This window comes from Streptomyces changchenzhani, assembly GCF_039766235.1.
Classification (GTDB): domain Bacteria; phylum Actinomycetota; class Actinomycetes; order Streptomycetales; family Streptomycetaceae; genus Streptomyces.
In genome coordinates this window covers 1-45,000 of record NZ_JBDHNH010000024.1, presented here as the reverse complement: position 1 = coordinate 45,000, position 45,000 = coordinate 1, and the positions used below count along the sequence as shown (strand labels likewise).

General features: G+C 67.8%; 49 protein-coding genes. 18 read left to right on the top strand and 31 right to left on the bottom strand.

What is annotated here, in order from left to right:
• Window positions 1-172: 172 nt before the first annotated feature.
• Entirely contained in the window at window positions 173-811 is a 639-nt protein-coding gene (locus ABCR94_RS38425; protein WP_347126079.1) for a DNA-3-methyladenine glycosylase, read from the bottom strand.
• A gap of 137 nt (window positions 812-948) precedes the next feature.
• On the opposite strand from ABCR94_RS38425, the gene ABCR94_RS38420 reads away from it, so the two are divergent.
• The 3 genes from ABCR94_RS38420 to ABCR94_RS38410 all read left to right on the top strand — a co-directional run bounded on the left by ABCR94_RS38420 (window position 949) and on the right by ABCR94_RS38410 (window position 2,965).
• Window positions 949-1,731, top strand: a complete 783-nt coding sequence (locus ABCR94_RS38420; RefSeq protein WP_347126078.1) for a sporulation protein — start codon at window positions 949-951, stop codon at window positions 1,729-1,731.
• A 52-nt stretch (window positions 1,732-1,783) separates the two neighbouring features.
• Entirely contained in the window at window positions 1,784-2,320 is a 537-nt protein-coding gene (locus ABCR94_RS38415; protein ID WP_347126077.1) for a YbhB/YbcL family Raf kinase inhibitor-like protein, read from the top strand.
• A gap of 141 nt (window positions 2,321-2,461) precedes the next feature.
• Window positions 2,462-2,965, top strand: coding sequence for an HNH endonuclease (locus ABCR94_RS38410; RefSeq protein WP_347126076.1), 504 nt, complete (start codon window positions 2,462-2,464; stop codon window positions 2,963-2,965).
• Window positions 2,966-3,028: 63 nt separating this feature from the next.
• On the opposite strand, the gene ABCR94_RS38405 is transcribed toward ABCR94_RS38410, so the two are convergent.
• The 4 genes from ABCR94_RS38405 to ABCR94_RS38390 all read right to left on the bottom strand — a co-directional run bounded on the left by ABCR94_RS38405 (window position 3,029) and on the right by ABCR94_RS38390 (window position 6,186).
• Complete coding sequence (locus ABCR94_RS38405) at window positions 3,029-3,796, bottom strand: sulfite exporter TauE/SafE family protein (RefSeq protein ID WP_347126075.1); 768 nt, start codon at window positions 3,794-3,796, stop codon at window positions 3,029-3,031.
• A gap of 69 nt (window positions 3,797-3,865) precedes the next feature.
• Entirely contained in the window at window positions 3,866-4,804 is a 939-nt protein-coding gene (locus ABCR94_RS38400) for an SPFH domain-containing protein (RefSeq protein WP_347126074.1), read from the bottom strand.
• 102 nt (window positions 4,805-4,906) lie between these two features.
• Entirely contained in the window at window positions 4,907-5,338 is a 432-nt protein-coding gene (locus ABCR94_RS38395) for an NfeD family protein (protein WP_347126073.1), read from the bottom strand.
• A 50-nt stretch (window positions 5,339-5,388) separates the two neighbouring features.
• Window positions 5,389-6,186, bottom strand: a complete 798-nt coding sequence (locus ABCR94_RS38390) for an ABC transporter ATP-binding protein (protein ID WP_347126072.1) — start codon at window positions 6,184-6,186, stop codon at window positions 5,389-5,391.
• A gap of 133 nt (window positions 6,187-6,319) precedes the next feature.
• On the opposite strand from ABCR94_RS38390, the gene ABCR94_RS38385 reads away from it, so the two are divergent.
• Window positions 6,320-7,111, top strand: coding sequence for an Rv1486c family protein (locus ABCR94_RS38385; RefSeq protein WP_347126071.1), 792 nt, complete (start codon window positions 6,320-6,322; stop codon window positions 7,109-7,111).
• A gap of 85 nt (window positions 7,112-7,196) precedes the next feature.
• Here the strand turns inward: ABCR94_RS38385 and ABCR94_RS38380 are convergent, their stop codons facing one another.
• From ABCR94_RS38380 to ABCR94_RS38365, 4 genes are all read right to left on the bottom strand, one after another.
• Complete coding sequence (locus ABCR94_RS38380) at window positions 7,197-7,436, bottom strand: chaplin (RefSeq protein WP_347126070.1); 240 nt, start codon at window positions 7,434-7,436, stop codon at window positions 7,197-7,199.
• A 118-nt stretch (window positions 7,437-7,554) separates the two neighbouring features.
• Complete coding sequence (locus ABCR94_RS38375) at window positions 7,555-7,800, bottom strand: chaplin (protein ID WP_347126069.1); 246 nt, start codon at window positions 7,798-7,800, stop codon at window positions 7,555-7,557.
• 137 nt (window positions 7,801-7,937) lie between these two features.
• Complete coding sequence (locus ABCR94_RS38370; RefSeq protein WP_347126068.1) at window positions 7,938-8,582, bottom strand: response regulator; 645 nt, start codon at window positions 8,580-8,582, stop codon at window positions 7,938-7,940.
• A complete protein-coding gene (locus ABCR94_RS38365) occupies window positions 8,575-9,720 on the bottom strand; it encodes a GAF domain-containing sensor histidine kinase (protein WP_347126067.1) in 1,146 nt (381 codons plus the stop codon). The genes ABCR94_RS38370 and ABCR94_RS38365 overlap by 8 nt, the downstream gene beginning before the upstream one ends.
• A gap of 183 nt (window positions 9,721-9,903) precedes the next feature.
• Between ABCR94_RS38365 and ABCR94_RS38360 the strand changes: the two genes are divergently transcribed.
• From ABCR94_RS38360 to ABCR94_RS38350, 3 genes are all read left to right on the top strand, one after another.
• Entirely contained in the window at window positions 9,904-10,599 is a 696-nt protein-coding gene (locus tag ABCR94_RS38360; RefSeq protein ID WP_347126066.1) for an SDR family NAD(P)-dependent oxidoreductase, read from the top strand.
• Window positions 10,596-11,729, top strand: coding sequence for an S-adenosylmethionine:tRNA ribosyltransferase-isomerase (locus ABCR94_RS38355; protein WP_347126065.1), 1,134 nt, complete (start codon window positions 10,596-10,598; stop codon window positions 11,727-11,729). Before ABCR94_RS38360 ends, ABCR94_RS38355 begins: the two co-directional genes overlap by 4 nt.
• Before the next feature lie 236 nt (window positions 11,730-11,965).
• The gene (locus tag ABCR94_RS38350) at window positions 11,966-12,697 is read left to right on the top strand and encodes a transglycosylase SLT domain-containing protein (RefSeq protein WP_347126064.1); all 732 of its coding nucleotides are present in this window, start codon (window positions 11,966-11,968) and stop codon (window positions 12,695-12,697) included.
• A 124-nt stretch (window positions 12,698-12,821) separates the two neighbouring features.
• Here the strand turns inward: ABCR94_RS38350 and ABCR94_RS38345 are convergent, their stop codons facing one another.
• Window positions 12,822-15,401, bottom strand: coding sequence for an ABC transporter ATP-binding protein/permease (locus ABCR94_RS38345; protein WP_347126063.1), 2,580 nt, complete (start codon window positions 15,399-15,401; stop codon window positions 12,822-12,824).
• A gap of 256 nt (window positions 15,402-15,657) precedes the next feature.
• On the opposite strand from ABCR94_RS38345, the gene ABCR94_RS38340 reads away from it, so the two are divergent.
• Window positions 15,658-17,289 (top strand): streptophobe family protein, encoded by a 1,632-nt coding sequence (locus ABCR94_RS38340; protein WP_347126062.1) that lies wholly within the window; start codon window positions 15,658-15,660, stop codon window positions 17,287-17,289.
• A gap of 131 nt (window positions 17,290-17,420) precedes the next feature.
• Window positions 17,421-18,635 carry a phosphoserine phosphatase SerB gene (serB, locus tag ABCR94_RS38335; protein ID WP_347126061.1) on the top strand — a complete coding sequence of 405 codons (1,215 nt, stop codon included), beginning with the start codon at window positions 17,421-17,423 and terminating at the stop codon, window positions 18,633-18,635.
• 64 nt (window positions 18,636-18,699) lie between these two features.
• Here the strand turns inward: serB and ABCR94_RS38330 are convergent, their stop codons facing one another.
• The 4 genes from ABCR94_RS38330 to ABCR94_RS38315 all read right to left on the bottom strand — a co-directional run bounded on the left by ABCR94_RS38330 (window position 18,700) and on the right by ABCR94_RS38315 (window position 21,156).
• On the bottom strand, window positions 18,700-19,218 hold the full coding sequence (locus tag ABCR94_RS38330; protein WP_347126060.1) for a SixA phosphatase family protein: 519 nt from the start codon (window positions 19,216-19,218) through the stop codon (window positions 18,700-18,702).
• A 121-nt stretch (window positions 19,219-19,339) separates the two neighbouring features.
• Complete coding sequence (locus tag ABCR94_RS38325) at window positions 19,340-19,549, bottom strand: hypothetical protein (RefSeq protein ID WP_347126059.1); 210 nt, start codon at window positions 19,547-19,549, stop codon at window positions 19,340-19,342.
• Between the two features lie 146 nt (window positions 19,550-19,695).
• Window positions 19,696-19,812 (bottom strand): SGM_5486 family transporter-associated protein, encoded by a 117-nt coding sequence (locus ABCR94_RS38320; RefSeq protein WP_347126058.1) that lies wholly within the window; start codon window positions 19,810-19,812, stop codon window positions 19,696-19,698.
• Between the two features lie 63 nt (window positions 19,813-19,875).
• Complete coding sequence (locus tag ABCR94_RS38315; RefSeq protein ID WP_347126057.1) at window positions 19,876-21,156, bottom strand: CynX/NimT family MFS transporter; 1,281 nt, start codon at window positions 21,154-21,156, stop codon at window positions 19,876-19,878.
• 146 nt (window positions 21,157-21,302) lie between these two features.
• On the opposite strand from ABCR94_RS38315, the gene ABCR94_RS38310 reads away from it, so the two are divergent.
• A complete protein-coding gene (locus ABCR94_RS38310; RefSeq protein WP_347126056.1) occupies window positions 21,303-21,977 on the top strand; it encodes a FadR/GntR family transcriptional regulator in 675 nt (224 codons plus the stop codon).
• A gap of 51 nt (window positions 21,978-22,028) precedes the next feature.
• Here the strand turns inward: ABCR94_RS38310 and ABCR94_RS38305 are convergent, their stop codons facing one another.
• Entirely contained in the window at window positions 22,029-22,448 is a 420-nt protein-coding gene (locus ABCR94_RS38305; protein ID WP_347126055.1) for a hypothetical protein, read from the bottom strand.
• A 242-nt stretch (window positions 22,449-22,690) separates the two neighbouring features.
• On the opposite strand from ABCR94_RS38305, the gene ABCR94_RS38300 reads away from it, so the two are divergent.
• The 7 genes from ABCR94_RS38300 to ABCR94_RS38270 all read left to right on the top strand — a co-directional run bounded on the left by ABCR94_RS38300 (window position 22,691) and on the right by ABCR94_RS38270 (window position 32,037).
• On the top strand, window positions 22,691-24,082 hold the full coding sequence (locus ABCR94_RS38300; RefSeq protein WP_347126054.1) for an amidohydrolase family protein: 1,392 nt from the start codon (window positions 22,691-22,693) through the stop codon (window positions 24,080-24,082).
• Between the two features lie 114 nt (window positions 24,083-24,196).
• Complete coding sequence (locus ABCR94_RS38295; protein ID WP_347126053.1) at window positions 24,197-25,690, top strand: nucleobase:cation symporter-2 family protein; 1,494 nt, start codon at window positions 24,197-24,199, stop codon at window positions 25,688-25,690.
• A gap of 27 nt (window positions 25,691-25,717) precedes the next feature.
• Complete coding sequence (locus ABCR94_RS38290; protein ID WP_347126052.1) at window positions 25,718-26,437, top strand: GntR family transcriptional regulator; 720 nt, start codon at window positions 25,718-25,720, stop codon at window positions 26,435-26,437.
• A gap of 90 nt (window positions 26,438-26,527) precedes the next feature.
• A complete protein-coding gene (locus ABCR94_RS38285) occupies window positions 26,528-28,783 on the top strand; it encodes a molybdopterin cofactor-binding domain-containing protein (protein ID WP_347126051.1) in 2,256 nt (751 codons plus the stop codon).
• 82 nt (window positions 28,784-28,865) lie between these two features.
• Window positions 28,866-29,801 (top strand): amidohydrolase family protein, encoded by a 936-nt coding sequence (locus tag ABCR94_RS38280; RefSeq protein WP_347126050.1) that lies wholly within the window; start codon window positions 28,866-28,868, stop codon window positions 29,799-29,801.
• Window positions 29,802-29,897: 96 nt separating this feature from the next.
• Window positions 29,898-30,638, top strand: coding sequence for a maleate cis-trans isomerase family protein (locus tag ABCR94_RS38275; RefSeq protein WP_347126049.1), 741 nt, complete (start codon window positions 29,898-29,900; stop codon window positions 30,636-30,638).
• On the top strand, window positions 30,628-32,037 hold the full coding sequence (locus ABCR94_RS38270) for a UbiD family decarboxylase (RefSeq protein ID WP_347126048.1): 1,410 nt from the start codon (window positions 30,628-30,630) through the stop codon (window positions 32,035-32,037). The genes ABCR94_RS38275 and ABCR94_RS38270 overlap by 11 nt, the downstream gene beginning before the upstream one ends.
• Before the next feature lie 99 nt (window positions 32,038-32,136).
• Here ABCR94_RS38270 and fabI read toward each other — a convergent pair whose 3' ends face one another.
• Together fabI and fabG are read right to left on the bottom strand one after the other, a co-directional pair.
• Window positions 32,137-32,904, bottom strand: a complete 768-nt coding sequence (fabI, locus tag ABCR94_RS38265; protein ID WP_347126047.1) for an enoyl-ACP reductase FabI — start codon at window positions 32,902-32,904, stop codon at window positions 32,137-32,139.
• Between the two features lie 4 nt (window positions 32,905-32,908).
• Window positions 32,909-33,625, bottom strand: coding sequence for a 3-oxoacyl-[acyl-carrier-protein] reductase (gene fabG / locus ABCR94_RS38260; protein WP_347126046.1), 717 nt, complete (start codon window positions 33,623-33,625; stop codon window positions 32,909-32,911).
• Window positions 33,626-33,808: 183 nt separating this feature from the next.
• Here fabG and ABCR94_RS38255 point away from each other — a divergent pair, with 183 nt between their 5' ends.
• On the top strand, window positions 33,809-35,335 hold the full coding sequence (locus tag ABCR94_RS38255) for a TldD/PmbA family protein (protein WP_347126045.1): 1,527 nt from the start codon (window positions 33,809-33,811) through the stop codon (window positions 35,333-35,335).
• A gap of 60 nt (window positions 35,336-35,395) precedes the next feature.
• On the opposite strand, the gene ABCR94_RS38250 is transcribed toward ABCR94_RS38255, so the two are convergent.
• From ABCR94_RS38250 to ABCR94_RS39355, 14 genes are all read right to left on the bottom strand, one after another.
• Complete coding sequence (locus ABCR94_RS38250) at window positions 35,396-36,649, bottom strand: tyrosine-type recombinase/integrase (protein ID WP_347126044.1); 1,254 nt, start codon at window positions 36,647-36,649, stop codon at window positions 35,396-35,398.
• 47 nt (window positions 36,650-36,696) lie between these two features.
• The gene (locus ABCR94_RS38245) at window positions 36,697-36,858 is read right to left on the bottom strand and encodes a helix-turn-helix domain-containing protein (RefSeq protein ID WP_347126080.1); all 162 of its coding nucleotides are present in this window, start codon (window positions 36,856-36,858) and stop codon (window positions 36,697-36,699) included.
• Window positions 36,859-36,878: 20 nt separating this feature from the next.
• Window positions 36,879-37,322 (bottom strand): deoxycytidylate deaminase, encoded by a 444-nt coding sequence (locus ABCR94_RS38240; protein WP_347126043.1) that lies wholly within the window; start codon window positions 37,320-37,322, stop codon window positions 36,879-36,881.
• 321 nt (window positions 37,323-37,643) lie between these two features.
• Window positions 37,644-37,913: a hypothetical protein gene (locus ABCR94_RS38235; RefSeq protein ID WP_347126042.1), complete on the bottom strand. Its 270-nt coding sequence runs from the start codon at window positions 37,911-37,913 to the stop codon at window positions 37,644-37,646.
• Window positions 37,914-37,923: 10 nt separating this feature from the next.
• The gene (locus ABCR94_RS38230; protein WP_347126041.1) at window positions 37,924-39,732 is read right to left on the bottom strand and encodes a DNA polymerase; all 1,809 of its coding nucleotides are present in this window, start codon (window positions 39,730-39,732) and stop codon (window positions 37,924-37,926) included.
• 15 nt (window positions 39,733-39,747) lie between these two features.
• The gene (locus ABCR94_RS38225; protein WP_347126040.1) at window positions 39,748-40,332 is read right to left on the bottom strand and encodes an SAM-dependent methyltransferase; all 585 of its coding nucleotides are present in this window, start codon (window positions 40,330-40,332) and stop codon (window positions 39,748-39,750) included.
• A gap of 157 nt (window positions 40,333-40,489) precedes the next feature.
• The gene (locus ABCR94_RS38220; RefSeq protein ID WP_347126039.1) at window positions 40,490-40,930 is read right to left on the bottom strand and encodes a D29-gp49 family protein; all 441 of its coding nucleotides are present in this window, start codon (window positions 40,928-40,930) and stop codon (window positions 40,490-40,492) included.
• A 242-nt stretch (window positions 40,931-41,172) separates the two neighbouring features.
• Window positions 41,173-41,724, bottom strand: coding sequence for a hypothetical protein (locus tag ABCR94_RS38215; protein ID WP_347126038.1), 552 nt, complete (start codon window positions 41,722-41,724; stop codon window positions 41,173-41,175).
• Window positions 41,721-42,530: a metallophosphoesterase gene (locus tag ABCR94_RS38210; protein ID WP_347126036.1), complete on the bottom strand. Its 810-nt coding sequence runs from the start codon at window positions 42,528-42,530 to the stop codon at window positions 41,721-41,723. The genes ABCR94_RS38215 and ABCR94_RS38210 overlap by 4 nt, the downstream gene beginning before the upstream one ends.
• Complete coding sequence (locus ABCR94_RS38205; protein ID WP_347126034.1) at window positions 42,527-43,015, bottom strand: endonuclease VII domain-containing protein; 489 nt, start codon at window positions 43,013-43,015, stop codon at window positions 42,527-42,529. The genes ABCR94_RS38210 and ABCR94_RS38205 overlap by 4 nt, the downstream gene beginning before the upstream one ends.
• A gap of 346 nt (window positions 43,016-43,361) precedes the next feature.
• Window positions 43,362-43,748 (bottom strand): hypothetical protein, encoded by a 387-nt coding sequence (locus ABCR94_RS38200; RefSeq protein ID WP_347126032.1) that lies wholly within the window; start codon window positions 43,746-43,748, stop codon window positions 43,362-43,364.
• Window positions 43,745-44,170, bottom strand: a complete 426-nt coding sequence (locus tag ABCR94_RS38195; RefSeq protein WP_347126031.1) for a DUF3310 domain-containing protein — start codon at window positions 44,168-44,170, stop codon at window positions 43,745-43,747. Before ABCR94_RS38195 ends, ABCR94_RS38200 begins: the two co-directional genes overlap by 4 nt.
• Entirely contained in the window at window positions 44,167-44,766 is a 600-nt protein-coding gene (locus ABCR94_RS38190; protein ID WP_521978753.1) for a topoisomerase, read from the bottom strand. Before ABCR94_RS38190 ends, ABCR94_RS38195 begins: the two co-directional genes overlap by 4 nt.
• Window positions 44,690-44,992: a CHC2 zinc finger domain-containing protein gene (locus ABCR94_RS39355; protein ID WP_521978769.1), complete on the bottom strand. Its 303-nt coding sequence runs from the start codon at window positions 44,990-44,992 to the stop codon at window positions 44,690-44,692. Before ABCR94_RS39355 ends, ABCR94_RS38190 begins: the two co-directional genes overlap by 77 nt.
• Between the last annotated feature and the right edge of the window lie 8 nt (window positions 44,993-45,000).

Genomic DNA, 45,000 nt, shown 5'->3' with positions numbered 1-45,000 from the left:
TAATCGAGCCGCCGGGCCTGAATTCGGGCGCGCCGAAATTCGAACCCGTAAGGGAGAGTCGTAGGTAGTGGTTGGCCGCTTCGGGGTGCTTCGGGTTGGCCCGAGGGGCTGTGCCGACAGCAGTGCCCGTGTCAAGCGGCTCGGGCTACGTTAAGCGGCTGCCGGAATCGAGTCAAGTTGCCCGACGGCGTCGGGTGTGGGCCCTGAAGGGGCTCACGGTGAGCTCCCCGGTGATCCAGAAACGCCAGGGCTGGTGGGCGCCGTCACCGCCCACTCCGGTGCGGGGGCCGTTCTGTACCTGGTCAGGCGTCGCCGGGCTGCCGTGCAGTACAGAGAGGACGGAGTCCGGGCCGCACAGGTCCGTACCGTCGAGGCTGCGGTCGATATCGAGACCGGTGGCGAGGCGGGCCGGGCCTTTGGCCAGTTCTTTGTCCTTTTGGGCCGAAAGTCGCCGTTTACGGACGAGATCATGGCCACGCGTCACTTCGCCGGCCCGCAGCAGGACTCCGCTCGCGGTGTCCGATGGGCCGCAGACCAGGTTGAGGCTGAACCACATGCCGTAGATGAAGTAGACGTACGCGTGACCGGGCGGGCCGAACATGGATGCGTTGCGCCGGGTCTTCCCGCGATACGCGTGGGAGCCCGGGTCGCGCGGTCCGTCGTACGCCTCGACCTCTGTGAGACGGAGCTCGATCGGTCCGTCGTCGGAGTCGCGCACCAGGGTGCGGCCCAGCAGGTCGGGGGCGACCTCAAGTACGGGGCGGTCGAAGAACCCGCGGTCTAGCCGCGTACGGTCTGGATCCGTGATCATGCCCTCCGAGCGTAGTGGAACTCGTACGCCCGGGTAGGTGGCCGCGAGACATCCGCTTTGCCAGGGTGAGGGCGCGGAACCGGGTGTGCTCGTTTCGCGTTTGTACGGGTCAGTACCAAAAAAATCTGGGGAGAGACATGGGCTTCAAGAAGCTGCTCGCGAGTTTGGGTGCCGGTGGCGCGTCGGTGGAGACAGAGCTCACCGAGGCGAACGTCGTGCCCGGTGGTGTTGTGCAGGGCGAGGTGCGGATCCAGGGTGGATCGGTCGATCAGCAGATCGACGCCCTCTCGGTCGGGCTTCAGGCACGCGTCGAGGTCGAGGGCAACGACCAGGAGGTCAAGCAGGACATCGAATTCACCAAGCAGCGGCTCGGTGGCGCCTTCGAGGTGAAGGCCGGGGCGGTGCATGTGGTGCCGTTCGGTCTTGAGATTCCCTGGGAGACGCCCATCACGAGCATCTCCGGCCAGCAGCTGCGCGGGATGAACATCGGGGTGACGACCGAGCTGGAGATCGCGCGGGCCGTGGACTCCGGTGACCTGGACCCGATCAATGTGCACCCGCTGCCGGCGCAGCAGGCGCTTCTGGACGCCTTCGTACAGCTGGGCTTCCGTTTCAAGAGCGCGGACATGGAGCGCGGACACATCCGCGGGACGCGTCAGCGGCTGCCGTTCTACCAGGAGATCGAGTTCCTGCCGCCGCAGCAGTATCGCGGGCTGAACCAGGTCGAGCTGACCTTCGTCGCGGACGACCGCGAGATGGACGTCATCCTGGAGATGGACAAGAAGCCGGGTCTGTTCAGCGAGAGCAGCGACTCCTACCGGGCCTTCAAGGTCGGGCTGAACGACTTCCAGGGCACCGACTGGAGCGCGTACCTCAATGAGTGGCTCGCTCAGGTCGGCGGTCGGCGCAACTGGCTCTAGGCCCCTAGGCTCGGAGATTGTCAGGCAGAACAGCCGAATCGGAGGTTCAGACGTGTCCGAGGCCAAGAAGGCGCCGCTTCCCCATGACTTCCATCCGCCGGTGCCCTCGTTCATCGTGGTGAGCGAGGACGTCGCGCAGGGGACGGTGCTCAAGGACGCACAGGTCCATGCGGCCGGTAATACGTCGCCGCACTTGCGGTGGGAGGGATTCCCGGCCGGGACCAAGAGCTTCGCCGTGACGTGCTTCGATCCGGACGCGCCGACCGGCAGCGGGTTCTGGCACTGGACTGTCTTCGACATTCCGGCGTCGGTCACAGAGCTGCCGGCCGGGGCCGGCAGCGGGAAGTTCGAGGGGCTTCCCGACGGCGCCCTGCAGGCTCGTAACGACTACGGGTCGAAGGACTTCGGCGGGGCCGCGCCGCCGGCCGGTGAGAATCACCGTTATGTCTTCACCGTGTACGCGGTGGACAGCGAGAAGCTCGGGCCGGACGCGGACACCCCGCCCGCCGCGGTCGGGTTCAATCTGCGTTTCCACACCCTCGGGCGTGCCCAGCTGGTCGCACAGTATGAGGCGCCCGCGCAGAGTTGACCGTTCATCCCCTGTTTGCCCGTCCCTGGTCTTGGAAGAGATCAGGGACGGGCATTTTTTATTACGTTGTCCATCTCGACGCGCCCGTCCAGAGTTGATCCAAGCCCGCCGGGGGTGGGCCGACGCAGGGAGGTGGGCGAGATGCGGGACACGCTGGTACTGAACGCGAGCTTCGAGCCGCTGTCGACAGTGACACTGAACCGTGCGGTGGTGCTTGTGCTGCAGGACAAGGCCGTCGTCGAGCAGGCCCATCCCGGACTGCTGATGCGAGCGGCCGCCGTGGAACTTCCGGTGCCGCAGGTGATCAGGCTCTGCCGGTATGTGCGGGTGCCTTTCCGAAGACATGCACCGTGGTCGAGACGGGGTGTGCTGATACGGGACCAGCATCGGTGCGCGTACTGCGGGCGGCGGGCGACGACCGTCGACCATGTCGTGCCGCGGTCGCAGGGTGGTGAGGACAGCTGGCTGAACACGGTGGCGTCCTGCGCGCAGGACAATCACCGCAAAGCGGCGCGTACGCCGGAGGAGGCTTCGATGCCGCTGCTGAGGCGGCCGTTCGTGCCGTCGCCCGCGGACGCGATGCTGCTGGCGCTGGGTGCGGGCGAGCGGTCGGTGCTGCCGGGGTGGCTGGCCCAGCCCGCTTAGCGGGTGGTGGTGCGGAGACCCGCCTTCGGGGACGAGGGCGGGCTTCTGTGTGTCCGGGGTGTGTCAGCGCAGCAGGAGTTGGGCGATCGCGACGGTGCCTACGGCGACGATCAGGGCGCGCAGCGCCGCCGGGGGAAGGCGACGGCCGACCTTGGCGCCGAGTTGGCCGCCGATGGCGGAGCCGACCGCGATGAGGGCCACGGCCGTCCAGTCGAATTCCGCGGCGAAGAGGAAGAACGTCGCGGCGACGGTGTTGACGATGGCGGCGAGGACGTTCTTCGTGGCGTTGATGCGCTGCATGGTGTCGGTGAGCAGCATGCCCATCAGGGCGACGTAGATGATGCCCTGCGCCGCGGTGAAGTAGCCGCCGTAGACGCTGGCGAGCAGTAGTCCGGTGAACAGGAGCGGGCCGCCGTCCGGGTCGGCGTGCGAGCCGTTGCGCTCACGGCGACGCTGGACGGCCTTGGTGATGCGGGGCTGGAGGATCACCAGGACCAGGGCGAGCCCGACCAGTATCGGGACGATCGTCTCGAAGGCGGTCGGGGGCAGCGCGAGGAGCAGTGCGGCTCCGGCGATACCGCCGATGACCGAGGCGACGGCCAGGCGCAGGATGCGGCGGCGCTGGCCGGTGAGTTCCTTGCGGTAGCCGATGGCGCCGCTGATCGAGCCGGGGATCAGGCCGAGGGCGTTGGAGACGGTCGCGGTGACGGGGGGCAGGCCGGTGGCGAGCAGCACCGGGAAGGTGATGAGCGTGCCGGACCCGACGACGGTGTTGATGGAGCCCGCGCCGATGCCCGCGGCGAAGACGGCGAGCATCTCCCAGATCGTCACGCGGCGCCCCTAATCGGTGATCGGTGTTTGCTGCACCGATCACCGATCATGCCCGACGGCGTACGTGTGTCAGTCGATGGGGGGCTGCTCGCGGCGCTCCTGGCGCTCCTGGCCGGTATTGAAGCCGGAGGCGCCACTGCCCAGGTTCCCGAAGGCGCCGCTGAGTCCCTTGAGCGCGTCGCCGATCTCGCTCGGGACGATCCAGAGCTTGTTGGCGTCGCCCTCGGCGAGCTTGGGGAGCATCTGGAGGTACTGGTACGAGAGGAGCTTCTGGTCGGGGTCGCCCGCGTGGATGGACTCGAAGACCGTACGGATGGCCTGGGCCTCGCCCTCGGCGCGCAACGCGGAGGCCTTGGCATCACCTTCGGCGCGCAGGATCACGGACTGCTTCTCGCCCTCGGCGGTCAGGATCGCGGACTGGCGGATGCCTTCGGCGGTGAGGATCGCGGCGCGCTTGTCACGGTCGGCGCGCATCTGCTTTTCCATCGAGTCCTGGATGGAGGTGGGCGGCTCGATCGCCTTGAGCTCGACGCGGTTGACGCGGATGCCCCACTTGCCGGTGGCCTCGTCGAGCACTCCGCGCAGTGCGGCGTTGATCTCCTCGCGGGAGGTGAGGGTCCGCTCCAGGTCCATGCCACCGATGATGTTGCGCAGGGTGGTGACGGTGAGCTGCTCGATCGCCTGGATGTAGCTGGCCACTTCGTAGGTCGCGGCGCGGGCGTCGGTCACCTGGTAGTAGATGACGGTGTCGATGTTCACGACCAGGTTGTCCTGGGTGATGACGGGCTGGGGCGGGAAGGGCACCACCTGTTCACGCAGGTCGATCCGGTTGCGGATCGAGTCGATGAACGGCACGACGATGTTCAGGCCTGCGTTGAGGGTGCGCGTGTAGCGGCCGAAGCGCTCCACGATGGCGGCGCTCGCCTGCGGGATGACCTGGATCGTCTTGATCAAGGCGATGAAGACCAGCACCACCAGGATGATCAGGACGATGATGACGGATGACATCGCGTTCCCCGTGCCCTTCGTGTTGTGCTGCCCAAGAGTGCGGCCCGGATGATCTGATGATCGATCTTCCCAGACCGGGGCCTGGTACGTGAGTTGTTCGGCTCACATGACGACGGCCGTTGCTCCGTCGATCTCGATGACGTCGACCTGCTCGCCCGGTTCGAAGCTCTGGCCGTTGTCCAGTGCTCGTGCCGACCAGATCTCTCCGGCGAGCTTGATTCTGCCCCCGCCACCGCCGTCCACGCGTTCCAGGACTACGGCTTGACGGCCCTTCAAGGCCTCGATTCCCGTGGCCAGTTGGGGACGCTCGGTGCGGTGGCGGGCCGCGATGGGCCGTACCACCGCGAGGAGCGCCACCGATACGGCGACGAAGACCAGCACTTGGGCGACCATGCCGCCGCCGACGCCCGCTGTTACGGCGCCGGCGGCGGCACCGACGGACAGCATTCCGAACTCCGGCATCGTGGTCAGTACGAGCGGAATTCCCAGCCCTACCGCGCCGATCAGCCACCACACCCATGCTTCGATGTCCACATGGTCATGGTAGGTGCGCGAGGGTCTTTGCCGACAGTACGTAGAGCGGGTCAGCTGAGCGGCAGGCCCGTGGCCGTCCAGCGGTCGGACCTGCGCTCGACGACGAGCGGGAGGCCGAAGCACAACGAGAGGTTGCGGGAGGTCAGTTCGGTCTCCATGGGGCCCGCCACGAGAATCTTGCCCTGACGGATCATCAGGACGTGGGTGAAGCCCGGGGCGATCTCCTCGACATGGTGCGTCACCATGATCATGGAGGGGGCGTACGGGTCGCGGGCGAGGCGCCCCAGCCGGCGTACGAGGTCTTCGCGGCCGCCGAGGTCGAGCCCGGCGGCGGGCTCGTCGAGGAGCAGCAGTTCGGGGTCGGTCATCATCGCGCGGGCGATCATCGTGCGCTTGCGCTCGCCCTCGGAGAGCGTGCCGAACTTCCGGTCCAGGTAGTCCGTCATACCGAGGCGGTCGAGGAAGGCGCGGGCGCGCAGCTCGTCGACCTCGTCGTAGTTCTCGTGCCAGGTGGCGGTCATGCCGTACGCGGCGGTGAGCACGGTCTGCAGAACGGTCTGCCGCTTGGGCAGCTTCTCGGCCATCGCGATGCCGGCCATGCCGATGCGGGGGCGGAGGTCGAAGACGTCGGCGCCCGGGGAGCCGAGCTGCTCGCCGAGGATCCGGGTGGTGCCGGAGGACGGGTAGAGGTAGCTGGAGGCAAGGTTGAGCAGGGTGGTCTTTCCGGCGCCGTTGGGGCCGAGGATCACCCAGCGCTCGCCCTCCTTGACCGACCAGGAGACGTCGTCCACCAGAGCGCGTCCGTCCCGGACCACGGATACGTCCACCAGCTCCAGTACATCGCTCATGAGCGCGTTGTCTCCCCATGCAGTCTCGAAAATGTCGGGTGTGCCTGTAGGCACAGCTCCCAGGGAAAACCTACGCCACCCGCCGGGCGGTCCAGCCCTTAGGTCCCTCCGGCCGATTCCTTAGGCTGGGCGCATGCTCTCGGAACCACGCTCAGGACGACTGGCCGCATGGGGAAACGCCTTGCTGGCCGGACTTGTTTCGTTGGACGACGCCGCGCTCGGCATCGTCGGGGAGGACACGGTGCACCGGGTCGAGGGTGTGCCCGGTGAGGCGCGGCCCGTGGGGCTCACCCTCGCGCTGGGGAGACTCCGGGCGCTGGGCGTGAGCGGGTTCCGGGTGGCACTGCCCGCGCCGGGGCATCCACTGGGGCTCAGCGGGCCGCCGGAGTTCAACGCGCGGGCGCTGGACGCCCAGGAGGCGGTGGTCGCGGTCGGGGCTCCGTACGGGCTTGTGCCGGAGGTGGACGAGGTGGGTCCCGCCGGTGATGTGAGGGTCGAGGTGGTGTGGCACTGCTTGCCGGTTCGGGAGGCGCCGCCGGCCGATGTGCCCTCGCTCGGGGAGGCGGAGCGGGAGCTCGCGGAGGGGCTGCGGGACGCGACCGCGGCACTCGCCCGGCTTGATGTGGCGGGGTCGGGGCCGGTGGCGGAGGCCGCGATGGACGCGTACCGGGCGCGGGCGGGGCGGACGGGGGTCGGCCGGGATGTGCTGGCTCCCGGGTATCCGCCGCGGGCGGCGCGGGTGCTTGAGCTGGCCCAGCGGGTCGGGCTGTTGATCGCGCTGGCGTACGAGCACGGGCCCGGCGGGGCGGTGAGCGCATCGCAGATCGCGGCGCGGGGGGAGGCGCTGCGCCCGGTGGAGCGGGTGGCGCGGCGGGCGCAGGTCGCGGCGTACAACGCGTGGGTGGAGGAGCAGGAGCGCGGGTAGGCCGCCGCGGGCGCCGGTCCGCGCGACGGGGAAAGGCCCCGCGGACCGGGGTCCGCGGGGCCTTCGGGAGCAGCTGTGGGGCTGCTCAGACGTTCTGGGAGGCGTTGCCGAAGGCCGGGTTCAGCACGCCGATGACGTTGACGCTGTTGCCCGTGGCGTTGACCGGCACGTGGACCGGGACCTCCGCCAGGTTGCCGGAGATGACGCCCGGGGACTTCGTGGCCGCGCCCTGCGCGTGGGCGTCGGCCGACGCGACGCCCGCGGACGCGCCCGCAGCGAGACCGGCGATGGCGAGGATCAGGGCGGACTTCTTGGCGCTGTTCATGAAACAAATCCTTTTGCTGTTACAGGGTCGGGCGGCGGGGGTGGGGAAGAAGGCAAAACCGGACCGGCCCCCGAGCGGGCCTGGGGGCCGGTGGTCACTGCTCGACCGTGGGGGTCGGTCAGCGGTTGATGCCGAAGTTCCCGAAGGCCGGGTTGAGGGCACCGATGACGTTCACGGTGTTGCCGACCGCGTTCACCGGCACGTGGATCGGCGCCTGGACCAGGTTGCCGGAGGCAACGCCGGGCGAGTGAACGGCCTTGCCGTGGGCGTCCGCACCGGAGGTGGCGGAGGCGGCGCCGGCACCGGCGGCGACAATGCCACCGGCGACCATGGCGATGGCAGCGGCCTTCTGCAGGTTCTTCACGTGAGGGTCCTCCTAGCAATCGCTGCGACCAGCCGCCGCAGCACGCCATGGAGAACGGCCGAGGGCCGATCAGGTTGCGCCGTACGGGTGACATACACCCGACGGTATGAATCTTGAATCCGGGTGGGATCGTCCGATTAGCCAGTAACCCCATGTCGGACGGCCCACAGCGCCGCCTGGGTCCGGTCGGACACATCCAGTTTCATCAGAACGTTCGATACATGCGTCTTGACGGTTTTCTCGGAGAGGACCAGCGCGCGGGCGATCTCCCGGTTGGACCGTCCGTCGGCGATCAGTGTCAGCACTTCGCGCTCCCGCTCGGTGAGGGTGCTCCCCCGGCCCGTCCCGCCATGTGAGTCCTCCTGGGCCAGCAGGGCGCCCGCGACCTCCGGCTGGAGCAGGACATGGCCCGCGTGCACGGAGCGGATGGCGCCGGCCAGCGCGTCCGGGTCCACGTCCTTGTAGACGTATCCCGACGCACCGGCGCGCAGGGCGGGGACGACGGTCCGCTGCTCGGTGAAGCTGGTGACGATCAGCACCTTGGCGGGATTGGCGAGCTCGCGGAGCTTGCGCAGCGCCTCGATGCCGTCGGTGCCGGGCATTTTGATGTCCATGAGGACGACGTCGGGGCGCAGCTCCTCGGCGCGGGCGACTCCTTCGTCGCCGTCGCCGGCCTCGCCCACCACCTCGATGTCGTCCTGGATCTCCAGGAACGTACGCAGGCCGCGGCGGACGACCTGGTGGTCGTCGACCAGCAGGACGCGGATCGTCTTCTCAGCCACCGGGGACCTCCATCTCGATCGTGGTGCCCTTGCCGGGCGCCGATTCCACGGTGAGCCGCCCGCCGACGCCGTTCGCACGGTCGCGCATCGAGACCAGGCCCAGGTGGCGGCCGGCCCGTCGGACGGTGCTGGTGTCGAAGCCCGAGCCGTCGTCGGTGATCCTCAGCCGGGCGCCCTGGCCGCTCTTGGCGCATACGACGGCGACCTGGTCGGCGCCGGAGTGGCGCAGCGCGTTGTGCAGGGCTTCCTGGGCGACCCGCAGGAGTGCTTCCTCCTGGGCGGCGGGCAGCGCCCGCACTCCGTGGCTCTCGAAGGTGACCCGGGCGCTGTGTGCGCGGTCGAGTACCTGGATCTCGGTGCGCAGGGTGGCGATGAGGCCGTCCTCGTCGAGGGCGGCGGGGCGCAGCTCGACGACGGCGGCGCGCAGTTCGTCGGCGGCCTCGGCGGCGAGCGCGGCCACCTGCTGGAGCTCGCCCTTGGCGCGGGCCGGGTCGCGGTCGACGAGGGCGGCGGCGGCCTGGGCGGTCAGCCGCAGGGAGAAGAGCTTCTGGCTGACGGCGTCGTGGAGTTCGTGGGCCAGCCTGGAGCGTTCCTCCACGATGGTCAGCTCGCGGCTGCGCTCGTACAGGCGGGCATTGGTGAGGGCTAGCGCCGCGTGCTGGGCGAGCATCCCGAGGAGTTCCTCGTCCTCCTCGGTGAAGCCACAGCCGCCCTCGGGCTTGGGGCAGCGCTTGTTGGCGAGGAAGAGCGCGCCGATGACCTCGTCGCCGTCCCGGATCGGCAGGCCGAGGAAGTCGGACATCTCGGGGTGCGCGGCGGGCCAGCCCTCGAAGCGGGGGTCCTCGCGTACGTCCGCGAGGCGCTCGGGTTCGGCGCCGTGCAGCATCGCGGCGAGGATGCCGTGCTGGCGGGGCAGCGGGCCGATGGCCTTCCACTGTTCCTCGCTGATCCCGTCCACCACGAACTGGGCGAAGCCGCCGTGGTCGTCGGGGACGCCCAGAGCGGCGTACTCCGCATCGAGCAGTTCGCGGGCGGAGGCCACGATCGTCTTGAGTACGTCGCGTACTTCCAGGTGCCTGCTCATGGCGAGCAGTGCGGTGCTCACGGCGGTGAGGCCGGAGCTCGGGGACGGGGTCATGGGCTCACGGTACCGGCGGGATACGCGCACCGTATCGGGCCTGCGGCGGCCTCTGCCTGGTCCGCTGGGCGTAGGCCGAAGTGCCCTGCTGGAAGAGGCCCGCGGCTGAGGCGCCGGGCGCGGGCGCGTTCCTACGTTGGGGCTACGAGCGACACGAGCGGTGCGACGAAGGGGACGGTTGTCATGCCGGTAGCGATCATCACGGGAGCTTCGAAGGGTCTTGGCCGCGCGCTGGGGGTGGCGCTCGCGGAGCGCGGCTGGGATCTGGTGCTGGACGCGCGGACCGGGTCGGTTCTGCGGGATGCGGCGGCGGAGGCCGGCCGCTACGGCACGCGGGTGGTGGCCGTGGCCGGGGATGTCACGGACGCCGCGCACCGGGCGGAGCTGGTGGAGGCGGCGAAGGGGCTCGGGGGCCTGGATCTGCTGGTGAACAACGCGAGTGCGCTGGGCGCCGAGCCGCTCGTACGGCTGGAGGCACTGGATCTGGACGGGCTGCGGGCGGCGCTGGAGACCAATGTGGTGGCGGTGCTCGGGCTCGTGCACGGGACGCTCGGGCTGCTGCGGGAGGCCGGGGGCGCGGTGCTTTCGGTGAGTTCGGACGCGGCGGTGGAGGCGTACGGGACCTGGGGCGGCTACGGGGCGTCGAAGGCGGCGCTCGACCAGCTGTCGGCGGTACTGGCGGTGGAGGAGCCGGAGCTGCGGGTGTGGGCGGTCGACCCGGGCGACATGCGTACGGATCTGTACGCGGCGGCCGTGCCGCAGGACGGTGATGTCCGGCCCGAGCCGGAGACGGTGGTGCCCGCGCTGCTTCGGCTGCTCGACGAGCGGCCCGCGAGCGGGCGGTACACCGCGTCCGCGCTGTCGGCGGTGGCCCGATGAGGGAGGCGACCGCCCCGCGGACGGACTGCGGACCGGGCACCCGGGGCTTCGGCGACCTGTTGGGTCCTGTGCCGCCGGAGCTGTCGGCGCGGGTGCCCGCGGAGGAGCGGGGGTCGGGCCGCGACGACGTACGGCTGCTGGTCTCGCGCGGGACCGAGGTCGCGCATCACGCCTTCCGGGAGCTGCCCGGGCGGCTGAGAGCCGGTGACGTACTGGTCGTCAATACGTCACCGACGCTTCCGGCGGCGGTGGACGGGATCCTCGGGGACGCGGCCGTGGTGGTGCACTTCTCGACGCGCGGGGACGACGGGCGGTGGGCCGTGGAGCTGCGCGGTCCCGACCGGGGCGGGGCGACGCGGCCGCGGGCCGGCGGGCCCGCCGGTGCGGTGGTGCGGCCGGCCGGGGGCGCGCGGCTCGTACTGGAGGAGCCGCTCGGCGGGGCCGGGGACCGGCTGTGGTGGGCCCGGGTGTCCGGCGTCGATGTGCCGGGACTGCTGCACCGCCACGGCAGGCCCATCCGGTACGGGTACACGGAGCGGGACCAGCCGCTGTCCGCGTACCAGACGGTCTTCGCGCTGCCCTCCCCCGACGGCGGCGGCTCGGCGGAGATGCCGAGTGCCGGGCGGCCCTTCACCGCGGCGCTGGTCGCCGAGCTGGTGAGCCGGGGGGTGCAGTTCGCGCCGCTGACCCTTCATACGGGGGTCGCCTCGGCCGAGGCGCACGAGCCGCCGTATCCGGAGCGCTTCGATGTGCCCGGGTCCACGGCGTGGCTGGTCAATGCCGCGAGGGTGGCCGGCGGCCGGATTCTCGCGGTCGGTACGACGGCGGTGCGGGCGCTGGAGTCGGCGGCCGGGCCCGACGCGGTGGTGCGCGCGGCGTCCGGGTGGACCGATCTGGTGGTCACTCCGGAGCGCGGGGTGCGCGTGGTGGACGGGCTGCTGACCGGGCTGCACGAGCCGGAGGCGTCGCATCTGCTGATGCTGGAGGCGATCGCGGGGCGGGCGGCGCTGCGCCGCGGGTATGCCGAGGCGCTGCACCATCTCTACCTCTGGCACGAGTTCGGCGACATCCACCTCATCCTTCCGGAGGAGAACGCTCACAGTGCGCGTCGCTTTAGCAACGGTTGGTGAGTTTGTTACCTGCCCGATGTGAGCCCGCACATAGGACGCACGTCACTTACGAAGAGCCCTAGTGGATGCATAAGGGGCACGTGAGCGGGGTAGGGCCCGACATTTGACGCCTCTGTTAGGTGTGCGACCAACTACCCAGGGTCGTACTTCACAGCTTTGCCACAGAATTTTGCGGACGCTAACAATGGCTGCCGTCGCGGACACCGCGGCTTCCGCTATTCGAAGAGGTACGTTGCATGTCCGCGTCCAGCACCCCCGGCCTTAGTCGCCTGAAGAAGACTCACAAGGCCTCCATCGCCGGCGTCGCCGCTCTCGGCGCCGCTGCCCTCGCGTTCTCGCTCGTCCCCGGCGAAGCGACTGCCGAGGCCGAGCCCCAGACCGTCTCCGCCGCCCCCGTGGCCTGGTCGAGCACCGTCGACAGTGCGCAGGCCAAGACCGTGCACCTGAGCGTCACGCGGCAGCACGCAGGCGCCGACAAGCAGGCCAAGCACCTCGCGGCCGAGGCCAAGGCGGCCGACGTGAAGGCCAAGGCCGACGCCAGGGCCAAGGCGAAGGCCGCCGCCCGGGCGAAGGTCAAGGCCGAGGCGAAGGAGCGCGCGGACGACAAGGCCGCCGCGAGCCGCGCCGCCGCCCGCAAGCCCGTCTACGCCAACAACCTGGACGGCTGGATCCGCCAGTCCCTGGACATCATGAAGTCCAAGGGGATCCCCGGTTCGTACGACGGACTGCACCGCAACATCATGCGGGAGTCCACCGGCAACCCGAACGCCAGCAACGGCTGGGACATCAACGCCCAGAACGGCACCCCGTCGATCGGCCTGCTCCAGGTCATCCAGCCGACGTTCGACGCCTTCCACGTCGCGGGCACGTCGACGAACATCGCCGACCCGGTCGCCAACATCACCGCCGCGGCCAACTACGCCGCGGACAAGTACGGCTCCATCGACAACGTGAACGGCGCGTACTGAGCCGCGGGATCCCCGCAGGCTCGTCCGTACGCCGACGCACAAGGGCGGCACCTCCGAGAGGTGCCGCCCTTGTGCGTCGTAGGTGCGTCGCATGTGCGTCTATGTGCGTGGTACCGGCGCGCTGTTACTTGCGCATGACCTCGGGCTCGTGGCGGCGCAGCAGGCGCACCACGACAAAGCCGCAGAGTGCGCCGATGCCGAGGAGCACTCCCATGTCGAGCATCCACTGGCTCGCCGAGTGGTCCCACAGGGCGTCGAGGTTCTTGACGTCCCACGGCATCGCGACATTGAGCTCGGCCGTCGTGCCCAGGGCGGCCACCGCCCAGCGCGATGGCATCAGCCAGGCGACCTGCTCGATACCCGGGCTGTCGTGCAGCTGAAAGAGGACACCGGTGAAGACGACCTGAACGATCGCGAACATGACCAGCAGCGGCATGGTCTTCTCGGCGGTCTTCACCAGAGCCGAGATGATCAGGCCGAACATCATCGAGGTGAACCCTAGGGCGCTGATGACCATGGTCATCTCGATGACCGGGTATTTCTCGAAGATGACACCCTCGGCCGGCAGCTTCGCGCGGGCGCCGAAGCCGATCGCCGCGATGATCATGCCCTGGAGGGCGGTGATCAGGCCGAGGACGATGACCTTGGACATGAGATACGCGGAACGGGACAGGCCGGTGGCGCGCTCCCGCTCGTAGATCACCCGTTCCTTGATCAGCTCGCGGACGGAGTTGGCGGCGCCGGAGAAGCACGCGCCGACCGCGAGGATCAGCAGGATCGTACCGACGTCCTTGTTGACCAGCCTGTTCTTCTCCGGGCCGAGACCGAGGCCGCTGTCGGCCGGGATGACGACGCTGACGATGCCCAGCACCGCCGGGAGGATCAGCATCAGGCCGATGAAGCCCTTGTCGGAGACGATCACCGACACATAGCGGCGGACCAGGGTCAACAGCTGCGAGCCCCAGCTCTGCGGCTTGGGCGGGCGCATCTGCTGGGCGGACGGCATGTGCACGGACTGCGCGGCGACGGCGTCGATGTCGGCGGCGTACATCTGGTAGTGCTGCGAACCGCGCCAGCGACCCGCCCAGTCGTAGTCGCGGTAGTTCTCGAAGGCCGAGAAGACGTCGGCCCAGGTGCTGTAGCCGAAGAAGTTGAGCGCTTCCTCCGGCGGACCGAAGTAGGCGACGGATCCGCCGGGAGCCATCACCAGCAGCTTGTCGCAGATCGCGAGCTCGGCCACGGAGTGCGTGACGACCAGCACGGTGCGGCCGTCGTCGGCGAGACCGCGCAGCAGCTGCATGACGTCGCGGTCCATGCCCGGGTCGAGGCCGGACGTCGGCTCGTCGAGGAAGATCAGCGACGGCTTGGTCAGCAGCTCCAGGGCGACCGAGACGCGCTTGCGCTGGCCACCGGAGAGGGAGCTGACCTTCTTCTCCTTGTGGATGTCCAGCTTGAGCTCGCCCAGTACCTCGTCGATACGGGTCTGCCGCTCGGCCTCCGAGGTGTCGGCCGGGAAGCGGAGCTTGGCCGCGTACTTCAGGGCCTTCTTGACCGACAGTTCCTTGTGCAGGATGTCGTCCTGCGGAACCAGACCGATGCGCTGGCGCAGCTCGGCGAACTGCTTGTACAGGTTCCGGTTGTCGTAGAGAACATCGCCCTTGTTGGCGGGCCGGTAGCCGGTGAGCGCCTTGAGCAGCGTCGACTTGCCGGATCCAGAGGGCCCGATGACCGCGATGAGCGACTTCTCCGGCACGCCGAAGGAGACGTCCTTGAGGATGTCCTTGCCTCCGTCGACCGTCACCGTGAGGTGGCGGGCGGAGAAGGAGACCTCGCCGGTGTCGACGAACTCTTCGAGCCGGTCCCCGACGAGTCGGTACGTCGAGTGACCGACGCCCACGATGTCGTTGGGGCCGAGCAGCGCGGTGCCCGACTTGGGGATCGGCTGACCGTTGACGTACGTGCCGTTGTGGCTGCCGAGGTCGTGGATCTCGAACCGGCCGTCGGGCGTCGCCACGAACTCGGCGTGCAGCCGGGAGACCTGGAGGTCGGAGACGACCAGCTCGTTCTCCAGCGCACGGCCGATCCGCATGACCCGGCCGAGCGCCACCTGGTGGAACGTCGTCGGGCTGCGGTCGCCGTAGACCGGTGGGGCCCCCGCGGCACCGCCGGACGGGCCGCCCTGCTGATGCGGCACCTGCGCCTGCTGGGGCTGCTGCTGCCAGGCCTGCTGGGCCTGCGGCGGCTGCTGGGCCTGCGGCGGCTGCTGTTGCGGCGGCTGGTACTGCGGCTGCTGATACTGCTGCGCCTGCGCCGCCCAGCCGGGGCCGCTCTGCTGCGACTGCTGGGGTGCCTGCTGCTGAGGTGCCTGCTGATTGCCCGCCGCCTGCGCGCTGGGCACACCGGCGTCCGCGCCCGCGCCGGTCAGGCTCAAGCGCGGACCGTCGGTGGCATTGCCCAGGTGCACGGCGGAGCCAGGGCCGATCTCCATCTGGTGGATCCGCTGGCCCTGCACATACGTGCCGTTGGTGCTGCCGTGGTCCTCAATGACCCAGCTGCGACCGCCCCAGCTGATGGTCGCGTGCCGCCACGAGACCCTGGCGTCGTCGATCGCCAGATCACCCTGCGGATCGCGCCCGAGGGTGTACGACCGGGACGGATCGAGCGTCCAGGTCCTGCCATTCAATTCCAGTACGAGTTCCGGCACTCCGCGCCCCACTAGTTGTCCCCCGAGTTACCCCCATCGCAGGGAGTCTAGGGATGCTGAACATCGTGGGGAACTATTTCAGGCCCAGTCCCGAATACGAAAGCCGGGCCCAGTGACGACCTCGTACCAACCCTGTATCAGCTGCCCGTTGACGTGGGAGAAATGGCCTCGGAGAGTAGTAAGCGCCCATGAGTGCGTACGGATCATGCGCGAACAGAACAAGTAGGAACATTTCCGTACGGATCGGGGGGTCCTTATGGCTGCGAGCGACAGCGGGCGTGTGCGGTGGGGGGATGTGCTGCTGGCCGCCATCGCCTCGGTGAGCTGGGCGTTGGCCGGGATGGCGGGCGTGGCCGCTCTCGGGCTGCATCTGCTGGGCGCGGATGCCACCGCGTCGCTCGGGCCGATGACGGCGGCCATGGTGGTGCTCGGGGCGGGCGGTTCGGTCAGTCCGTCCGGCAATGTCGAGGCTTTCGGCCTTGATGGCGCCGAGGCGCGGACCGCCGTCGACATCGCGCCACTGGGCGTGGGCCTGGCCGGCGCGCTCCTCCTCGCCGTCTTCTTCCTGCGGTCGCTGCGGGGTGCGGGGGCGTTCATTCCGGGGGGCGAACTGGTCGCGCGAGCGGGCGCGGTGGCCGTCCTGTTCGTCGCCACCATGGGTGGGCTCGCCTGGGCAGGTCACGACGTCATCACAGTTGACGGCGATCAGCTCGGTCTTGAGAAGATCCCGGGCAACGACCTGCCCGACGACATCAACGACAAACTGCCCGAAGGGCTCGGGGATCTCGGCGGTCTGCTGCCCGACCGGCTCACCGATCTCGCGGAAGCGAAGGCCTCGGTGGGGTTCACCGTCAACACCGCCGAGTCCCTGGTGGGCGGGGCCTGCTGGGTGCTCGGGGTGCTGGTGATCGCGCTGCTCGCGTCCCGTCGTACGCCGCTGCCGCGCCGCCTGGACGCGCTGCACCGGGGCGTGCGGCCCGCTGCCTCCGCCCTGGTCACGGTGTTGGTGCTCGCGGTCCTGGCGGGGCTCGCCGCGGCGACGTACGCGGCGGTCGGCGACAACAACCCGAAGCGGATCGCGGGGGCGGCGCTGCTCGGGGCGCCGAACGGGGTGTGGCTCGGGATTCCCGTGGGGCTGCTGGTGCCGTGGGACGGCGAGGCCACGGGCGAGCTGGCGAAGCTGCTGCCCGATCCGGTGGACGAGCTGTTCCGGGTCTCCGACGACCGGGAGCTGACGCTGGGGCGGCTCGCCGAGCTCGATCAGCGGGTCTGGCTGCTGGGGGTCGCCGCCGCGGTGATGATGCTGCTCGCCGGGGTGCTGGCGGCGGCCCGTACGCCCAAGGGCGGCCGGTCGGCGTTCGGCTTCGCCGGGCGCTGCGCGGTGCGGCTCGGCGTCATGACGGCGTTGGCGCTGCCGCTGCTGGTGTGGCTGACAGGCGTCTCCGCCGACGCGTCGCTGTCGGTGCTCGGGTTCGACGCGTTCGGCGCCGGCATCGAGCTGCACGGCAGTGCGCCCATGGCGGCGCTGCTCGGGGCGGCGTGGGGTACGGCGGCGGGTGGCGTCGGGGCGTTGCTGGCGTACGTGTCGGGGGCGGCGGGGCGGCGGGCTTCGCCGTTCTCGCTCGGGACGCGGCGGGACGACCGTACGTACCCGGACCTGGCGTACGTACCCGGGCCGTACACGCCGTCGCCCGGATACCGGCCTGCCGACGCGGACACCAATCCGTATCTGCGGCCGCCGCAGGGCGTGCACGGGGCGCCGACCATGGTGGGGCCTGCGCCGCCGATGCCGCCGCCCCAGCCCCGCCCCCGTCCCCACCCGCAGGGGCCGCCGACGCCGCCGGAGGAGGGTCCGCCGCCGCCGGGGAGGCCGCGGCAGCCGAGGTGACACCGGGGCGGCCTCTGGAGACCCCCGGAGGCCGTGGAGGCCGATCTGCGGCCCGCGCCGCCCGCCCTACCCGTCCGACCCGCGGGACAGGAGGTCGGAGGCGGGAGGGGGCCCGATACGGTGGGGGCACCATGACCGCATCACAGCCCAGTCAGGCCTCTGACGCCCCCACGCTCCTCGTGAAGATCTTCGGGAAGGACCGCCCCGGGATCACCGCGGGGCTCTTCGACACCCTCGCCGCCTACGCCGTCGACGTGGTCGACATCGAGCAGGTCGTCACTCGTGGCCGCATCGTCCTGTGCGCCCTCGTCACCGAGCCGACCGTGAGCACCGCCGGTGATCTCCGCGCCACCGTGCACAGCTGGGCCGAGTCGCTCAGACTCCAGGCCGAGATCATCTCGGGTACCGGCGACAACCGGCCGCGCGGCAGCGGCCGTTCGCACGTCACCGTGCTCGGGCACCCCCTCACCTCCGAGTCCACCGCCGCCATCGCGGCCCGTATCACCGCGACCGGCGGCAACATCGACCGGATCTTCCGGCTCGCCAAGTACCCCGTCACCGCGGTGGAGTTCGCCGTGTCGGGCACCGAGACCGAGCCGCTGCGCACCGCGCTCTCCCTGGAGGCCGCCGAGCAGGGGATCGACGTGGCCGTGGTCTCGGCCGGGCTGCACCGCCGCGCCCAACGGCTCGTCGTGATGGACGTGGACTCGACGCTCATCCAGGACGAGGTCATCGAGCTCTTCGCCGCGCACGCGGGCTGCGAGGCCGAGGTCGCCGAGGTGACCGATCGGGCCATGCGCGGGGAGCTGGACTTCGAGCAGTCGTTGCACGCGCGCGTGGCGCTGCTCGCGGGCCTCGACTCGGCGGTCGTGGACAAGGTCCGCACCGAGGTGCGGCTCACGCCCGGCGCCCGCACCCTGATCCGTACGCTCAAACGGCTCGGCTACCAAGTGGGCATCGTATCGGGCGGGTTCACCCAGGTCACGGACGACCTCAAGGAGAAGCTGGGTCTCGACTTCGCCTCGGCCAACACCCTGGAGATCGTGGACGGGAAGCTCACAGGACGGGTGGTCGGCGAGATCGTGGACCGCGCGGGCAAGGCGCGGCTGCTGCGTCGCTTCGCCGCCGAGGCGGGCGTACCGCTGTCCCAGACGGTCGCGATCGGCGACGGTGCGAACGACCTCGACATGCTGAACGCCGCCGGCCTGGGCGTCGCCTTCAATGCGAAGCCCCTGGTCCGCAAGGCTGCCCACACCACCGTGAACGTGCCGTTCCTGGACACCGTCCTGTATCTGCTGGGCATCACCCGTGAAGAGGTCGAGGCGGCCGACGGCCTCGTGGAGTAGTCGGCGAACGGCGAAGCGCCGGTGCGGTCACATCCGCACCGGAGCTTCGTGCGGGACAGTGGGATCAGTCGTGCGGGGCCCAGTAGTCGACGAGGTTGGCGACGCCGTGCTCCAGGGACTTCCACGGGCCGGTGAAACCAATGACCGCGAACGACGAGGTCGGGAAGCCGCTACGGGCCATGCGGGCCGGTGCGTCACCCTCGCCCGTCCCCGTGAGCGCCTCCGCGACCGCGTGCACTCCGGGGTTGTGCCCGATGAGAAGAAGGTCGTTCACGTCGTCCGGGGTCTCGTTCAGAACCGCGATGAGCTCACCGGGGGAGGCCTCGTACAACCGCTCCTCGTACACGGTCCTGGGCCGGTGCGGCAGTGCCTGCACCACCAGCTTCCACGTCTCGCGGGTCCTGGCCGCGGTCGAGCACAGTGCCAGGTCGAAGGGGATACCGGTCTCCGCCAGCCGGGCGCCGGCGGTGGGGGCGTCCATGCGGCCGCGGTCGGCGAGCGGCCGATCGTGGTCGGACACCTGTGGCCAGTCGGCCTTCGCATGCCTGAGTAGGACGATCCTGCGGGGTGTATCGACGCTCATGCATCCCAGCTTCGCATGGATCGTGCCACGGGGCGCAGGGTGTTGGCCTGCTCCCCCACCACGGGTGAACGCGCCGCGGGCCGGGAGGCGGTGGCCGGGCCGGCCGGTTGATGTCCGCCGGTCACCCCTGGCGGGACAGGCTCTGCTGGATACGTTCCATCAGGTGCGTGACCGCCGGATCGCCGCCCGCGGCCTGGGCCTCGCCGGGACCGGCGATGAGCACGAGCAGCACGGCGAAGGCGATCGCGGGGAGGGCGATGGCCCACCACGGCAACCGCACGTCGACGCCGGAGGCCGGGGGGTTGCTCCGGGTGTGTGCACGGGCCGCCATGGCCGCCTCCGTAAGGTTCGGTTGGTGTACTTCGAACCTACGGACCGGGGGCGCCCTGCCCCATCCGGTGACCCACCCACTTCACCCTGACCCTGGCCCCCTAAGGGATGGTGGGGAAAGCCCTACCCTGCCCGCGCACCACGGGGTCAGGGGGACGCGATGGACGCGATGATCGCAATGATCAGCGTGATGCCGAGCATCGCGCCGAGCACGATGAGCAGCTTGCGCTGGCCGTTCTGGGGATTGGGGTCGAGTACTGGCATACGTTCAGTCTCGCACCCTTTGTACGCCCCGATCCGGCCGGGTCCGGGCGTACGCCGACAGGATCAGCGCAGCTCTTCCTCGATGGTGCGGTTGCGTCCGGCCAGGATGCCGACCACGATCTGCGGCACCATCAGCCCCGCCATCAGGCCGATCGGCAGGCCCCAGCCGCCGCTGTGCTGGTAGAGCACGCCGACGAGCAGCGGACCGGGGATGGAGATCAGATACCCGGTGCTCTGCGCGAAGGCGGACAGGCGGACGACTCCGGCGCCGCTCCTGGTGCGCATGCCGATCATGGTGAGGGCCAGCGGGAAGGCGCAGTTGGAGACGCCGAGCAGGACGGCCCACGCCCAGGCGCCCGAAGCGGGGGCGAGGAAGAGGCCCGCGTAACCGATGAGTCCGCACAGGCCGAGTACGACGACGATCGGGCCCTGGGTGCGCATGCGGGAGGCGACGCGCGGGATGACGAAAGCGAGCGGGATGCCCATCGCCATGGTCACGGCGAGCAGCACACCGGCCGTGCCCGCCGAGACCCCGGCGTCGCGGAAGATCTGCGGCATCCAGCCCATGGTGATGTACGCGGCGGTGGCCTGGAGGCCGAAGAAGCAGGCCAGCGCCCACGCGGTGGGGCTGCGGGTGATCCTGAGGCCGGTCGTCTCCTGCCCCTGTGTCGCGCTCCGTGCCGCGGCGGCCCCGGTGCTGCGGTGGCGGGCGAGGACGAGCCAGGGCACTACGGCGACGGCGGCGAGGCCGCCCCAGACCGCGAGGCCGGTCTGCCAACTGCCGCCCAGCGCCTGGGTCATGGGAACCGTGGCGGCCGCGGCGAGCGCGGTGCCGAGGGCCAGGGCCATCGAGTAGAGCCCGGTCATCGAGCCGACGCGGTCGGGGAACCAGCGCTTGACGATGACCGGCATCAGGATGTTGCTGACGGCGATGCCCATCAGGGCCAGCGCACTGGCCGCGAGGAACCCGACGGTGCCGCCCGCGAAGGGGCGCAGCACCAGGCCCGCGGCGATCGCCACCATGCCGGCGCAGATGATCGCGCCGGGGCCGAAGCGACGGGCGAGCCGGGGGGCGGTGAGGCCGAAGATCGCGAAGCAGAGCGGCGGTACGGAGGTCAGCAGGCCGGCCAGGCTGCCGCTCATACCGAGGCCAGTGCGGACCTCCTCCAGGAGCGGGCCGAGGCTGGTGATGGCCGGGCGGAGGTTGAGAGCGGCGAGGACGAGCCCGACGACCACGAGCCGGGTGATCCACACCGGCCGCCGCGGTGTGGCGGCGGGGGGCTCTGCGGGGGTGGCCGGCGCCGTGCGGGCGGGGCTCAGGGTCCGGGTCTCGTCTTCGGGCATGGAGCCATCATAGAATCATGGGATGATTGGTTGTCCAATCGCTTCCCCCGACCCAGGATGATTCCCGAGACGATTCGATTCCCTCGACGATTCCCGCGACGTTTTCCGACACGTTTTCCGACACGTTTTCCGAGACGAGGAGCACCATGCCGCTGACCTCTCCCCGGCGTTCGGCACTGGCCGACCAGGTGATCACCGAGCTGCGCAACCAGATCACCACGGGCGAGTGGCCCGTCGGCTCGCGCATCCCGACCGAGCCCGCACTGGTCGAGCAGCTGGGAGTGGCCCGCAACACCGTGCGCGAGGCGGTCCGCGCGCTCGCGCACAACGGGCTGCTCGACATCCGCCAGGGCTCGGGCACGTATGTCATCGCCACCAGCGAGCTGGCCGGGGTGATGCACCGCCGCTTCGCGGACGCCGATCCCCGCCATATCGCGGAGCTGCGCTCGACACTGGAGTGCTCGGCCGCCCGGCTGGCCGCCGAGCGGCGTACCGAGCGCGACGTACGACAGCTGGACGTCCTGCTCGCGCGGCGTGAGCAGGCATGGGCCTCGGGCGACGCCGAGCACTTCGTGACGGCCGACGCGACGCTGCACCTCGCGATCGTCGCCGCCTCGCACAACGACGTCCTGATCGGGCTGTACGCGGACCTGGGCGACCTGTTGCGCGACTGGCTGCGCGACGACGTGGGCCAGGAGCTGCGGCCGGAGGACCACATGGATCACGCGCGGCTGGTCGAGGCGATCCGGGCCGGTGACACGGAGACGGCCGCCACCGAGGCAGCGGGTTACTCCTTGAAGTGTCTCGGGGAGCGGGCGTAGAACGGGCTGCTCGACATCCGCCAGGGCGCCCGGTCGGCCTTGGGCCCGGTGTCAGATCCGTCCGTGGCTGACCCACGCCGACCGGACTTCCTTCCAGCAGCGGTCGGTGAGCCGTACCGTCTGTGCGGGTCCGACCTCGACCGGCCGGCCGTCCGCGTCGATGTCCCACCAGCGGTCGCACTCGGTGTGCAGCCGCACCTGGTCGGACTCGGGATACGGATTGTGGCAGTACGCGACGACCTGCGAGCCCTCGACCGACGTACGGCAGGTGGAGCCGAAGGGGGCGGGCTTCATCGGGCGCTCGGCGCCGGGGGCCTCGGGGGCGGGTGCGGGGGCCGGTACGGGATCGGCCGGGGCGAGAAGCGCGGGCACCGCCGGGGCCGCCTGAACCGTGGTGGCCGGGCCGGTCAGTCCGGCCAGCGCGACCGTGGACACTGCGAGAGCTGCCGCTCGACGGCATGACGGGCGCAAACGCCCTCACCTCCTCCCCACAGAGCGCCGGGTATATCCCGGTTTCCATAGTCTGCGGTGAGTCGCCGGTCTTTTCGACTCGGGGACTCGAACCGGCAGGATCGGCGACTCGGATCGACAGAGATTCGAGATCGATTCGAGAGATCGCGTGCAGAGGGTTGACAGGCTCGGTGGCCTGAATATGTTACATGCAATGTTGAACATGCCATCGACTCCGCACCTGCACCCCCTCTGGAGGACCCATGCAATGCGACCTTCTGCTGTCCGGTGGACGGGTGGTGACTGTGGACGGCCCACGGTCCGTGTACGAGCCCGGCTCGGTGGCGGTCATCGGCAACCGGATCGCGGCGGTCGGCCCGGCGGTGGAGGTCGACGCCGCCTGGCAGGCGGCCCGGACGGTCGACTGCCGGGGGCGCGCGGTCGTACCCGGCTTCGTCGACGGCCACACGCACCTGTTCCAGGCACTGGCCCGCGGCCTCGGTGAGGGGCTGTCCATCTGGCCGTGGCTGTGCGAATTCATGTGGCCGTACTCCATAGCCGTCGACCCCGAGGACGCCCGGGTCGCGGCCACGCTCGGCGCGGTGGAGGCACTGCGCTCGGGCATCACCACCGTGATCGACAACCACTACGCGCCGACCGACCCCGAGACCGTGCTCGCGGTCGCCCGCGCCATCGAATCCACCGGTCTGCGCGGCGCCGTGGCGCGCGGAATGATCGGCCACAGGACGGCGGTCGCGGCCGCCCGCGGCCTGCCCCACGCACTCTTCCGCTACTCCGTCGACGAGGAGATCGAGCTCACCCGCGAGTGCATGGAGCGCCGCCCGCCGCACTCCATGGTGGAGATCTGGCCCGCGCCGCTGAATCTGAGTTACGTCGACCAGGACCTGGTCAGGGGCGCGGCCGAGCTCGCCGCCGAGTTCGGCACGCGCTGGCACACGCACTGCAGCGAAGGCGCCAAGGATCCGGAGAGCTATCTGGAGGCGTACGGCGTCAGGCCCGTCCAGTGGCTGGCCCAGGAGGGGCTGCTGGACGAGCGCGCGACACTCGCCCATGCCGTGTGGCTGGACGAGGCCGAGATCAAGCACATCGGCGAGCGGCGGGCCGGCGTCTCCCACAACCCCGCGTCCAACGCCTACTTGGCGTCCGGGGTGATGCGGCTGCGTGAGCTGCGGGACGCGGGCGCGGTGGTGGCGCTGGGCACCGACGGCCCGAGCGCGGGCCACCGCCAGGACATGTTCGAGGTGATGAAACAGACGCTGTTCGGCCAGCGCCAGCACACCCTGGACCCGGCGGCGGCGCGCTGCGAGGAGGCGCTCGAACTGGCCACCCGGGAGGGCGGCCGCTATGCGGGCACCGGCACCGGGCACCTCTCGGTGGGCGCACCCGCAGACCTCGTCGTGGTCGCGCTGGACCGCGCGCATCTGCGGCCCCTGCACCGCACGGTGGCCGCCCTCGTCTACTCCGCGCGCGGCTCCGACGTGGAGATGACGGTCGTCGACGGCCGGGTCGTCTTCGAGGACGGCCGCTGTGTGCTGGTCGACGAGGAGGCGCTGTTCGCCGAGGCGCAGGAGCGGGCCGAACGGCTGGTGGAGCGGGCCGGCCTCGGCGCGCTGACCGCCGCCTGGCGGCACTGACCACTGCCCGACAGACCCACCGCGCCCCACTCTGGCTGCCCGTCCGCGGCCCCCGTACATGCGCACACAAGAACCCCCGGCGCGCCATGGGCCGCCGGGTGGAGGGAGACGCACATGTCACGCAAGGAAAGCGACGCCGCCGGGAGAGCCGGTCCCGTATCGGCCACGAAGTCCGCAGCGGCCACGAACTCCGTACCGGCAAAGGAAGTCGACCCCGTGGAGGCGGTGCCCTCCGCGTGGCGGCTGGCTGTGTACGGGCTTCAGCACGTGCTGGCCTTCTACGCGGGGGCCGTGGTCATGCCCCTGCTGGTGGCCGAGGGGATCGGCCTGAGCGGGGACGATATCGGGCTGCTCGTCAACGCCTCCCTGCTGACCTGCGGTATCGCCACGCTGCTGCAGTCCGTGGGGCTGCCGGGCATCGGTATCCGGCTGCCTGTGGTGCAGGGGACATCGACCACCGCCGTCCCCTCGCTCGTCTCGGTGGGGCTCGCGGCGGGCGGGGCGAAGGCGGGGCTGCCGACGGTCTTCGGCGCGGTGATCGCCGCCGGGCTCGCGCTGTTCGTCATCGCGCCGGTCTTCAGCAGGCTGGTGCGCTTCTTCCCGCCGCTGGTCACGGGCACGATCGTGACGATCGTCGGGATCACGCTGCTGGCGGTGGCGGCCCGGCAGGTGGGCGGCGGCGACCCGAGCCAGGAGACCTTCGGCTCCCCCGCGCATCTGGGCCTGGCCGCGGTGACGCTCGTCGTCATTCTGCTGCTGCACAAGTTCTCGCGGGGCTTTCTGGCCACTGTGGCGGTGCTGGTGGGGCTGTTCGTCGGAACCCTGGTGGCCGCGCTCGCGGGCAGGACGGACTTCTCCGGGATCGGGGACGCGTCCTGGGTGGGGATGGCCGCTCCGCTGCACTACGGGACACCGCGCTTCGAGATGATCGCGGTGCTCTCGATCTTCATGGTGATGATCATCATCGCGGTGGAGTCGATCGGGCAGTTCTTCGCGGTGGGCGAGATCGTCGGCCGTGAGGTGGACGGCAAACAGATCACCCGGGCGCTGCGCGCGGACGGCCTGGCCACGGCGGTGGCCGGCGTTCTCAACTCCTTTCCCAGCACGGTCTATTCGCAGAACATCGGGCTGATCAGACTGACCCGGGTCAAGAGCCGCTGGATCGTCGCCTCGTCCGGCGTGATCATGATGGTGCTCGGCCTGGTGCCCAAGGTGGGCGCGGTGGTCTCCTCGATGCCCGCCTCGGTGCTGGGCGGCGCGACGATCGTGCTGTTCGCGACGATCGCTGTGGTCGGGGTGCAGATCCTGGTCCAGGCGGACCTCACCGACCAGCGCAACACCATCGTGGTGGCCGCGAGCATGGGCATCGGCTTCCTGCCCACCGCGTTCCCGCAGTTCGCCGACCAGATGCCGGGACGGCAACTGCATGCACTTTTCGAGAGCGGCATCATCCTCGGCACGCTCACCGCGGTACTGCTGAACCTGTTTTTCCGCCATCTGCGCCTGCCGGGCCGCAAGAAGGGCCCTGAGGAAGCAGAGAAGACTGCGCGAGGCGTTGACGGGTCTGAACATTACATGCAACATAAAGTTCGCAAGGACAGAGCGTGAGAGCAGCGCGAGAAGGGACGGGCGGGCATGTCGGCAGAGAGTGCGGTCAATCCGGTCGCGGCAGGAACCCTGCTGGCGGACCGGGCGTACGACGAGCTCAGAAGCGCCGTACTGGCCAATCGGCTGCGTCCCGGCGACGCCCTCTCCGTACCGGCGCTCGCCACCCGGATGGGCATCAGCCGCAGCCCCGTGCGGGAGGCGGTGCAGCGCCTCATCCACGACGGTCTCGCCTCCCACGTCCCGCACCGGGGTGCGGTGGTCTCCACCGTCGACGTCGAGGACGTGCGTCAGCTGTACGTGGTGCGCGAGGTGATGGAGGGCCTGGCCGCCAGGCTCGCCACCGAGCGGCTCGACGCCACCAGGGTCGCCGAGCTGCGTGATCTGCTCGACCGGCACGAGCAGGTGGTGGCCTCGGACTCCGCCGAGGAGTCCCACATCGAGATGGACATGGCGTACCACCGCCTGATCCGCGAGGTCGCCGGCAACACCCATCTCACCGCCGCTCTCGACACCATCCAGGGCAAGGCGCACCTGGCGTTGCACTCGCTGTGGCGCAGCCCGGAGGCACCGCGCCTCGCCGTCCAGGAGCACCGCCGGATCTTCGAGGCGATGACGGCAGGCGATCCGGACGCCGCCGAGCTGGCCGCCCGTGAGCACATCAGGCGGCTGCGGATCCGGCTGTCGCAGGCGGTGGCGAACGGGCCGGCGCCCGATACCCCGGCGGCGGGATTCCGGAGCGTCGAATAGCACGTACGCCACATCAGGACACGACCGCACCACCGCAGCACCGCACGTCGTACCGCCCCCCCCCGTTCCATGGAAGGGAAGTGATCGATCGTGAGTACCGCTACCGGCATCCGGCAGGGGGTGGGCGAGAGCGTCCTGCGGCCCGACGGCCGCCTGAAGGTCAAGGGGGCCTTCGCATACTCCTCCGACCTGCGCATGGACGGCATGGTGTGGGGCGCGACCCTGCGCAGCCCGCATCCCTCGGCGCGGATCATACGGCTGGACGCCACCAGGGCACGCGAGTTGCCCGGCGTCGTGGCGGTGCTCACGCACGAGGACGTGCCTGGCCGGCTGCTGTACGGCATGAAGGTCGCCGACCAGCCGGTGCTGGCCGCCGGCCGGGTGCGTCACCAGGGCGAGCCGGTCGCGCTGGTGGCCGCCGACCATCCCGAGACGGCGCGCCGCGCACTGCGCCTGATCGAGGTGGAGTACGAGGAGCTGCCCGCGCTCACCGATCCCGAGGAGGCAGTACGGGGTTCGGGCCCGCTGGTGCACGAGCGGCGGGTCGACGGGAAGAGCGGCAATGTCGTACGTCATGTCCGCATCCGGCACGGCGACATGGCGGCCGCCGAGCACCTCGCCGAGGTGGTCGTCTCGGGGGTGTACGAGGTCGGGATGCAGGACCAGGCCTTCCTGGGACCCGAGTCGGGGCTGGCGATCCCGGCCGAGGACGGCGGCGTGGATGTGTATGTGTCCACCCAGTGGATCCACGACGACCAGCGGCAGATGTGCTCGGCGCTCGGACTGCCGCCGGAGAATGTCCGGTTGACGCTGTCGGGGGTCGGCGGGGCGTTCGGCGGCCGGGAGGACGTCTCGGTGCAGATCCACGCGGCGCTGCTCGCGCTGCGCACCGGGCGGCCGGTGAAGATGAGTTACCACCGCGAGGAGTCCTTCTTCGGGCATGTGCACCGGCATCCGGCGAAGATGTGGTTCGAGCACGGCGCGACACGGGACGGCAGGATCGTCTACGTCAAGGCCCGGCTGCTCTTCGACGGCGGCGCCTACACCTCCACCTCGCAGGTCGTCATAGCCAATGGTTCGTACTTCGCGGCGGGCGCCTACGACGTACCGCATGTCGAGATCGACGGCTTCTCCGTCTACACCAACAATCCACCGTGCGGGGCGATGCGCGGCTTCGGGGCTGTGCAGTCCTGCTACGGCGTCGAGTCGAACCTCGACAAGCTGGCGGCCGCGCTCGGCATCCCCCCGGTGGAGCTGCGGATACGCAACGCGATGACGACGGGCACCGTGCTCCCGACGGGCCAGGCGGTGGACGGTCCCGCGCCGGCCGCCGAGCTGCTTGAGCGGCTGCGGGACCGGCCGCTGCCGCCCGCACCCGAGGGGACCTTCGCCCTCCCCGGCGGGCTGAACAACACCACGCACGGCGAGGGCATCAGGCGCGGCGTCGGCTATGCGATCGGGGTGAAGGCGATCGGTTTCTCGGGCGGCGTCGACGACCGCTCGGTGGCCCGGGTCCGGCTGTCCCTGGTCGGGGGCGAGCCGGTGGCCGAGATCCACACCTCCGCCGCCGAGTGCGGCCAGGGCATCGTCACCGTCCAGGCCCAGATTGCCAGGACCGAGCTGGGCATTGAGCGCGTGGTGGTGCTGCCGGCCGACACCCGGGTCGGTGACGCCGGGTCGGCGTCCGCCTCCCGGATCACCTGGATGAGCGGCGGCGCGGTCCGGGGCGCGTGCAGGGCCGTACGGGAGGAGCTGGAGGCCCGTGGCGGCGGTCCGCCGGAGAAACTGCTCGCGGACGGGCCCATCGAGGCGGAGTACGAGTTCTCCCACCGCCGTACGTTCCCGGTGGACCCGGAGCAGGGGCAGGGCGACGCCCATATCGCGTTCGCGTTCGCCGCGCACCGGGCGGTCGTGGAGGTCGACACCGACCTCGGCCTGGTGAAGGTGGTCGAGCTGGCCACCGCGCAGGATGTCGGCAAGGCGATGAATCCGCTTGCCGTGGAGGGGCAGATCGAGGGCGGCAGCGCGCAGGGGCTCGGCCTCGCGCTGATGGAGGAACTGCGCGTCAAGGACGGCCGGGTGCTCAATCCGTCCTTCACCGACTACCTCATCCCCACCATCGCGGACATGCCGTCCGTGCCCATCGACCTTCTTGAACTGCCGCACCCCGACTCGCCGTACGGCCTGAACGGGGTGGGCGAACCACCGACCCTGTCCTCCACACCGGCCATCGCCAACGCGCTGCGTGACGCGACCGGCCTGGAGCTGGCCAGGGTGCCGGTGCGGCCCGACGACTTCATCGGCCGGGCCGGCTTCATCAACGACGGCTCCGGCGAAGGGAGGTGATGCGGGCCCGCCCCCGGGTCCCCCGACGGTTCACCACGGTCATCCGACATACGACCAGAACCAGCTGGGAAGGAACAGCACCTTGATCATCGATACCCATATGCACCCCACGAACGTCGTGGACCAGGCCTGGAGGCACGACGGCGAACCGTTCACCGGTGAGCGGACGCTGGCCATGATGGACGGCCCGTACATGATCAACGGCAAGCCGCGCCGGATCGACTACGGCTGCATCATGCCCCCGCCCGGCAACACCGTGTGGCAGGACGGGATGCGCGGCGGACGCGAAGGCATCCGCGACTACATGGCGTACATCACCGAGCTGGTGACGACGTACCCGGACCGCTTCATCGGGAACTTCATGTACAACCCGCGCTTCGGGCCCGAGAACGGCGCGAAGGAGCTGGAATTCCATGTCAAGGAATACGGCTACAAGATGCTCAAGCTGCATGCCAACATGCATGCCTACCGCCCCGACCGGGCGCTGGACTGGCTGCGTCCCGTTCTGCGGGTCTGTGACGAGCTGGGCATCCTCGTCCTGATCCACACCGGCGACGGGCCGTACTCGATCCCGACGCAGTTCTATCCGATCATTCGCGAGTTCCCCAACGTCAACTTCATCCTGGGGCACTTCGGGGTGCAGACCGGCGGGGTGTACTGCTTCGAGGCGCTCTATATGATCCTCGACTCCCCCAATGTGTACGGCGAGTCGGGCTGGCTGCTCCAGTCGCGGATCGTGGAGTTCGCCCAGCAGATGGAGAAGCACCAGCTGCTCTTCGGGACCGACTCACCGCCGAACGAACCCGGCATGTGGGCACGGGAGTTGGAGGTTCTTTGCGGCCCGCCGCCGCAGGGCATGAACCTCTCCGAGGAACACCTGGAGGGCTACCTCGGCAACAACACCGCGAAGCTGCTGGGCATCGAGCCCACTCCCCCGCCGCGCGACCAGGAAGAGGCGCAGCTGCGCCTGAAGGACAGTTACGCCTCGCTGGACACGCCCGCAGCGTCCCGCGCGTAGCCCCCGGATGCGGCTTTTGTGGCCGCATGTCCTCGGCCGCCGGGCGGGCTTGGTTCCGAGCCCGCCCGGCGGCGAGCAGACGAGAAATGGAATCCCATGCAGCGCATCGGTCATCTCGTTCCGTCCACCGGCATCGGCGTCGAGCGCTGGGCGGCCCAGATCTGCAAGCCGGTCTCCATCGAGACCGCCCAGCCCGTCGGGCGGGCCGCGCTGCCCGAAGTGCTGAGCGGCCCGTCGCTCGCCCCGTCCCAGTCCACCGAACTGACGCGCTCGGCACGGCTGTTGGCCGACGCGGGAGTGGACGCGGTGGTGTGGGGCGGCAGTTCGAGCGATCTGCACGGCGCGGCGCACGGGCGGGCCGTGGCCCGCTGGATCGAGGAGGTGACGGGCGTACGGGCGTCCACCGTCACGCTGGGCCAGCTCGATCTGCTCGCGCGGCGCGACATCATCTCGCTGGCGCTGATCGCGCCCGGCTCCGAGCAGGTCGCGGGCCGCCTGGCGGACACGTATCTCGCGGCCGGATTCAAGATCGCCTCGGTGACGGCGCTCGGTCTCGGCACGCCGCGCGAGGCTGCGGAGCTGCCGGTCTCGCGGGTGCGCAAGCTGCTGCTCGGCGCAGATTCGCTGGACGCGCAGTGTGTCGTGGTGGCGGGCACCGAGCTGCCGGTGGCGCCGGTCGCGGCGCTGGTGGAGCGGGAGTTGGGGAAGCCGGTGTACGACGGGGCGCGGGTCGCGATCCGTACCGGGCTGGATCTGCTGGGGCTGACGGTGAGCGCGCCGGAGTGGGGCGAGCTGTTCACGGTGGACCGGAAGGCGGGGGTCTGCTGTGACCACTGAGCCCGCTCGATCCCCAGGGGCCTCGCAGGATCTGCGGGTCTTTCTCAGCGAGTACGCCGCCCGGCACCCCGAGGACGTACTGAACATCGACGACAGGATCGACGGTGAGGACGTGGCGGCGCTGGCCATGGAGCTCGCGGTGCGCGGTCGCGACGAGATGCTGGTCTGCGCCCGGGTGGCCGGTCTGGAGACCACGCTGGTCACCAACGTCTTCGCCTCCCGGCGCCGGATCGGCCGGCTGCTCGGCGCCGACCCCGCCGGACTGCACCGGGCGTACCAGCGCGCGTCCGCGCGGCGCTGCGAGCCGCGTGTCGTCGCGGACGGGCCGGTCCTCGGCGTCGTCGATTCGGGCGACGCGGTGGACCTCACCGCGCTCCCCCTCATCCAGCACTTCGCGTCGGACCGCGGCCCGTACATCACCAGCGGCATCATCACGGCCGAAGCCCCGTCGTACGCCACCGGCCGTGCGGGCAACCTCAGTTACCACCGCTCGCTCATCCACAGCCGCAATGAACTGGCCACCAGCCTGCACTCGCGCGGTCATCTGTGGCAGCTGCTGCGGCTGGCCGAGGAGCACGGTGAACCGCTGCCGGTGGCGATGGTGGTGGGCGCGCATCCGCTGTTCATGCTCGCCGCCTCGGCGCGCGTCGGCGCGGACACCGACGAACGGACCGTCGCGGGCGGCCTGTTCGGGGCTCCGCTGGAGGTCGTACGGACACCGGAGTACGGAATCAGGGTGCCGGCCAGCGCCGAGATCGTCCTGGAGGGGGTGATCGACCCGGCGCGGCGGGCGGCCGAGGGCCCGTTCGGTGAATTCTCCGGGTACTCGTCGGACCGCTCCACCAACAACGTCCTGACCGTCGCTACGATGCTGCGCCGCCGGGACGCGCTGCTCCTCGACGTGGTGGGCGGCAACACCGCCGAGCACCTCAACCTCGCCCGGATCCCGCGCGAATCGGAGATGGCGCAAAAGCTGATGGACCGCTTCCCCGAGGTCACGGCGCTGCACTACCCGACGTCGGGCACGCACTTCCACGCGTACGTGGCGCTGCGCGCGAGCCGCCCCGGCCAGGCACGGCAGATCATGCTCGGGCTGCTGGGCTGGGACCCGTACCTCAAGACGGTCGTCGCGGTCGACGAGGACGTCGATGTCACCATGGACTCCCAGGTCCTGTGGGCGATGGCCACCCATCTGCAGCCGCACCGCGACGTGTTCACGGTCGACGGGCTGCCGGGCAGCCCGCTCGACCCGTCGTCGACGGCGGACGGCACGACGTCCCGCATGGCACTGGACGCGACCCGGGGCCCGGACTTCGACGGCGTACGCATCAGGGTCGACCCACGGCGCACAGAAGCCGCGCGCCGTCTGCTGGACGGACGCGCGGCTTCCCCTTCTTGACGCGGCACTCGCACCGCTCGGCCCCGGGGGCCTCACGGGCTTCGCACGGCTGCGCCGGACTGCGTCCGCCGGATCGGCTCCCGCGGAATCCGTGAAGGGTTACGCGCCGACGGCGTGCAGCCCGCCGTCCACGTGAATGATCTCGCCCGTCGTCTTCGGGAACCAGTCGGAGAGCAGCGCCACGACTCCGCGGCCGGTCGGCTCCGGGTCGGCCATGTCCCAGGCCAGCGGGGAGCGGTGGTTCCACACGTCCGCCAGGTCCGAGAAGCCCGGGATGGACTTGGCGGCCATCGAGCCGATCGGTCCCGCCGAGATCAGGTTGCAGCGGATGTTGTCCTTGCCCAGGTCACGGGCAAGGTAGCGGGAGGTCGCCTCCAGCGCGGCCTTGGCCGGGCCCATCCAGTCGTACTGCGGCCAGGCGTACTGGGCGTCGAAGGTGAGGCCGACGACCGCGCCGCCACTGCTCATCAGGGGGTGGCAGGCCATCGCGAGCGACTTCAGCGAGAACGCCGAGACGTGCATCGCCGTGGCGACCGACTCGAACGGCGTGTTGAGGAAGTTGCCGCCGAGCGCGTCCTGCGGGGCGAAGCCGATGGAGTGCACCACTCCGTCGAGGCTGCCGAGCTCCGCGCGGACCAGGTCCGCCAGGCGGTCCAGGTGCTCGGTGTTGGTGACGTCCAGCTCGATGACCTTGGCGGGCTTGGGCAGCCGCTTGGCGATGCGCTCGGTCAGCGTGGGCCGGGGGAAGGCGGTCAGGATGACTTCGGCACCCTGCTCCTGGGCCAGCCTGGCGGTGTGGAAGGCGATGGAGGACTCCATCAGCACACCCGTGATGAGGACGCGCTTGCCGTCAAGAATTCCGCTCATGTGATCAGTGACCCATGCCCAATCCGCCGTCAACCGGGATGACGGCTCCAGTGATGTACGAGGCGTCGTCGGACGCGAGGAAGCGCACCGCGGCGGCGATCTCTTCCGGCTGCGCGTACCGGCCGAGCGGCACATTGGCGACGATGCCGGCGCGCTGCTCGTCGGTGAGCACCTTGGTCATGTCGGTGTCGACAAACCCGGGTGCGACGACGTTGAAAGTGATGTTGCGCGAGCCGAGCTCACGGGCGAGGGACCGTGCGAAGCCGACCAGGGCCGACTTGGAGGCGGCATAGTTCGACTGCCCGGCCGAGCCGAGGAGTCCGACGACCGAGGAGATCAGAACGACGCGGCCCTTCTTGGCGCGCAGCATGCCGCGGTTGGCACGCTTGACGACCCGGAAGGCGCCGGTGAGGTTGGTGTCGAGGACGGACGTGAAGTCTTCCTCGGACATCCGCATGAGGAGCTTGTCCTTGGTGACGCCGGCGTTGGCGACCAGCACCTCCACGGGACCGTGCTTCTCCTCGATCTCCTTGTAGGCCTGCTCCACCTGCTCGGTGTCGGTGATGTCGCACTTGACGGCCAGGAACCCCAGCTTTTCGAGGTCCGCCGGCTCGCCTGAGCGATAGGTGATCGCGACCTTGTCGCCGGCGTCGGCGAAAGCGCGGGCGATGGCGAGGCCGATGCCCCGGTTTCCTCCGGTGACGAGAACCGAGCGGCTCAACAGACACCCTTTCGATAGCGGTCGGGTACTGATCGAAGCTATCGGTAGATGACGTTGTACGGAGAATCGAGCTCTGACAGCGCCTTGGAGAACTCACTGTCGGGTCCCTACAGAAGTAGTGGGCAAGGGGCCCTGCGGCGCGACATCATCGGAGGCGTCCGGTCCCGACGACAGGAGTCATCCGTGCCTCATTCCATCGACGAAGCGTTCACGGCGCTGCCGCTGCGCGCGCTCGCCGACGCAGCGCTCGCGCGGGCCCGCGCGCTCGGCGCCGATCACGCCGATTTCCGCTTCGAGCGGGTGCGCAGCGCGTCCTGGCGGCTGCGCGACGCCAAGCCGTCGGGTTCCTCCGACACCACGGACCTCGGGTACGCGGTGCGGGTGGTGCACGGCGGCAGCTGGGGGTTCGCCTCCGGCGTGGATCTGACCATGGACGCGGCGGCGCGGGTCGCGGGCCAGGCCGTGGCGATGGCCAAGCTGTCCGCGAAGGTGATCAAGGCCGCGGGGTCCAAGGAGCGCGTGGAGCTGGCGGACGAGCCGGTGCACGCCGACCGGACCTGGGTGTCCTCGTACGAGATCAATCCGTTCGCGGTGCCCGACGAGGAGAAGGCGGGGCTGCTCGCGGAATGGAGCGCGCGGCTGCTGGCCGCCGACGGCGTCGCGCATGTCGATGCCTCCCTGCTGACCGTGCAGGAGAACAAGTTCTACGCGGACACGGCGGGCACCGTCACCACCCAGCAGCGGGTGCGGCTGCATCCGCAGGTCACGGCGGTCGCGGTGGACGCGACGACCGGTGAGTTCGACTCGATGCGCACGATCGCCCCGCCAGTGGGACGCGGCTGGGAGTACCTGCGGGGCAACGGCTGGGACTGGGAGACCGAGCTGGAGCAGATCCCGTCGCTGCTCGCCGAGAAGATGCGCGCGCCGAGTGTCCGGGCAGGCACGTACGACCTGGTGGTGGACCCCTCCAATCTGTGGCTGACCATCCACGAGTCGATCGGGCACGCCACCGAGCTGGACCGGGCGCTGGGGTACGAGGCGGCGTACGCCGGGACCTCCTTCGCCACCTTCGAACAGCTCGGGAAGCTGGCGTACGGCTCGCCGATCATGAATGTGACCGGTGACAGGACCGCCGAGCACGGGCTCGCGACGGTCGGCTTCGACGACGAGGGCGTCGAGGCGCAGTCCTGGGACCTGATCAGGGACGGCACGCTCACCGGCTACCAGCTGGACCGGCGCATCGCGAAGCTGACCGGCCTGGGGCGGTCCAACGGCTGCGCCTACGCCGACTCCCCGGGCCATGTGCCCGTGCAGCGCATGGCGAATGTCTCGCTCCAGCCGGACCCCGGCGGTCTGTCGACGGAAGACCTGATCGGGGGCGTCGAGCGCGGCATCTATGTCGTGGGCGACCGGTCCTGGTCGATCGACATGCAGCGGTACAACTTCCAGTTCACACAACAGAGGGCATACGCGATCCGGGATGGCCGTCTTGCCGGGCAGCTCCGGGACGTTGCCTATCAGGGAACAACCCCTGAGTTCTGGGGGTCTCTCAGGGCCGTCGGAGGGCCCCAGACGTACGTCCTGGGAGGGGCTTTCAACTGCGGAAAGGCCCAACCGGGCCAGGTAGCTTCCGTGTCTCACGGCTGCCCCACAGCAGTGTTCTCAGGAGTAAACATCCTCAACACCCGAGACGAGTCAGGCCACCCCTAACGGGGTGGCCTTTCTGGGCTCGAAGTCTGCACCAGGTCTACACGTCGTCACATCGAGCCACTAGGCGGCCTCGTCCTCTCCCGCCTCCTCGTCTTCCTCAAGTGGGACCAGCCGAGGGGGCGTGATGACCCCCTGGAAGGGCCGGAGGTTGAGGCCAAGACGGGTTTCCACCGTCCGGGCTCCTCGCTCCAAGGCGCGCTGCACCATGTGCCCGTAGACCAGCTCGGTTGTGCGTGTCGTCCGGTGCCCCACCCATGAGGCGATCTCGAACAGCGGGATGCCCTCATGGATCGCCTCAGACACGAAGAAGTGCCGGAAGCTCTTGGGCGTGTACTGCGGGGTGCCCGCAGCCTTCGCGGCGGCCTTGAACGTGTCCAGGAACCAGTCATAGGACGGGTGGCGGTCGGGGAGACGAGGAGACTCGAAGAACCACCCCCGGTCACCCCAGGAGCCGAACGTGTCCAAGTGATCTTGGAACGTCCCCACGATGGATTCAGCAACTGGGGTCCTCCTGGCTTCATCAAAATCGCGGTGCTTCGTACCTCGCTTCACCCCGCGTCGGTACCCCGAGATCTCCTGACACCCAAACGCCGACACCTGGTGGTCGACGGTCAGAATCCCCCGGTCCCAATCCATCGAATCCTCAGCAAGAGCCAGCGCCTCGCCTGGACGGCACCCACAACCTGCCATGGACCAGAACCCGGCGCGGATCAGCTTCGGAGCTTCGGCAATGATTCCCAGCACCTCGGCCTTGGTGGGAATGTCCTCGTCACGCACAGGGGCAGATGTTGTGAGGCCCTGTCTCTTACGCGGGTTTGCCTTGCGGCAGGGGTTGCGGCCGATGATCTCTGCGTTAACCGCGTAGTTGAAGACGCTGGAGAGGACGCTTCGCCGCACGGCCATGCCGTTGACCTTGTAGCCTTTCTCTTTCTGCGCCGCATCCCAAGCGTTAATCATCTCGGGATTTATGCTGCCGATGGTCCGGCTTCCGAAGGCGGGGCCGTAGTGATTGCGGTACACACTGGCATAGTTGGCCTTTGACGACTCTTCCAAACTGCCAGCACTCACCCACTCTTCCCAAACACTCTGGAAAGTCCGCTGCCCTGCTTTGGGGTTGAGGTACGTCCCCAAGTCCTTGTCCCGCTCGACCTTGACCGCAAAAGCTTCCGCGTCGTCCGACTTCTTGAACGAGACCTGACGCGGCTTACCTGACCGCCCGCCCGGCTCCCGATAGGTCACCCGGTACGGCTTGTGCGGGCACGTCGACTTCTTTCGACGAGGGCACGGGCAGTCTTCCTTTTTGATGGTCGCCACGCTGGTCGGGCCTCCACATGTTGATGGGTTAGTTGCGTCCCGTGACGCTATCGACCTTCCGTGTTGAGGTCAACCCACGTATCCAGGTCGCGAGTTCGGAAGCGTATGTGCTTGCCCACACGCACGAACGGGATACCCCACCTTCGGTACGAGTCCATGAGAGACCTCTTCGTCACACCCAACACATCTGCTACCTGATCTGGCGTCATCAGAACATTGCTGCCGCCCCTCACGGCTTCCTCCCCCAGTCAAGAACCTTGGCTTCCCAGTACGTTTCCGTGCGCCAAACCACTCGGAAAACTCCTGCGGCCTGAAGGCGAGGAAGGCACCTGTAGCAGGGCGCACGGGTGATGTAGACCGTGCCGCCCTCCAGGTCTTCACGCCGGGCATGGATCAGAAGGTTTTCCTCTGCGTGGATGGCGATGCAATTCCCGTAGTCGCTGCCGGCAGGTATCTGCTCGTACGTGGTCCGTCCTCGCGGGCACGCACCTGACAGGCAGCCAGGGGCCCCCGGAACAGTGCCGTTCATTCCCGACATGACTACGCGCCGCCTTCGGTCCAGGAGGACCGCACCGACCCGTGAGCGGGTGCAGTCCCCCCTAGGAGCTACCGCGTCAGCAATGCCCAGAGCCCATGCGTCCCAGGAGGGACGATCAGAGCGAGGCTCACTCACAATCGTTTTCCAGGTCCATCAGCAGTCCTCATTTCCAGGGCAGATCATCGGGCATAGTGCCTGCCTCGATTCGGTAGAGCAGCTTCCAACCGGTACCGAGCGGAGCCCGCTCGTAGACCTCTCCACCTCGTACACCCCGGTATTCGAGCTCCCGTGTCTGCGGGCTGTATCGAGAGGCGCGCTCCCAAGACACAGCCGCCTTAGCACGCCCAATGCCCACGTGATACTTCACGCTTGGCCCTCGGTCTGGAACGATGGAGGCATAGGGCAAGCCCCTCAGCTCCTTACGCAGGTCGGAACAGCGCTCTTCCATCTCCATGGCTAGACCGCCTCCCCGCTGTCGCTGTCCTCCACGATCTGATGGAATCCCATGATCGAGTCCCACGTGTCGGATGCCATCTCCTTAGCAAGTTCGTGCGGAACTCCAGAGGCCACGGCCTCAGTTAGAACTGTTCCGGAAATCCGAGCCGCGGTGACTGCATACGCTCCCTGCTTGTGAAGTCGGTCGGCGTTCATCTGCGTCTCGATGCCCGAAATCAGCTCCTCGAAGGAACCCGCAGGCTCAAGCTTCTCGTTCTCTTTCTCGCCCATTCGCTTCTCCTTAGTGCTTGCTTGCTTCAAGTTCCAGGACACTTCCCCAAGAACGCTGCCCGATCTCGGCATCAGCCGGAATCAGCAGCCCTTGGACGCTGAACTCCATGAGCTTCGCCGCCTCACGAGACATCTCCTTTGCATCCTTCTCCGGGAAGCTAAAGACGATCTCGTCATGGATCGGCAAGCGCATGTATGGCGTGAACCCCGCCTTATCCAACTCCAGCAGTGCCCGAGCGGTAACGTCTCGACTTCCGCCCTGAACGTAGTAATTGAGAGCCCGGAACCACTTACCAGGGTCGACAGGCAGGCGGCGGCCCGTAGCTGTGTAAACGAAACCGGTTTTGCGGGCTTCATCTGCAAGCCGTTTACCGAAGGCCCCAACTCCCGGATACGTCCTGGCGAAGGCTTGCAGGACCTTCCGGGCCGTTTCCTCGTCGACATGGGCTTGCTCCATTAGAGCAGCCCAACCCCCGCCATACACGGTTAGGAAGTTGGCCATCTTGCCGATTTTGCGAGCGACCTCCGCAGCATCAGCGGTGATCTGGTGCAGGTCCCGGCCGTTGAGGAATGCGTTCAACATCGTCGGGTCACGAGAGAACGCAGCGAGGTAGCGCAACTCCATGTTGCCGAAGTCGATAGAGCACGAGAGATGCCCCTCATCAGCCAAGAACATGTGACGTACGTAGCCGTCACCCGAGGGAAACGTCTGCGCTGGGATACTCCCGGAAATACTCATTCGAGACGTGCGCGCCTGGAGAGAATTGATTGACGCGTGGACACGGTCGTCAGCATCTCGACCGTTCAGCGCCCGCTCAAACCAGGTCTTCCGCCACTTGCCGGCCTTCTTCGCCCTCACAACAGCATCGGCCAGAGGATGTTTCAGCCCAGTAAGTACGTCGTCATCCATGGCCAATTGACCTTTAGGATGATTCTTGCTCGGCTTGGTTCGCTTAGTGAGCTGCACACCAAGACCGGTGAAGGCTTCAATAAGTTGCTGGTTGCTGTTGACGTTCTCGACCTCGAACGCCTTAGCAACCGCTTCCCACTGCTGCTGAGAGGCCGAGAGTTCCGAACACCGCTTCTCGGCATATTCGACGTCCAGGAGGTAGCCAGTTCGCTCCATCTTGGCCGTGACGTGGGCTAGTTGATGCTCCCAACCGATGAGCCCATGAGACTTGGAACGAGCTGGTACGAGCCGGTAGAGGATCTGAAAAAGCCTGTAAGCAAGAGCCGGGTCCATACCCGCGTAGAGCAGGTATTCAGAATCGGTAAGCTCGACCAGTGGCCAGATCTTCTCTTTCGTAGTCTTGTACCGCTTGGCAATAGCGGACATCGACCCCTTGACCTCATCGGCCGTAGTCACACAGATATAGAACTTGGTAAGTTCTTCCAGCTTGAGACCGGGCCCGCTTTCCTTGACCGCCCTCGGATCTACAAGGTGCGCAAGGAGTTTGGTGTCCCACATTTTCGGAGCAAGCTCCTCCATGGGGATTCCTAGCGTGGCCTCCACCACGTGAAGATCAAAGGTCCCGTTGTGGGCCACCAACCACTCAAGACGAAAAAGGGCCCTGCGTACCGCCTCAGCGAAAGCGGGGCCCCTCTCCACGGGAATGACCCATGTCTCTGATCCAGTGCCGAACTGAGCTAGACGGCACCGGAAATCAGGTGCCCACCAGTTGAGCCCCGTCGTCTCCGTATCGAAGCCGAGTATTCGATTGCGTGAGATGAACTCCTCGAACTCGGAGAGGTCCCTCTCAGTCTCGACAACCCGGATGGCTACCGGCTGGCCTTTGAGTCTGTAAGCAAGCTGCCGCAAGGAACCTCCCCTCGCCTACTTTCGTTGTTCAATGAACGCCTTTCCTACGTACTCCGTGTAGGCAGGCGGAATGCACTCGCGGATTCCCTCTCGGCTCATCCACGGAACAGAAAGATCTTCCTTAGCGTCGTCAACGCCAATGAAATTGCCGACGTAGATTCCCATCTCACCGGGCTTGCGCCTGCGACCCATTTTCGTTTGGCGCTTTTCGTGCGCAGGGTGCTCGGGCTGTGCTAGCTCCCACCCTCCCGTTTCAAAGAGTCGATGGCGGTACGTGTGAAGTTCGAAGTGGGCACCACAAAGCATCACGGGGTTGTTCATTTGGTCCTCGGCACCCATGACGTTTTCGATTACCCACGGAACTCCGATAGCGTTAAGAGCTACACGGGTGGGCCCCAGTAGATCCGGGTGTTCGTTCTGTCGAATGCGCTGGGTTTTGCTGTAGAGCTGGCATGGCGGTGAAGCGTGGATGAAATCGAAGCGGTGCCCGTACGTGAGGAGGAACTGAATTGCCTCCGCTTGTACGAACTCGAACGGGTACCGAGGCTGACGAACGATGTCCACGCCTACAACGCGAAAGCCTGCGTTGCTGTACCCCATCCCTGCTCCGCCCTGGCAGCAGTAAAGGTCAAGTATTTTGAGAATCCCCCACCCCCGTTCACGGCGACGAACGCCGCTAAAAACGCAAAAAGGCAAAGCAAAGGGGGCCGAGGAATCCCCGGCCCCCTGTCAGGTGCCTACGTAAAGCGGTTAGCTCTTACTTGAAAGAGCCGTCCTTCTGCCGCCACAGTGGATCGCAATTGCTGCCCTTCGGTGCGTTGCAGAACATCGCGCCCCAAGGCCCGTTCTGCCCCTGGCCCTCGCGCAAGGTCCTGCCGTGAGGGCAGTTGTCGCCCGCAGGGCCCGCAGACGGCGATTGGACCTTGCCGCCCTGGAAGGTCTTGGGGGCCGCACCGCCCGGCTTGCCGGCTGACGGCTGGTGTGTCTCTCGGACCTTCTTTGCCGCATGGGAGGCCAGCTCAATAACCCCCTTGTCCGCGAGCGACTTCATGAGGTCCACGGCATTCGTAGAGACTTCGTCGGCACTCTGCCCGTACACGGTCGGTGTCAGCCATTCCGCGTCATAGCCAGCGGCGGCCTTGAAGGTCATACCGATCTTGAACTTGTTTGGGGTACCAGCGTTGACAGCTTCGGTCATAGGCTTTATCTCCTTGGGAGTTTCCGACTCGCCCCACGGTGAGGCTCCGTCGAATGGGTTCGGGAAGGTCAACTGTCAATCTCCTTAGGCTGGTTCAGCGTCACAGAGGTATTCGTGCTTCGGCACAGTGGAGGAGTCGTCACGATGAAGCGCCCGGCAGATACTTGCGGGATACCGCTCCCTGAACAGTGGACAGACAAGGTCTTGGCGACTCGTCTCCTGGACTGTCTTCACGAAGCAACTCACGAACTCACTTTCCGCAGGTCCCTGTTCATCTGCCGAGCAAGAGCCTCAAGGCTGCGGTTGCTCGCCTTACGCTCGGTGTCGTCCCGGAAGGGGAGCCCGTAGACGTACCGCCGCGTCAACACTTCACGCTGACTCTTGGTAAGTCGGTTCAGCGCAATGGAGGCGTCCAGCCGGGCGGAGACGAGATTGTCAGTGATGCGACAAGACAGAAGGTCGTCGGCTCGACCAAGCATCTGCCCCAGTTCTTCGTCTGAGTAGATGAAGCTGGCTAGCGCCAACTTCGCCTCATCGGGGGTGTAGTAGTAAGTCCCATCCTCAACGTCGCGCGCATCGCGCTCCTTTGAGGCGTACTGATTGCCAGCCTTCTTGCAGAACATTCGAAGGAAGTCGTCGTTGTAGTTGTCTTCGAGCATCTTTCGACGCTCATAGGCGTGCAGCAAAATAGCTTGCTTGCAGTCGTCCTTTTCTATGATCCGCCAAGTCCTTGCGAATGAGCTTGCCGTCCTATCTGCGATCTCAGCTACATGAGCCCAGTCGATCTCAGTCATGCAGCACCCCCCTTTTTCGCGAAGCGCCCTCCGGCACCCCGCATGACTTTTCCAAACCGTTCGCCCTCTACGACGAAAGATCCATCGCGACGGATATCAACGGGATACGGGGAAACTTCGTGATCCCCGACGTAGAGAATTCCAAACCCTGACTGCCAATTGGCAATCGCTCCAGGGCCTAGGTACTGCGCTTTGTGTGGGTCCATGATGTGACCCACCTCGAACCCCCAGCGCATCCCCCCGAGATGGCTGGGGCCGTGACGGCGAACGCCGAGCCGGTGAGTGTGACCCATGACGAGGTTGGTAGTGGCCTTACTCGCGTGCCCGTAGGCAGTCGTGCCGGCGATGCTGGATAGGCCCTTGATCTCGTGACCGTGAATCAGTGCGGTGTCCGGCCCCACCTTGTGGAAGGCGGGGGTCAGTGAGATACCGAAGCCGTCGAAGTCGAGCAACTTCGAGAAATGGAAGTCTGGGGCGTACTCGGCCAAGGCCGGTGCCTTCGCAGACAGGTAGGTGCGGGGACGCAAGTCATGGTTACCCTCCAGGATTCCGAAGGGACCTGCGTACACCTCTCGGATGGGGGCGAACACCTTACGCTTCGTCAGGTCCGATTCTGACCGCACCTGCTGTGAGTATTCAAGGCGCGTGCCTTCGTTCCAGCGGCTCGGGGTTTCGTAATCATTCAGGTCCCCGATCTGGTAAAGCTCGTCCGGCTGGTACTCACCGATGAAGCTGATGAGGTTGTTCAGCGCCTTTGGCTCGTGGTACGGAACCTGTAGGTCACTCAGCACAACAACGCGTTTCATAGCTGACCCTCCAGATAGGCCGCCGCTCGCTTGATAATCCGTGGACTGTCCTGAAGCTGCCCGATTGCCGCATTACAGGACCGACAGAGGAGCCCTCTAATCTTTCCTGTGCTATGGCAATGATCTACCCCAAGGCGCTTGAAACACCTGTCTGCCTCACCTGCGGTTCTCAGACATATCTTGCACCTCCGGTCCTGGACTACCAGCATTGCTTCGTAGTCTTCTAGCGTGAGTCCGAACTTGTTGCGAAGGTGGTTCCGGAGATCCGCAGACGCCGCCCGCTCTGGATTGTTTTCCCGCCACTGCTTCGCCTTCTCTTTGTTGATTTGGCCGTAGGCAACACCTCGACAATAAATGTCACAGAACTTTCTGTTCCAATGACCCCCGCTAATATCTTTACCGCAATTGGCGCACCTACGAATATCACCAGCTATTCCGTGCTTCAAATGTGCTCCCCCGTCGCCTTCGCGTATGCCAGCCCCCATGCGTCCCCCGCGTCTTGACGTATCTGCATGTCATTGAATTGCTCATTCGTCCGGTCCGATAGACGCGGCGCAATTCGGTGCAGCACAGCCCTCGCCGGCAAACCCTCGTACTTCACTAGCGCCTCAAGAGGAACGCCGAGACGGTGAAGAGCGACCCCGACGACACACCCAGAGTCGACGATCGAGCCGTCTACGTCCTTGTGCACGTAGAAGCAGGAATTGTCATCCGGGCCCGAGCGCATGTATTCAGGCGGGGAGTAGACATGTTCCGGCCTCTCCGCAACCACCTGACGCAGTGTGGAGAGTGCAGTCTCGTTGGTGATCTCGGTCTGAGTAGCGGTCACCATCACGCCATCTCCCCGAACTCGGCGGCGTACGCTTCGCCCCACGTAGAGCCCTTGTCCTGGGATATCTGGATGCGTCGGAGCCGGGGCCACATGAGCTGATCACCACTCAGGCCGAGGCCGCTCAGGGCTCCCTGAACCCCCAGACCCTCGACCCGCCGCAGCGCCTCAAGGGAAACGCCGAGACGGTGGAGCACAGTGCCGACGATGCAGCCGGCACCGACCTGCGCACCCTCCTCATCCAGGTGGACGTAGAAGCACGCATTTGATCCGTGCACGTCCATGTGGCGAGGGGCCTTGTAGACCCTCTGCGGGTTCTCCTTCACCACTTCCTGAAGTGCGGACAGAAGAGTTTCCTGGGTGACCTTCGAAACGGTCGTGCTCGTCACTTACCCTGCTCCTTCTCGGTGCGCTGAATCTCGCGGTCGATGTACCAGCGAGCTTTCTTGAGGTCTTCCAACTCAGTGCCGTGCCCCTTGCGGCCAGCACGAGCGAGGTACTTCACTGCGTTGCCTCGGCAGAAGTTCAGGTGTTCCGTCAGGTCGATGACCTCAAGGCCGTTCGGCAGCCACGTGTAATGACCTGGATGGTCCACCGCGGATTGTTCTCCATCCGCCTTTGACGGCTCGATGAGTTCGATCTCGTCTTCGGCCATGTTGAGCGTTTTCGCTTTCCCGTTGACGTGGATCTTCACGCCGTATGGGTACGGCGCTGTCGACAGGGCGTTAACCGTGAGCACCCGCCCGCTGTAGCCGTTGAACTGCCCGACTCCCCTAACCACCCGGACTTTTCCATCAACCCCGTATTTCACAGCCCGATCCGTTCTCTGAGGCCCACAGGCCCATAGTCGAGAAACACCGCGTTTGAGTCATGGCCGTTCATCTGGATGACTTGCCCATTGGGCAGAGTGCTCGCCAGCTCGTCCATGAACGTCAGGCCAGGTCCGTCCTCGGCGATAAGGAATACGGTCTCGTAGCCGAGAAGGGCGGGAGTCCAGTAGTCCCGCCATGTGCCTGTGCCCGGCGCACCTACAGCAGGGACACCAGCCAGGGACCACGACTGAGTGTCGAACTCGCCCTCAACCAGCACCAGGACGGGGCTGGACTCGATAAGGGCTGCCGTGTTGTAAAGCCTGGGCGGGTCTCCCGGAAGGCTTCGGTACTTCCCGCCCTTGTGGTCGTGCTGTTCCTTCTGCCCTGTCTCGAAGAAGTACCTGCCATCAGGTGCCTTCACGCATTCGTCTGCGATACAGCGAAACCGAACGGTGGCAACTCCGTCCTCGCCACCAGCGGGGCGGAGGTAGGGAATTACCAGCATCCCCGCGTAGCGGTCATGACCAGGTGCCGCCGAATGGACGTAGCCCAGGCCGAACGTGCCGGCTGCTTCCCCGAGCCCGCGAGCCGTCACGTACTGATCGGCCGGACTCCCCTGGTACGTCTGGTGGTACGTCTTGGCTGCCTCCACCGAATTCGGCACGTGCAAATTCTTGGGCTTCAATGAAGCTACAGCTCCTCTCCCTCATGATCACCGCATAGCTGTCCTCGCTCCGGCTACACACGAAGCAATTCCACCGTTGGCCGTCTACGTCGACACTTGCTGACGGATTGGAGTCAGCATGAAGGGGGCAGCAGATTTTTTGCC

Coding starts and splice junctions, on each gene's coding strand:
- ABCR94_RS38425 (WP_347126079.1), bottom strand. CDS start 811: ATGATCACGGATCCAGACCGTACGCGGCTAGACCGCGGGTTCTTCGAC.
- ABCR94_RS38420 (WP_347126078.1), top strand. CDS start 949: ATGGGCTTCAAGAAGCTGCTCGCGAGTTTGGGTGCCGGTGGCGCGTCG.
- ABCR94_RS38410 (WP_347126076.1), top strand. CDS start 2,462: ATGCGGGACACGCTGGTACTGAACGCGAGCTTCGAGCCGCTGTCGACA.
- ABCR94_RS38400 (WP_347126074.1), bottom strand. CDS start 4,804: ATGTCATCCGTCATCATCGTCCTGATCATCCTGGTGGTGCTGGTCTTC.
- ABCR94_RS38390 (WP_347126072.1), bottom strand. CDS start 6,186: ATGAGCGATGTACTGGAGCTGGTGGACGTATCCGTGGTCCGGGACGGA.
- ABCR94_RS38385 (WP_347126071.1), top strand. CDS start 6,320: ATGCTCTCGGAACCACGCTCAGGACGACTGGCCGCATGGGGAAACGCC.
- ABCR94_RS38380 (WP_347126070.1), bottom strand. CDS start 7,436: ATGAACAGCGCCAAGAAGTCCGCCCTGATCCTCGCCATCGCCGGTCTC.
- ABCR94_RS38365 (WP_347126067.1), bottom strand. CDS start 9,720: ATGACCCCGTCCCCGAGCTCCGGCCTCACCGCCGTGAGCACCGCACTG.
- ABCR94_RS38360 (WP_347126066.1), top strand. CDS start 9,904: ATGCCGGTAGCGATCATCACGGGAGCTTCGAAGGGTCTTGGCCGCGCG.
- ABCR94_RS38355 (WP_347126065.1), top strand. CDS start 10,596: ATGAGGGAGGCGACCGCCCCGCGGACGGACTGCGGACCGGGCACCCGG.
- ABCR94_RS38350 (WP_347126064.1), top strand. CDS start 11,966: ATGTCCGCGTCCAGCACCCCCGGCCTTAGTCGCCTGAAGAAGACTCAC.
- ABCR94_RS38340 (WP_347126062.1), top strand. CDS start 15,658: ATGGCTGCGAGCGACAGCGGGCGTGTGCGGTGGGGGGATGTGCTGCTG.
- serB (WP_347126061.1), top strand. CDS start 17,421: ATGACCGCATCACAGCCCAGTCAGGCCTCTGACGCCCCCACGCTCCTC.
- ABCR94_RS38330 (WP_347126060.1), bottom strand. CDS start 19,218: ATGAGCGTCGATACACCCCGCAGGATCGTCCTACTCAGGCATGCGAAG.
- ABCR94_RS38325 (WP_347126059.1), bottom strand. CDS start 19,549: ATGGCGGCCCGTGCACACACCCGGAGCAACCCCCCGGCCTCCGGCGTC.
- ABCR94_RS38320 (WP_347126058.1), bottom strand. CDS start 19,812: ATGCCAGTACTCGACCCCAATCCCCAGAACGGCCAGCGCAAGCTGCTC.
- ABCR94_RS38315 (WP_347126057.1), bottom strand. CDS start 21,156: ATGCCCGAAGACGAGACCCGGACCCTGAGCCCCGCCCGCACGGCGCCG.
- ABCR94_RS38310 (WP_347126056.1), top strand. CDS start 21,303: ATGCCGCTGACCTCTCCCCGGCGTTCGGCACTGGCCGACCAGGTGATC.
- ABCR94_RS38300 (WP_347126054.1), top strand. CDS start 22,691: ATGCAATGCGACCTTCTGCTGTCCGGTGGACGGGTGGTGACTGTGGAC.
- ABCR94_RS38295 (WP_347126053.1), top strand. CDS start 24,197: ATGTCACGCAAGGAAAGCGACGCCGCCGGGAGAGCCGGTCCCGTATCG.
- ABCR94_RS38290 (WP_347126052.1), top strand. CDS start 25,718: ATGTCGGCAGAGAGTGCGGTCAATCCGGTCGCGGCAGGAACCCTGCTG.
- ABCR94_RS38275 (WP_347126049.1), top strand. CDS start 29,898: ATGCAGCGCATCGGTCATCTCGTTCCGTCCACCGGCATCGGCGTCGAG.
- fabI (WP_347126047.1), bottom strand. CDS start 32,904: ATGAGCGGAATTCTTGACGGCAAGCGCGTCCTCATCACGGGTGTGCTG.
- ABCR94_RS38245 (WP_347126080.1), bottom strand. CDS start 36,858: ATGACGCCAGATCAGGTAGCAGATGTGTTGGGTGTGACGAAGAGGTCT.
- ABCR94_RS38235 (WP_347126042.1), bottom strand. CDS start 37,913: ATGGGCGAGAAAGAGAACGAGAAGCTTGAGCCTGCGGGTTCCTTCGAG.
- ABCR94_RS38225 (WP_347126040.1), bottom strand. CDS start 40,332: ATGGGGTACAGCAACGCAGGCTTTCGCGTTGTAGGCGTGGACATCGTT.
- ABCR94_RS38220 (WP_347126039.1), bottom strand. CDS start 40,930: ATGACCGAAGCTGTCAACGCTGGTACCCCAAACAAGTTCAAGATCGGT.
- ABCR94_RS38215 (WP_347126038.1), bottom strand. CDS start 41,724: ATGACTGAGATCGACTGGGCTCATGTAGCTGAGATCGCAGATAGGACG.
- ABCR94_RS38210 (WP_347126036.1), bottom strand. CDS start 42,530: ATGAAACGCGTTGTTGTGCTGAGTGACCTACAGGTTCCGTACCACGAG.
- ABCR94_RS38205 (WP_347126034.1), bottom strand. CDS start 43,015: ATGGGGGCTGGCATACGCGAAGGCGACGGGGGAGCACATTTGAAGCAC.